This is a genomic window from Streptomyces sp. NPDC001787, from assembly GCF_040297465.1.
Classification (GTDB): domain Bacteria; phylum Actinomycetota; class Actinomycetes; order Streptomycetales; family Streptomycetaceae; genus Streptomyces.
Genome location: NZ_JBEOZE010000015.1, coordinates 168,851 through 210,874 on the forward strand (window position 1 = coordinate 168,851; position 42,024 = coordinate 210,874).

Genomic DNA, 42,024 nt, shown 5'->3' on the forward strand with positions numbered 1-42,024 from the left:
GCAGCAGCCCGTTGGTCGTGAGCTCGGACACCAGAACCTTCACGTCATCCGTGTACTCGGACAGACCCCAGCGGGCCAGGACTGCGGAAGCGAACTCCCTTGCCCGCCGGGGCTGCTCCGCGCCGGACAGCCCATTCTTGATCGGCGCACTGCGGCCGAACGCGATGGCCGCGGCGTCCCGGACGCTGAAGCCACTGGGTGCGCTGCTCGCTCTGCTCGGGTCGATCGCCTGCGCGAACGACCCTTCGGGGGGTGCAGTGAGTGTCATTGCCCAGTCCTCCAGCTCTGTGTGGGGATGCATGGCAACACCAGATGAGCCAGGAATCAGGCAACTGTGCCCTTCTGGACATCGCTCAAGGTGGCACAACTATCGTGTTGCACGGGAGAGTTGCGCTGCAACCTGCCATGCAATTTTCACGGAGAATGGCATATTTGATTGACTGAACTCTTGCCTGTGCAAGCAAGACTTGGGGTGCCACACTCTCAACTCAGGCATTACGAAGCGGAACCTGGGGAGAATCGAACCGGACTCTCGGACGGTTCAACTGGACTCAGGGGCAGTTGGACCCGACTCGACTGGGGCGGGCCTCGGCACTACGGAAGGGGATGGGTCAGTGGCCGCACCGAAGGGACCGACCAGCCGGCGCGTACACCTCGGCAAGGTGCTGGCAAGGATGCGAGAAGACCTGAAGCTGCGCCGCGAAGATGTCGCGTCGGCGATGGGATTCTCAGCGGAGAAACTGTGGCGGGTCGAGAGGGGCCGCACTGGGCTGCCCAACCCGAAGGATCTGAAAGCTCTCCTGGCTCACTACGGCGAACAGGACCCCGAGGTCATCGAAAGCCTGCTCCTCATCCACCGCGAGTCGCTGAGTGAGGCATGGTGGACGCCCTACACGCCGCACCTGACCAAGGGAATGCGCGAGTACGTCGGTATGGAGAGCGACGCACTGAGCATCGCCGCCTGGCAACCGACCCTGATCTTCGGCCTGCTGCAAACCAAGGACTACACCCGCGAACTCCTCATGTCCGCGAAGGGCGTCGACGAGACGACAAGCGAGTTCATCGACGCCAACGTTGAGCTTCGCATGGACCGCAAGGCACTGATCACCAAGACAGAGCCTCGCGACCTCTGGGTCATCATGAGCGAGGACACCCTGCGCAGCACCATCGGCAGTCCGGAAGTGATGGCCGGGCAGTTCGAGGAGATCAAGCAGCTCGCATCCCTGGACCACATCACCGTGCAGATACTGCCAGCCAAGTCCACCGGATACCGAGCCAGCCAGAACTTCATCCTGCTCGATATGGGCGAACCGCTCGGCAGGATCGTCCAGGCTGACCAGCCAGGCGGACAGGCCAGCGTTACCGACAAGCGGCCCGAAGTCGGCAAATACTCCCGTAGGTTTGATGGCCTGCGGGCTTCAGCTCTCGCACCACACGAGACGCCGAATTTCATTGACGAAGTCCAAAAGGACCTGGAACGAAGGAAGTAAAAATCGTGACCACTACCGGCATGCCCGCCCTCGCCGTAGCCCCCGAGGAAGCATGGACCAAGTCGTCGTACAGCGGTGCGGAAGGCAACGCCTGCATCGAGGCCGCCAACCTGGCAACAGGCGTCGGCGTCCGTGACTCCAAGGTCAAGCAGGGCCCCGCGCTCGTCTTCCCCCGCAGCACCTGGCACTCCTTCGTCACCAGTGTCTGTGACGAAGGATTCGAGGCTGTTCGGCGCGCCTGATACCGCACGCACGCAGGGCCCCCTCAGAGCTGTTGAGGGGGCCCTGCTCTTGCTGTGCGCCGCCGAGACTACCCTTGCGACCCCAGTCGAACCCGCAGGTTACGGCTGTGACCAGCGGACTACTCAGGCTTCCGTATTCCTAGGCAGGGCTGTCCCGTTCTCGCCCGGCCGATACCCCCGCGATGTCGGCGTCGAGACCACACCGGACGGACGCCGATGGTGGGCAGGGCTCGACCTCCCGCGCCCCGGCCAGGCCCTCCGCAAGCTGGAAGGCCGAGCGGCGCGTACCGCTGCTCTCGGTCCGGGGTAGCTGGAACAGCTGCCAACCTCTGGGTAGGCACTGGCGGACACTGTCCTCGCAATCTCCAATCGGCCCGGAGATCGAAGCAGGACCGGCACTGAGCGATGCGATCATGGTCAAGGCGCGGGGGCGCACTAACGGAGGTCCCCGCCGTGGCCCGCCCGACGAAGGCCCAGCGCGCTGCCATCGCGAAGCGCCGCGCCGACGCGATCGACCTCCGCCTTGCCGGGGTCGACTGGCTCACCATCGCCCGCAAGCTTGCCGCCGACCCGACCATCAACCCGACTGGGACGACCTACCCGCAGGGATACGGAGTCGACCGGTATGCCAAGGGCCTGGAGCCCCCGGCCGAGGATGCGCTGATCCGGGCAGCGTGCAAGGACGTCCGTGAGGCGTTGAAGGAGCGCACCACCGAGCTCGACGAGCACGTTGATGAGCTGCGCACCATGGAGTCCGAACGCCTCGACCGGCTGTTCTTCGTCGCCTACAAGAAGGTCATCCGCGACGGTGAACTCCCCGCCATCGACCGGGCCCTCCGGATCATGGAGCGCCGCGCGAGGCTTCTCGGACTCGACCGGCCGGAGAAGCGGGAGATCACCGGAGCACAGGGCGGGTCCCTGCACGTCGAGCACGCCGATCTTGCCGCACTCGAAGCCCTCATTGATGTCACAGAGGAGGCGGCTCGTGGTACCGGCGACGAGTGACCGCGAAGCCGCGCTCCTCGACCGGTACCGGCGCCTTCCGCCCGGACAGCGCCGCAGCGTCGCCGCCCAAGCGAAGCCCTCGCTGGTCCACAAGCTCTACCGGGTGGAGCAGCAGCTGGCCATGGACCGCTCTCCAGGTGCCATGGCCGCAGTGCTGACCGACCGGCGCGAGATGCAGGCCCGCCACCTCAACTTGGTGGATACCGCGTGGATCGACATGGCCGAGGGCCGGCGCGACCGCGTTCCTCCGGAAGCACCCCCACCGGCGCGTCATCCTCGGCTCGTACTCCGCCGACCTGGCCGACGAACACGGGGCATAGATTCGCGACGCCATCAGCACCTGGGGTGAAGACCTCGGCATCCACCTCAACCCCGGCAGCAAGGCGCGCAACCGGTTCGATCTCCTCGGCCACGAAGGCGGCCTCGTCGCGGCCGGACGGGGCGATCTGCGTCATCCAGACCCGGTGGCACGAAGACGACCTCTCCGGCCGCATCCTCGACGAGGCCGAAGCGAATGAGTGGCACGGGGACGCTACCAACCCCGGCCGCCACGGGTACCGGGACCGGCAGGGCTGCGGCCGTATGCTGCGGCTCGCGCGTCACGCGGAGCCTCCGGACCGCGTTCCGTATTCACGCGACGGCAGTGTTCGCGTGGCATCGGTGGGCAGGATGCCGTCGTGCGGGATTTCGGTGATGGGCCGACGGGGTGGACGGGGCAGGCCGAGCCGTGCGCGTTCCCCGTGCACTGCTGTGAGCTGGTCGTGGGCGGCGTCGCCCCAGTCGAACAGGTCGGCGACCTGTTCGGGGGTGGCGAGCGCCCGGACGTAGCTCTGGCCGGTGGCCGGGTCGGGGCGGGAGCGCCCCACGCGGGTGAGGACGGCCGCCATCCGCACCCGGGCACATGGCCCGTGGCCCGTGTTCTCGTCGGGGAGGTGGCCGAGCAGTACTGGGGCGGTGATCTGTGCTGCCGCTTCCTCGAAGGCCTCACGTACGAGTGTGGCGGCAGGGTTGCCCTGGTCGCACGGCTCGGGGGTGCCGCCGGGCAGGCAGGCTGCGCCGTTCGCCGGGTCCAGGAGGACCAGAACTCGCCCGTCGGGAGCGAAGAGCCACCCCCAGGACTGCCGAACCGGGATGCCGGCCGGTGGCCGGCCGGTCTGCCAGGGCCAGTGGTGGGCCGTTCTTGGGCGGGTGAACGCGTTCACCCGGTCCAGGAGTGTGGGGGCGAGCGGCAGGCCGTCCTCCAGGAGAACGGTGCCTGCGCCGTTGACGCGGGCCCGTAGCGCCGCGAGAGTACGGCGGGCGTCGGCCGGGGACATCAGGAGGGGCAGTTGGGCGGGTTCGGCGAAGGTGATGCCGGTGATTTCACTCTCGGGCAGTCGGACCTCGCCGATCCGGGCGGCATCCCAGATCCCGCCGTCGTAGACGAGGATCAGCTCGCCGGGGAACCGCATCGCGGGTGGAACACGGGAGGTGGAGGGTACCCAGTCCACGGCCAGGCCGCGCTGGAGGGACATGGTGATACCCAGTTCCTCCGAGAGCTCGCGGCCGGCTGCCGCGGCGGGGGACTCGAACCGGTCGATGCCGCCTCCGGGCAGCAGATGCTCTTCGCGGTAGTCGACCCGCTGGACCAGGACCCGCCCCCTGCTGTCGGTGATCAGCACCGATGCCCCGGCCCACAGGGCGGCAGCGGCACGCAGAGCCCCGTAGTCCCCATCGGTCATGGAAGGGCCGGCAAGTACGCCCGGAACAGGCGGAACATCGGACATGTGAGGCACTCCGTTCGAGATCCATGCGACCGGATCAACAGGTTCAACAGGTCGGCTGCGAGCTGCAGTTGCCGCACGAAAGCCTCCCCATGCCGGACTCCCCGCACACAGGGACACCGTCGGGCGGGACACAGGGACAGCAGAACGCCCGCAGGATCAATCAGGCACAGGCTGCGTCGGGCAGGACGATGCCCTGCTGAGTGCCGGACTGCCTCCGGTAATCAGCGTTGCCAAGCCGATACACAGTAGTGGGGCTGTACGTTTCCAGCGGAGGAACGGGCGAGCCCGCTGTCGTCGCAGGGTGACCGTCAACTTGTGAGAATGTGTGAGAAGCCGTGCGCGTCCGCAGCACCACCTAGCGTCGGCCAGATGATTCCCACCGGCGGCCACACCCATGTTCGACCGGCCACTGCCTAGTTGTGAGCCGGTGGAGGTGCTGCTGTGGACCTCTGTCCCAACGGCCCGACGGCGAGGAGAGCCGGCATGAGAGTGAGTCCGCTGTGATCCCATCCCTCGGCGTCCAGTGCTGCCGCGTTCCGGCCGTCCGGCGGCGCCTGCGCGGTGATGCTGACTGCAGCCGTAGAACCCACTCGTACTCCCCACACCGCCCGGCGCTGTTCGCATCAGCCTCGGGCAATCGTCACTGACAGCAAAGACCGCACCACAGTAGAGGCGTCTACCGACATCCGGTGGCCCCGTCTGCGGTCGCGTCACCGGCCGGGCTGCCGACGGCCCCCTCTGGGCGGCTGCGAGATGGCCTCCCGCCAGCTCTGCGCATCGATGTGGCTCGCGAGGAAAGCGGCGGCTTCCTTTTGCCCTTGGCCCCCGCCGCGGCAGTGCTAGCGTGGACGGCACAGGGACCTTCATACCGACGGACTCCCTCTTCTCCGCGAGAGCGGAGGTGCCGGCAGCCGTGAACCACGGCCGCGACCTCCCGAATTTCGAACGGAGACGTCTCGTGACCTACCTGGATCTTGACGATGACACGCAACGCGCCCAGGCAGCCAGCTTCGTCGACTGGCTCACCGACGCCGTACGTGACCGCGGTCTCGACCTGGACGTCATCGACCGACGCATGAACTATCCGCACGCCTTGCACGCCCTCACCACCGCCGGCCCACACGCCGACGCCACGCCCGGCCATTTCCTGGCCGTCGAACCGGAACGAGACAGCCCGGACCTCAACCGGTTCATGCGCCGGGCCGCCCAGCACTTCTACCGAGTGCACTGGGACGTCGATCACGAACGCACCCCCGACTGCGCCACACCCACCTGCGCCTGAGGGCTGTCCTGGCAGGTGGGTCAGCCCTGTGGGAATGCGGGTGTGATTAGTTGGGGCGTACAGAAAGTCCCGGTGGGATTGTGCCGGAGACGGGTAGGGCTCGAAAAGGGGAGCACTGCCGGAAATGGTCAAAGGGCTGGCCCGGCCGCAACGCGGCGGGACCAGCCCCGGCTGTCCTCACGCTCTCAAGCCCTCTCCCCCGACATCAGTCCATCGGCAGGTCGCTGGCGAAGGCCGCGAACGCCGCCCGGGTTGCGGGTCTGACGATGCCGTCAATGGCCCCGGAGTAGTAGGACTCGTCGTTCAGCGCCCGTTGCAGGGCTTTGATCGTCCCGGTGCCCACGATGCCGTCGAGGGCACCGGTGTAGCCGTAGATGCGCAGGTAACGCTGCATGGCTACCCAGCTCTCGGTCCCAAGAGCGCCGTCGATCGCGCCGTAGTAGCCCCATTGGTCGGCGAGCATGAGCTGCACCCGCTTCGCCAGCGAGGCGCTGAGCCCCAGGTTCACGACCTCGGTGGCCGAGGCCGGCCCAGCGACCACAGTCTGGTGCCGTTCCGGCGTCGCCGCGACGGCCGTGCCCGATGCCGCCAGAGTGCCGGCGGCGATTGCGAGCAGCACCGCGGTGCTCGCAATCGCCCTCATCGTGTTCGATCGCATGTAGTGCCCTTCCGTGACGACTCGCTGGTCGGGCGACTCTCTAACCGCCGAGCACGGTGGCACGGGCTCGTCGTGACCCGGGCCAGAACGCCGAAGGATGGCCGGTTCCGCGCCCGGCCTGCACAACCCGACGCAGGGCAACGAGCAGCGGCCCGACGGATCGCGAGCGAGCGTCTGGCGCTGGCCCGTCAGGGCTAGACCCGGGTGGGCGCCGATCGGCCGCCGTACGGGCCTTTGGCACCTGACGGGCCAATGCCACCGCCGGCGGGCTGGCATGCCGGAGAGCCTTCACCGGTTGAGATGTCCGGTGAGCGGGTGCACGGTGGAGGTATGAACGCGCCCGTCACCGTGCACCAGCTCAGCGTCGCCGGCGGCCGCCGGGTGTCCGTACGGGCCGCCGGCCGGACGCAGATCCTCGAAATCGCGTACAGCGATGCGGACCTGATCGAGTTCCTCCGCCGTGCCGGACTCGACCCGTTCGACGCCTCTCTCTCGCTCGACGACCCGGAGATCGTCCGTTGGACCGGCGGAGTGCCCCACGAGTGGGTGGGAGGGTGACGCTCCTGCTGTCGCGCCGCGCGATCCAAGGTGGGCGGAGACAAAGGGCGTTCGATCGCGAAGCGGAATGATTCGCCCGAAGGCAGCCCGTCAGGGCAGACCATCTCCAAGAGGTGAGGCGGAGATCCCGGCCTGAGCTCTACCTGGTGTCGGCATTGGCACCTCAGGGTTCAGGAAGGTCCCATTTCCGGCTCAGCACTTCGACTGGATCTTCGTCCTGGGTTCCCGAGAAGTGCAGCCAGATGCGCCACGCCGTCGATACGGCGTCCTCGATCCACTGCTCGCCCACACCGGAGCGATTGGAGGAGGCGACCAGCACCTGCTCGGACCCGATCAAGCGCGCGAGTTCGCTGCGGTGCTCCGGCTGGCCAAACACTCCGAGGACCAGGTGCGAGAGTGGCATGAACTTGCCAGACTGAACGTTGTTCTGCAGTGCGGCACTGAAATCGCCCCGGGCATGGTCATGGCCCAAGGCCTTCTCAACACGATCCCAGAACCGCTCCTCCTCCCACCCGGGAAGCAAGCTGACCAGTTCAAGAAGGTGTTGCTCGTCGCTGCTGCGCGTCTGCGCCATTCGGTAGCACTCTCTCGTCGCTCCGTGCATCAGGCCCCGACGGGGTATGGCCTATCGTCGCGTCGAGGCGGCTCGTCCCGCAACGGAACAGGCTTTAGTCAGATCATCTGCGTCGAGGTGTGGCCTCCCATGAGCTCTACCTCGTATCGTCGTCGAGCCGATCCTCCCCTTCGTGTAGTGCCGGGAAAGGGAGGTGACGACCTTGACGGAACTCCTGCCCCGGGCGTCTCACCCCGGCGGGGGGTGCCTGTTGAGTCGGCACGGAGCGCGGTGCCGGTGTTGCCACCGGTCCGTTTCTCCGTGCCGCTCGCCGAATCCTGGACAGCCTCGTTCGGGGCCGCCGAGAGTTCACCGAGGGCCGCACCGCCTGCCCCGGCTGCCAGGGCGTCCAGCCGGTCCACCCGGAGATGGAGCCGCAGCAAAAGGGACCGGGCCGGGATGTGTCGCCGAAAAGGCTGGATGCTCCCTGTTGCCGCGACAGTTGTCCTCATATGCTGCCCAGTGGCCTATCTGCCCTGTTTGAGGAGGTGTCGTGCCACCCAGCACGATGTACTGCTACACCTGCGACTCCGATGAACAGCACCGCCCCCTCACGTCCCTGGAAAAGGCCTGGCTCAAGAGCCAGACACGCCAGAAGAACGTCGAGGGGCTCTTCATGTGCAAGGCACCGTCCTGCCGGAACGTGCGCAGCGGGTTCAACAAACGCCCCTACGACCCCGTCATCCGTATCCCTCTGCCGGACTGAAGCCTCATCGCGGTAGACGGACCTGGCAGAGAAATCAGGGAGCTTTGTGGCAAGCTCCCGCCCCCTGCGCGGCCCCATTTTTCCGACGGGTGTTCGTGGCCCTGACCAGTAAGGGTTGTGAGGTTGCCCCGCAGCGCGGGAGTGGCTGACTAGCTGGTCAGGGCGGGTTGACGTGGTTCCAGGATCTCGTGACCAGCGTCGACTGCGAGGCGAAACTGGGCCGCACGCGCGGCGCACTGTCAGGGAGTGGGTGTGGAGGAGTTCTTCGCGATGGGTGTCTCGCGAGACAGGGGCCGATGCCGTCAGCTCGTCATGTTCACCCGGATGGGCACGGGCTGTACGGTCAGCGTCTTGCCCGGACGAAATCAATTGGTGTGCCCCGCCGCCCGACGGGATCATGAGCTGCCGCCTGTCGTGCTCTGGACGGTGATCGTTCATGTGCCGCCCCTGGGAGGACCCCTGTATGACCCTTGTGCCGACAGTCCGACGTGTGCTCGGCGACGGTCCATTCGCCGAGATCGGAGAACCCGCTCTGGCCGTCGTTGATGAACGGTCGCGGACGGTTGCTGTGGGTGGGGACCTCGGACATGTCCAGTGGAGTGGGAGCGGAACCGCGGGCTCCCGATGGACGGGGCACCGGATCGGTGTCTACGGGCAGGACGGGCTGCGGTGTCGGCACCTGGTGCGGTCCTGGTACCCGGTTCGGTCTCTCGCCTTCCATCCCGTTCTTCCCCTGTTGGCCGTTGGTACGGGGCGCTACGACGGCGGCTACTCGTTCGAAGGCGAGCTGCTGTTGATCCACCTGGACTCCGGCGACGTGGTGTCCGCCCTGGAGTTCCCGCGGGAGGTGCTCGGCGTGGAGTGGCGCAGCGGGACGGCGCTTCGTCTGGTCCTGGCGCCGTGTGACGACTGGGAGAACCCGCGGGCAAGAGAGCAGGGTCATGCGGTTGTTGTGGTTCGCTCAGGCTGGGGTGTCGTCGGGCAGGAGGCGATCGGTGCTGAGGAGCTGGCCGCCCCCGTGGAACCGGTGGTCCGGCTGGATCACAGCGCGGAGGCCCGCCGAATCCTTGAGGGCCTCGCGGCCCCGGCCGGTAGACAGTGGTCCGTACGCCGGCGCGTGTGGGCTGTCGAAGGTATGGAGGACGGCCGCGTGCTGGCCGCTCTGGACGGGGTCCTGGCGGAGTCGTGGCTGCCGTCGGGAGGCCTGCAATGGGCGGTCGAGGACGAGGAAGGCGGACGGCAGCTGGTTCTGGCCTCCGACGGCACATCGGTCTGGACCAACGCCGAACGCCGCAGCCGCCACAAGGGAAGGCGCTGGGAGACGTCCGCACCCCGAGTCGCCCGGATCGCCGTCGAGACGGGGCAGGTGCTGGAGACCCTGAGTCCGGGCGTGTTCACGGTTCTCGTCGATGGCGGCCAGAGGGCGATCCTCAGGCCGTTGGACGGCCGCCGCAAGCGTCGCGAACGGCTGATGATGCTCGGCCTCGACGGTCCGGTGAGCGGTCCGGAGGTCGGCCATTTCGACCTGTTCAATCACCCGTTCCCCGTCCGTCGCGCGAGCCGCCCGTACGTCCTTGTAGGTACTGACCCGGAAAAGCCGTACAGGGAGAAGTGGGTCACCGCCCTGGGTGCCGATGGGACATTGCGGCCTCTCTTCCCGCACTCCTGGGTACCGGCAGAGCACCATTTCGGGGGTCCCGCAGTCGAACTCGGGCAGTCCCTGGTCTATGCCAGCGCCGTCCACCACGGCCACGGGCTCCAACCCGGTGGGGCATACACAGTGCGGCGATCTCTGAACGGCTCAGTGCAGTGGCAGCATCGCACCGATCATCCTGCCACTGCCCTCGACACGGACGGGGACACCATTTACGTGGCCGACAACTCCGGCGCCCTGACAGCACTGGACGCCGCCGACGGCTCGGTGCGATGGCACACCGAGCTGGAGGTCGAAGGAGCACCGACCACTGCGCTGTCCCTTGCTGTGGCACCTCAAGGGCACTTGCTCATCGGGACCGTCGACGGCCGGATCCTGGAGTGTCCACTGCGGCCTTGCCCCTGAGAGCGGAGCAGCCTCCTCGTGCTGCTGCGGGACGCCGGTCCACCAGGTGATGACCGCGGGCACCGTAACCCGGACGACGTCGCCCACCCGGTCCAGGAGCGGGCCCAGCACCTGTACGTCGCCGGGATCCGCCACGAGGCCGGCCTCCTCGCGGAGTTCGCGGACAGCCGCCTGGGCGAAGGTCTCGCCCGGCTCGACCGTGCTGTCGGCGAGCTCCCACGTACGGCGCTGGTGGCAGGAGCTCCGGCCATCGAGGTCGGCGGTCAGTATGTCTTCGCGGGCTTCTGGAGCGAGGGAGACGACCGGCTGGAGGTCTACGGCGGGGCTGCGGGCATCCACGCCTTCGTGAGACTGGGCAATCCCGACCCCGAGTCACACCTTCGAGGGTCACAGGCGGGCGACACCGTCGAACAGCGATGGGCCCACGCAGTGGCCCACACCGGCCCGGCCCCACAGAACACATCCGATCCCGGCAACTGACCACGCCGCGTAGTCCGAGCCCGAACCGCCACATGGACGTGCCGATCACCGACATGGTTAACGCCGGCCGCCGCAGACCGGTGCACACGGTTCGCGGCGAGAATGCCCTCGTCGGCGGCTCGGGGTATTTGACGGTGTTTGGGGGACCGCCGGCTGCCCCGCGCCTGTTCCCGGAGGTCACTGCGACCTGCTCCGTAGGTTTGTGTGCATGGTCAGAACTGAACCCAGCGCGGCGGACAGGCACTTGATCCGGATCGCAGCAGGATCCGGATTGAAACTCAGCCCCTACCAACTGGAGCGATGGCGAACTGCCGGGCTGATTCCACGGCCGGGGCCGGACACCCTGATGCGGATCGGGAGCACCAGGGTCTACCGGCCGGAGACAGCAGCCCTGGTGACGGGCCTCCTGACCTGCGCTCCGCGGTGCAGGACGACCGCGGACCTGGCGCTGCTGGCGTTCTTCAACGGGGTCCCGGTGCCCTGCGACCCGGTACGAGCCGCCCTGCTCGCGGAGTATTTCCCCCACTACGACGAGGACCGGAAGCGGGCAAGCGCGCAGTTCGAGCGGATTCCGGCGGAAGACCGCGACGCGACTGTCCCCGAGTACAACTGGGCAGAAGCCACAGCCGCCGGCGACATGGAATACACGGCAGCCGTCCGGCAGATGAGAGACAACCTCCGACGCCGCCGCGACCTGGCGACGGCAACGCGCGGCGAACTCGACGAACGTGTCCGCGGCGTGCTGATCTGGCTGAACGCACCGGCCCTGCCCACACACGACCCCGTGTTCATGGCGGACCTGCGCGCCGCCATGGCGTTCGCCGGACCGCCCGAACAGTCCCGCGCAGCGTGGCTGCTCGCCGCTCTCTGCCACAGTGAGCAGCTCGCGGAGCGTTGCGAAACCTCCCGCACGGAACGGCTTGAGACCTTTCTCGCGGTGACCGACGAGGATCTGGGCAGCCTGCGGGAGCAGGTGCGGGAGTCCCTGGATGCCATGTGGTGCATGGCGTCGGAAGGACGCTGGCGCCGCTGTGAGGTCGACTCGGGTGCGGTGGCCCGGCGGGCGGGCCGCATGCTCGTGGAATGGACCACCGCGCGCCAGGCATACCCGCCCGGTTCGAGGCCTGCGCAGGTGCTGGTGGACGGCCTGCGCAGCCTGTGGTCCCTGTGCTCGGCCGACACTGCCGGAGAAGGCCGCGACGCCTTCCAGCGCCGGACCCTGACCCGGTCCTGGTCCCGGGCGGCGGGCGGAACCGTGGCTGCGGCCGGGTACCCACCGCACCGGCACGCCCACCAGCCGGCACACAGGTCCAGGTGGGGATCGACGGCCCGGCCGGCGGCACCTGGACCGTAATCGCTGGCGGGCACCGTTGCTCGCTCGCCGAGCCGGACGTCGAGCGTCACCTGCCCGTGGCCGCATGCGTCCGCCTGGACGCGGAGACAGCTTGGCGCCTGTGCCCCCGTGGCATCCAGCCGGACGCCGCCGTGGCCCGTGCCCGCATCGATGGCGACCAGGAACTGGCGGAGGCGGCTTGCCAGATCGTGTCCATCGTCTACTGACGCCAACCAGTTCGAGGTGGGCATACGCGGTGACATCGGCAGCCAGTCTCTTCCGAGGCAGCCGGCCGCCATTGGGGATCTCAACTGGCCACCAAGGGACCACCAGGTTCACCGCGGTCGGCGGGTGCCGAAGGGCAGCCGCGAAGCGCTGCACATCTCCGGTCGCGGCGAAGCGGCGGGGGAGACAGGGGCCGGGCCCCACGGCTGACGGAGCGTCGTCGCCAGCACGGCCGCACCGGCCAGGAACCGAGGAGTCCCGCCGACGGGGGATGCGGCGGGACCTCCCCCTGACGCTACGCCGCAGGCCACCTTGGAGCCCACTGATTCCCCGAGGTCGCACCACGGGCGAAGGCGCTCAAGCGGGCGTGGCAACCGCGGGGGTGATGACGGACGGGGCGCTGAACTCCGAAGCCAGAGCGTCCATCACGACCTCATCGCACACCTGCCCGAGCCAGTACCCAGCCTGACGGATCGCGCCGGCCTTCTGGAAGCCGGCCTTCTCGTACGCGCGGATAGCGCCTGTGTTCGGCGCGAGGACCTTCAACCAGACCATACGCAGGTTCGTGACGTGGAACGCGTAGTCGAGGGCGAGCCGGGTCGCGGCGGTGCCCAGACCCCGGCTGCGGACTTCCGGCCCCAGCATGATCACGAACTCGGCCGTACGGACGCCGTGCTCGGGCAGCAGGGTCGCGACGCCGGCCGGTGTGGGTTCGTCGCTGGTGAGGTCGTAGATGGTGAAGCGGATGTTCTCGCCGCGCTGCTGGTGGGCCATGCCTTCGGTGCGGGCCTCCAGAGATTCGGGGGCCTGGCGTCCGTAGCCGACCAGCAGCGCGGGGTCCTGCTCCCAGCGCCAGTAGGTCTCGACGAGGTCGGTGCGGTACGCGCCGAGCCCGCAGGTCTTGGCGCGCAGCCAGATGATCGGGTCAGCGGAGCTGGTGATGGCGGTCTCCGATGGTGAGCACGGGGGTGTAGGCGTGGGTCGAGGACAGTTCGGCGACGTCGTCGCCATTCATAGTCTGCACCCACGCGTGGAGCCGGATCGGGTCGGACGCGATTCCGTGGCAACAGCGGACGCCGAGGCGGCGAGAGGCGAGTACCAGGACGGCGGCGACGGACTCCTCCAGGCACGCGCAGCGTCTGCCCAAGCCTTTGTCCCCCGCAACGCTGTCCGCGCTGGCGATGGTCAGCCAGGTCCAGCAGCCGCTGTTCCGTACGGTTCCCTCGCCCAGCGCCCGCGAACTCACCGACAGGAACAAGACATTTGTCCGCTATCTGATCTGGGTGGCTCACGGCGAGGAGCCCGAGTCCCATCGTCCCCACACGGCGAACCAGCTGGCCGCGCTCGCAAAAGGCGCGGTTTCCCGGCCGACCGTACTCAAGTGGCTGCAGCCGGACAACGGCGGCGACGCCGACCTCTGACCGGCAAGCTGCCCGCCTCCCCGGAGGCACTTCACGCAGGTCAGGCGACATGGCCCACTGTCGGGCAAGCGTGGCAAGACGTGGAGTGGGACGCGGTTCGCAGAAGGGCCCCAGAGCCCTTTCTCTGTTTCTTCCCCCTGCGTAACCCGCGCGCCGGGAGCATGGCGGGGCCGCCCCGTTGAAGGACGACAGCCTGCCCGGACGATCCGGTGCCCACCCAAACAGGTCCAGACACAAGGAGATGCCATGCCCCACCATCACCGCGCACACCTCTACTTCAGCGTCGACCAGAGCACATGGAGGGTCGAGGTGCTTCGCGACCTCGATCCGGATGATCCGGAACTCGGGCCCGAAGTGGACGAGGACGCAGACCCGGTCGCCACGCTGGACACCGGCCTTGAGGAACTGACACCGAAGGACGCCGTCACGGAAACGGCCACAGTAGTCCTGGCCTCCGCGAACTGGGCCACCCACGGGGACTGGCAGCCGGGGCACGGCGAGTGGACCGTTCCGGTAAGCGCCGTTGATGTTGCCCGGCAGACCGCGTGGTCCATGTGGGTGGCGGCCAGCGCAGGCCGGAAATTCATCGGCCCCGGCATCACCCAAAGCACGGGCGATCAGTTGGACAGTGCCTTCCGGAGCGGCGTTTCCCTGACCGCCGTGTACGCCGCCGGGGCCCGGATCATTGACGATATGGCTGCGGACCTCGCTGACATTTATGGGGTGGACACATTCGCTGACATGCTGCGCATTTTCCGGCAGTCGCGACCGGCGGATGATGCGGTTGCCGAGATCGTGACTCGTCTTGCCGCAGGTGGACCTGGGGCTGTCGCCATCTGGTGGGAGGAGCGGCACACGGTGATCGACGAGGACGAGGCACTCGAAGACATGCTGTCGAGCCTGCATCACGTGGCAGTGCTGATGTCCATGGCGGTGGACAGGGCGAGCGCCGAGCCGGGTTTCGCGGCAAGGATGTTCGCGCACAGCGACTTGCCGCTGAGCAAAGTGGCTGGCTGACTGATCAGCCCGTAAGGCACGTCGGATCGGGGTACTTGATTCACTTGCCTGGAGGTCGCCAGTCACCCGGGATAGTGGGAAGCGTCCGGGGGCTCCCGCGCCGTACGGGACCGGTTCAGGTACCGCCCGCAGTGTGCGCCCACCGCGCTGGGATCTTCCGTGCCGCTCGGTCCGGAGGGGTGAGCCGCGTGTCCGGCCGTTGTCGCTCACGAGGCCCCACTCCGGGGCCGGTCCCCCCTGCTTTCCTCCAGTCCGTCCGGCAGGCCCAGTTCGATCGACCGTTTCGCCGCTGCCGTGGACCGACCGACGTCCTCACACGCCTGCGAGAGCGGGGCCCGGGCCGCGTCCTTCGGCCGCCGCCGCAGTCGCACAGTACGTACGGCCGCGCTGCGGCTCGATCCGTTCGGCTGGTCTTCTGCGCAATGAGGTCACCAGTATGACTTTTAGGACCCTCCTTGATTTGAGTTTTAGGGGGGTCCTAAAGTTGGTGTGCGGGGGTAACTCCCCCAACGGTCAAGGGAGATCATCATGCTGCGTGTCATCAAGTCCACCCTCCAGGGACTCGACATCGACGAGGACCGCGAGGACGAGTTCGCTGCCGCCGCCGAGGCCGGAGCGCTCCTCCGCGAGACCTACGCGGAGAACGAGCACGGGCAGAAGGACTGCACCATCGTGGTCCGCGCCTACACCGACCCCGACGGCCGTCACCGTTTCGCCGTCCTCTACAGCAACCCCGGCGACGTCGACTGGCAGGACACCGAGGACTACGACACCGCCCGCGCTTTCTACGAGGAGACCGTCCGCGCCGACCCCAGGACCGACGAGGACGGAGCGATGAGCCCCCTCTTCGCCGCCACGGACGTACCCGGTGTCGACGGGTACGAGGACGGGGCCGAGGCGGCGGGCGACACCGAGGCGTACATGCTGGTCGCCGAGTGGGTCACCGAGGAGGCCGAAGAGGCGCTGCGGATGGCCGCCGAGAGGACGCAGGCCCGTCAGATCGCCTATGCCCGCGCCCTCGACGCCTCCGGGTATGGCAGCCAGACCCTCCTGGCCGACCGGGTGGGAATCAGCAGCCCGACCGTGAAGGACATCGCCGACCGGGGCCGCAAGCTCATCAGGCAGCGGTTCGCGGCGAACCTCTACGAGGACAGCGCGGGCGGCCTGTACGTGCGGCGCCAGGGTGAGACCACCGTGTGGTCGCTCGGCTACGACCCGGCCCAGCTCGGCGGCCCGTTCGCGGCGGATGCCGCGGCGTGGCGTGACGGCGAGTGGGAGCCCAGCGAGAGCGACGGGCAGATCCCGGGATACGGCAGGGACACCAGCGACCTGACCCACATCGCCACCTGGTCCACCATGGCCGGGCTGGACCTGATGGGCGACGCCGCCGCCGGCCGCCCGGCGGCGGGCGGTGCGGGCCGCGTGTACCTGGACATCGGCCACACCGCGACCTGGTCCGTCGTGCGCGGAGAGTCCCCCGACTCCCACGCCGTCGAGCCCGGCCGTATCGGGCTCGACATCCCGAGCACGATCCTGGACTGGGCCGAGGAGTACGGGGTCGGCGCGGACGACACCGTCTACCTCCTGGTCACCCCGTCCGACGAGGCGGGCGAGGTCATGGGCGAGCTCGCCTACACCGAGTACCCGATGGCAGGCGCAGACATGGCCACCCTGCGCGCCGAGCTGAAGGAACTGGCTGACTGACCTCTCCTCCCGGAGTGGCCCCGTCGGTGCAGGCGGTTTCTAGGGGTCGTTGCAACACCCCAGCTCAGGGGGGTGCAATGGACTTCAAGATCCGAGAGAAGAGGGGCCACTCCGGTTCACCGGGGCCTCAGCTCCGCTTCCCGTCGCGAGGGTGATCGCGGAGAGACATGTCGGTCCCGCAGATCCGGCAGCCATGTGCACCGGGGAGTCTCATGGCCGCCCGCGCCTTCTGTTCAGTGGTCACCTCGACTCCCTCGTCCGCGCTCCAGCAGTCGGCACGGTGGACCCTGGTGGGCCGGACCACCGCAGCGGACGGGCGCCGCTCGGAGCAGATGATCCAGCTCTGGGGCGGAGGAGGCGGCTGCACCGAACTGGGCGGCGGCGGGGGGATGTCCCGGGTGAGGTAGATCCGCGGGACCGGATCGTAATCGGCCCCGGCCACGGGGGACGCGCTGGAGGCGGGCATCCAGGCCCGGTACTCGCCCGGCTCCGGCCGGTCCGGATCCACCGCCCGCCACAACACGATCCCGACGTCGAGCAGCCAGCCAGACTCCGTCTGCCTGCGCGAGTACAAGCGGCCCCGTACGGTCAGCCCGTCCGGCATCGTCACGTCCACCAGGGGCGCGCTACCGGCCGGCCGTTCCTCTCTCACCCCTCCACGGTACAAAGTGCGCCGCGCACCTGGCATGACGTCACCGGCCGTAACGGCGTTCCCTCGCCGCGTAGGAGCGCAGCGCGCGCAGCAGGTCGATCTGCCGGAACGCCGGCCACAGGACCTCGACGAAATGCACTTCCGCGTAGGCGGACTGCCACAGCAGGAACCCGGACAGCCGCTGCTCGCCGGAGGTGCGGATGATGAAGTCGGTGTCGCGGCCCGCCGGGGAGTACAGGTTGTCCGAGATGTGTCCGAGGTCGAAGTTCTCCGCGAGTTCCTGCGGGTCGCCGCCGGCTGCGGTGTGCTTCTCGAACGCGGCTCTGACGGCGTCGACGATCTCGCGGCGGCCGCCGTACCCGACGGCGACGTCGACCTTGAGCCCGGTGCGGCCGGTGGTGCGGGCGGCCGCGTCCTTCAGGACACCCGCGCTTTCGCCCGGCAGTAGGTCGAGCGAGCCGATGATCTCGATGCGCCACTGTTCGTCGGCCGCGCAGATGCTCTGGACGGTCTCCTCGATGATCTCGATCAGCGGGCCGAGTTCGTTCGCGGGCCGGTGCAGGTTGTCGTCGGAGAGCATCCACAGGGTGACGTGCTCGATCCGGGCGGCGTCGCACCAGCGCAGGAAGTCGCCGACCTTCGCACCGCCGACGCGGTAGCCCTCACGTGGGTCGTCGTGCCCGGCTCCGCGGGCCCACCGGCGGTTGCCGTCCAGCATGATCGCGACGTGCCGCGGGCGGGGGAGACCCTCCACCTTGCGGGCCAGGCGCCTCACGTACACCGCTTCCAATGCCAGGCGAAGCGCCTTGAGTGCCACGGGCCATGTCCCTTCGGTCAGCAACCACATGTTCCGAGCGCCACCGTATAGCCGCCGAGGCCACGGAAAGGACGTTCGCCCCATGCCCCCAACGGATCTCGCCACCGCTGTGGACCGCATCAACTGGGACAACCCGCGCCGATGTGCGGCCGGCACGAGTACGGCACCTCGCGCGACCTGGCTGATGACAGAAAACTGCTGGTCTGGTCCCTGATCTCTGTGAGGAGGGGTCGCCGGGGATGGCTGTCGGTGGCCTGTGGCAGACTCACCATACGGTTGCCAAGGCACCACAAACCGGGATCTCAGTGTCACAGGGGTACCCGGCCGGGCCGTGATCTTCAGCGGGATCGCGACGTCCGTCTCCTTGGTAAGGCGATCTCAGCGTATCGCTGCCCCCCGGGGGGATACGGACTGAGCACCATCGTGATGTGTGACCGCAGAACGCAATCTGCGAGCTATTCCCATGAGTGTTGGCGCGTGCGTCAGCCCATGGACATGCCTGCTTACACGAGGTGGACCCTTATGACCGATCAAACCGCTGACGACCTCGCCGAGCTGCTGGTCACGGCCGACATCCGTGGTACCCACGCCGCCGTGCTCGACGCGGCGCAGCCCGCCCTGCAGCCGCCGACGATCGCGGTCTGGACGGACCGCGCCCGTGCCAACTGCCCGGGGTGCCGTCAGCCCGTCGCGCAGGACATGGCCGACAGCTGTCCCGTGACCCTGGACCAGTGGGAGCTGCGCCCTTCCGATCAAACGCACCACTGTGGGGAATGGCTGAGCGTGTTGTACGCCCAGGTCAAGGGAACGGGGTACGGATGTGAGGTCGCCGTCGCGGACATCGAGCGCACCGCGCGCTCCCTCGCGGAGGACCTGAGCGAAGAACGGAACCATCTGCGGGACCGGACGACGGCCCGGCTGCGCCGCGAGCTGCAGGAAGCCCTGACACGCCTCGCTGAACCGCTCAGCGGGGGAGAGACTGACGAGGAGCGTGCGGACGAGGTGAGCACCGGCACAGACATGGAGCCGGGCGTGATCCATCAGCACGGCAAGTGGTTGGCGTGGGACCGTGACCCCGTCGAGCTGTACGAGACGCTCACCGTTGACGAGCAGGATCTGCAGCCGGCCGGCCTGTGACGGCCGCGCCCGGCTTCGGTGTCACCGCGGGCGGGGCCCACGCATGAACCGGCGGCGGCCGGCAATGGCAGCCATGCGGCGAGCCCGGTCCGCTGCGCGGTGACCTGGCTCGTCACCTGCGGGCGAAGGACAGGTCTACCAGGCCCCAGCCGTTGCGGGCGGCCTCCGTCGTCATGTTGGGGTGGGGCTGTACTGCTGACAGCGCAGTCCCACCGGGCGTTCGGTGATGGTGGCGACTGCGAGACCGGCCTCCCGGGCGACGGCGGCCGCGGCGAGGGAGTTGTGGATCTGCGCGTTCGCGGATGCCCGCAGCTTCGCTTCGGTGCTGCCTGGGGATGTTGAGGGGGCAGCGGGCCGTTCCGCGGGAGGCGTCGGTGGCGTTCTCGGCGCGGACCGTGGTGTGGGGACTGCGCCGTTGGTGATGATGCGTGTCCTGGTCCGTTCGGCCATGGCCGGGGGCGTGGGCCGTCCGCGTTCAGAAGGGCGCACCCGGTCTCGGGCAGGGCTGGTGGTTCCCTTGCGGGGTGCCCCGCAGCCGGGACCGGCGTTCGTCGCCTGCGTTGTTTCCCCTGCGGCGCCGGTTGAGTCCCGTCCTCTTGGGCTCGCGCCGGCGCCGCCTGGGTGGGCGACGGCTCAGGAGTGGGGAGGCCTGAGGTCTTCTTCGAACTCCTTGGCGGCTGCGCCGTCCAGGTATGCCTGCCATTCGGCCGCGGTGTAGCGCAGGACGGTGCCGGCCGGGTCGTTCGCCTGGCGCATGGCCACCGCTCCTTGCGGGAGGTGGGCGATCTCGAAGCGGTCTTCGGGGCTGCTGCCCGGCGCGGCCAGCCAGCGCACGTCGCTGATGTCGAGTGTGTAGAGGGTCTCCTTCTCGGCGCGGGTGGTCATGCGTTGGTGAGCCGTCCGGTGAGAGCGGCCTCGGTCAGCAGCCGGAGGGATTCCTTGGTGCCGCGGAGGTCGGGGCGTTCGGGGTACCAGGTGTCCTGGACGGCGATGATGTCCGGGAGGGCGGGGATCTGGGCGAGTTCGACGCAGTTGCCGTTGTTGGCGGTGTAGCTGCTGCGGTGCCGGGTGGCGGGGTCGATGTCGGCGGCGTAGCGGTCGGCGGTCGGCGAGGTCATGGCGATGTCAGTTCTCTTTCGATCTTGGCGATGAGGGCGATGCTCTCCTCGACGGACAGAGCCGTCGCGGAGAGGTTGGTGGAGAGCCTGTCGAGACGGCGCAGGCCCAGGGCGTCGTCGATGTAGACGGTCCCGGCCACGGACTCCGCGAAGGCGGCCGTCGGGCCTTCCTGGCCGTCGGATCTGAAGGTGGTGAATGCGCCTGTGACGATGCCGGATTCACCCTTCGAGAAGGGGATGACGCGCAGGTCGATGTGGGGCCGGGCCATCACCTCGCGAAGGTGACGCAGCTGTTCGAGGTAGGCGACGGGGCCACCGCACTGGAAGTGGAGGGCGGCCTCGGTGATGACGGCATGGAGCCGCAGAGGGTCGTCGGACTCTATGCGGCGCTGCCGCTTCACCTTGATCTCGACCAGGGATTCGATCTGGTCCGGGCCGAGGGCGGCGTACCCGACGCTGCTGACGGCCCATGCGTAGGCCTCGGTCTGGCACATGGCCGGGATGAAGGCCTGCTGGCACTCGAAGACCTCGTCCGATTCGTGTTCCAGCGAGATGTGCTCGGAATAGTTCTTGCTCAGCACGTCGCCGTAGGAGTGCCACCATTCCCTGGTCCGGCGGCGGCCCGCGCGGAACAGTTCCTCAAGGCGGGCCTGGTCCTCCTCGGGCACGTCGAAGAAGTCCATGAGGCGGCTGAAGTCGTCCGGGTTGGCGGATCGCTCACCGGTCTCGATGCGGCTGATCTTGGAGCCGGAACAGCCGATCTCGACGGCGAGGTCGTCGGCGCTGATGGCGCGTTCCTCGCGGCGCCGGCGCATGTCGGCACCGAAGTGCTTGCGCGCGGTTCGCGGGCTGCTCGGGACCGCTGGCGGCATGTGCTCCCTCCCGGGGTTGGCCAGGTCAGGGAAGCGTAGAGCCTCCCTGTCCGCGGCATGGTGCCAACAGGGTACTTCCGCATGCACAGTTCACATGCCTGGCATGCAAACTGGCATGATGCCAGTCACGTGCTTGACGTGATGCCAGTACGGGGAGCACGCTAGCGCCAGTGACGCAGTGCACAAACGCGGAGCCGGAGTGTCATGTCCGGCGTGTCATCGTTCGCGTCACGGTTCTGTTCCTGCGCGAGAGGATCCTCATGTCCCTCGATCACCCCGCCGCCTTACCGCCCCCGGTCACCGATGCCTGGGAGTCCCTGGCGGACGGCCTGATCACCCAGCGGCTCCACCTGCATCTGCCGGACATACAGACGGCACTGGGGCTCGGCACGGCAGAGTGCCTCCTGCCGGCCGGGGCGCATCCGGCCGCGTTGCTCGCCCGTCCGGTGCCGTTGCCCGGGGCGGCGCGGCCCCTGGTGGAAGCGGCGGGCCTGCGAGCCTGGACGGTACTCCCGCAGCGGTTCGGCGGCCCGGCCCAGGCGAGCACGCCCCCGCTGGCCGCGACCGGGCACGAGCTCGCCGTCCTCCTCGCGGCCGGCTGCGGTACCCCGGTCGAGGAGGCGGTGACCGCCGTGTGCGACGCCGCCGTCTGGTGGACGGGCGCCTTCGCGGCCATCCGGCACACCGGCGGACATCACCGCACCCTGGCCGACGTCACCGCACCGGTATCCCTCGAAGTGCTGAACCGGACGGCCCGCCTCCTGGCGCTGGGGGCGGCGGCCCGTGTGCTGCGCAGGTCCCTTCAGCACAGGGGCGACGGGGACGACGCGCTGCGGAACGCTTTCTGCCGCGCGGTCACCGAGGCGATCGTCGCCGAGCCCGGCATCCCGGCCCTGGTGGAAGACCTCGGTGAGCTGCGGCTCGCCGATCTCGTGGTCAACGCCCTGCCCTGGCGCGGCCGTCACACGGCCTACCGCAGCGGGCTGGGCTCCGGGCAGGTGGAGTAGACGATGGACCGGCGTTTTCCCCTGATCGTGCTCGAAGGCGGGGACGGAGCGGGCAAGACCACCCTGCGCAAGGGCCTGTTCCGGCTGATCGAAGGCCTGTACGGGGTCACACCCCTGTCGGTGCTGACCACCAACTACCTCGACGAGGACGTCGCCGGGGACCTCGTGGAGGGCAAGTACCATCCCGGCGAAGCGAACCGGGAACGCTACCTGGCTGCCCTGGGCGCGGACAAGAGAGCAACGGTCCAGCGGCTGATCCTTCCCGCGCTGCCGTGGCGGCCGGTGATCGCCGACCGGTGGATCATCTCCGAACTCGCGTTCTTCGCGGTCAAGCACGCCATGGCGCCGGAACGGACGTACGCGGCCCTGGCGGACGCCGTCGGCGTGGGTGCGGACATCACGCTGCTGCTGGAGACCACGGCCCGCACCGCCCTCGACCGGGCCGCTTCCCGTGCGGACGACGCGGCCCGGCAGGACTGGGACACCCTCCCCGTCCAGGAACGCGTCCATGCCGTGCACCGGCAGATCGCCGACAGCCCCGACGACTTCGCCCTGCTGGGCCCCCTCGTACGGATCGATGCCTCCGCCGACCGGCCCACTGTCCTCAACGCCGCCTGGGACGCTCTGCGCGAGCGCCGGCTGCTCCCCGCCCTGCCACCGAGAGAGAACGACTCATGAGCCCCGTTGTCCGCCAGATAGCCCGTTCCCTGTCCGCCGAACTGCACAACGCGTCCGTGAACGGCCGCCCTGTCCGGGCCGTCGGCGCCGCCAGCGCGATGGCCGCGAGGATCGCCGTGGACGCCGGCTTCGATGCCCTGTGGGTGTCCGGGCTGGAGGTGTCCACCATGCTCGGCCTGCCGGACGAGAACGTCCTGAGCTCGCGGGATCTCGCCGACACCGTCCTGGCCCTGCGCCGCGCCGCCGGCCTTCCGGTGATCGTCGACATCGACAACGCGGGCGGCACCGTGGCGGCCGCGGGCAGGATCGGCTTCGACCTCGCCCGCGCCGGAGCGGCAGCCCTGTGCCTGGAGGACTCCGCCTACCCGAAGACGAACTCCTTCTCCCTCCACCGTGACCAGGAGCTGGCCGAGATGGAGCTGGTGCGCGGCCAGCTGAAGGAGCTGAGGGCCCGCGGCGGTGACCAACTGGTGCTGATCGCACGGACCGAGGCGCTGATCTGCGGGGGCACCCTCCAGGAAGCGATCATCCGGGCCGAGACGTACGTCGCCGGCGGCGCAGACGCGGTCCTGATCCACTCCAAGGACCCCACCGGCCAGCAGGCCCTGCAGACCGCCTCGGCGTGGAAGGGGAACGCACCCCTGGTGTCCGTGCCCACCGCGTTCCCGACCCTGGACGCAAGGATGCTCGGCAAGGCCGGATTCTCCCTGGCCATCTACGCCAACCAGCTCTCCCGCGCCGCGATGCACGCGATGCGCGAGGCCGCCGAAGACTTCCGCAGCACCGGCCGCTTCGATCCGGACCGGCTCGCCGACGTCCAGGACCTTCTCCAGGTCGGCAACCCCGACGCCCGCGCCAGCCTCTGACCCGGGTCACCTTCCCACCCCGCCACCCACCGACCACACCCGAGGGGGAGGTTCGGCATGCCCGAGCTGCCCAGGATCAGCGTGTCCGTGAAGGCCGCGGTCCTCCACAACAACCAGGTCCTGCTGCTGTCCTACGACGACTCCGACGACGGCGGCGACTACCACTACAACCTGCCCGGCGGCAAAGCACGGGAAGGCGAACCCCTGCGCGACGCGGTCGTCCGCAAGGTCCTCGACGAGACCGGCCTGAACGTCCGCTGCCTACGTGAACTGTTCGTCGTGGAGTACGTGCCGGACACGTTCGGCTTCGATCTCGGCCCGCTGCACAAAACCCAGCACAACTTCCTCGCCGAGATCACCGACAACAACACCGCCGCCCGCATGTGCGAACCGCGCGACCCCATGCAGCGCGGCGTCGAATGGGTCCCGCTGGCGGACCTGCCGGACAAGCACCTCCTGCCCGCCAAGGGCCAGCACATCCTCGACGCCCTCACCGACCAATCCCGGCGCGACATCCTGGTGGACCGGTGGTGACCGGCAACGGCCCCAGCCGCCCCCAGGCGCTGGTCCTCACCGGCGCAGCCGACACGACCCTCCTGGCCCGGGCACTGCCCGGATGGACCGTCCACAGAGCCGACTCCCTCGACCAGACCGCCGAACTGCCCGACCCCGACGCCGTACGGATCCTCGTGGTGCGCTCCGGTGTCCCGGTCGGCCCCGCCGAACTCGACCGGCTGCCCGGCCTGACCGACATCATCCGCGCCGGATCCGGCCTCGACGGCCTCGACCTCACCGTCCTGGCCGCCCGCCGCATCCGCGTCCACCGCAACCCCGCACCAGCCGGAGCCGCGGTCGCCGAATGGGCACTGACCGCCGCCCTGTCGCTGGGCCGCCGCATCCCGCTGGGCCAAGCCGCGCTCACCACCGGCCTGCACCTCAAAGCCGGTTGCCTCACCCCACCACTCTCCCGGGCACGGGTGGCGATCTGGGGCGCGGGCACCGTCGGCAAGGCCTGCGCCCGGGCACTCGCCCCGCACGTCGGTGAAATCCTCTACGCGGCCCGCCCCAGCATCGACCCCGGCCTTCCACAGATGCCCGCCGACCGGCTTCCCGCATGGGCCGACCTCCACATCAACGCCCTCCCGCACACCACCGACACCCACCACACCTTCGGGCGCATATTCCTCGACCGCGCCCGCGAGCGGCATCCGCTGCTCATCGTCGCCGGCCGACTGGACACCGTGGACCTGCCCGCCTGCATCGAGGCCCTCGACAACGGCCGGCTGGACGGCCTGGCCATCGACCCCATCGACCACCACCACATGACGCTGCTCCCGCGCCCCGGCATACCCCGCAATTTGCTGGTCACCCCGCACATCGGCGCCCAGCGCACCGACGTGCGCGCGGCCCTCGACCAGTGGGTCGCAGACCTCGCCCGCACCCTCTCCGAGGCCCAGGACGACGGGAGGAGGGCGGCATGAACGACCACGTCGCCCTCCGCCTGGCCCTCACGCACAGCACCGCCCGCGGCCTGCTCGCCGCCCACCCCGGCGCCCGGGTCCACCTCACCGGCGCCCTCGCGCACGGCCTGGCCCACGCACGGTCCGACATCGATCTCCTGCTGATCACACCGGACACCCCACCACCGGTCACCGCCGTCCACCGCCAGCAAATCCGCGTCGACATCACCGCCATCCCCCTGCGGGAAGAGGCAACCCCGGCCCCGACGAGCGGAGTCCACACCGAAGCCGGGACCTACCGCTGTCCGGACCTGCCAGGAACCCTTCGCCTCACCCGCTGCGACGGCCGCCTCCACCTCTGGCGCCGAGGCACCGCCGACCCGCTCACGCCCACCAGCCCCGACACCTACACGGGCCCCGGATACACCCTCGACCTCCGCCACAACGGGCCACACGTCACCGGCTTCACTCTCAACCTCTCCCGCGCACCCGACCTTGTGTACTCACCCGCACGGGGCCGCCCCGACCTCACTCAGGAATGAGAGCCGTTCGACGCGGTCTGGACATTCCGCCGAACGGCAGCCAGCACCGCTACCAATCGACGTCAAATCGATCCTGACACATGAAAGGCGAGCACGGATGACGTCGCGCTCAGAAGAATCCGGATCGATGGAAATCGGCCCGGCCATCGGAAGGCGATCGAGAGAGGGTGGGAAAGCCCTTCCCGTGAATCAGCAGCAAGCTCGACATGTTCCCACGCACGATACCCGCGCGGGCTGCGCCGGTGTCCACGCCTGAGGATCCTGCTGCTGATCGGATGCGATCCCGAGGAAGAGGAATAGGAATAGGAGATCGCGAACGCCGACAAGGCGCAGGATCTATTGCGCAGAGACCTCCGACCAGTTCGATCACGACGAACAGGCACTTCGACCGCCTCCTTGAAGAGCAGTCCGTCCGGCAACGTGAAGCCCGTTCCGTTCAGGAGTCGTTCGACTTTTTGGAGTCCAATTTTCCGGACGCCGACTACAGCGAACTGAGAGTCCGCCTTGATGCGCGGATCGCGAGGCACGCCGAATGAGGTCAATGCGCGGGAGTTCCCTACTCGTACTACCGGGACCCCGGGGGAAGTTTCGGCTCAGCCGGCCCGGCCTCACGCACACCGGCCAACCGGAAGTGGATCACCCCATCGTTTCCCCCGCAGAGCTGCGAAAGCACCTCGCGCACAATCCGGCGGACACTGCCGGGCTCTTCGATCAGCCGAGTCAGCCGGACTGCTGACCGCCAGCCGACCGAAGGCCACACCGAACCCCAGCCGTTCACCCGAGGAGACGGCCGCTGCGGTCCCCTCGGACTGCTGCCCACCGTCGTCATGGAGCAAGACGTCACCGACCTTGCACTGGAAAGAATCATCGCCCACCGACAGGGCACTTCAGAGAACGACGTACGACAGAAAGCCGGAAAACACCATGACTCTTGAATTTGAATTCCAAACTGAACTGCAAGTGCTGGCGAGCCGTATCCAGGAGGATCCGAGACTCGAGCTGACATCTTTCGACATCGGTGCACCGCTCCCAGAAGAATCGATAACAGAGGTCGAGGAGGCGCTGGGAACGGGAATCCCGGAATCAGTACGCCGACTGTACCGATCAATGGCACACGCGACCCTGTGCTGGCGCTTCCGTCCCACCCTTGACGAACTGACTCGGATCAGAGTGGCCGAGGATTTCTCGGAAGCCGTAAGTCGCCACAACCTCTACACAACCGCAGGGTCCATACGGATCATTCCACTGGAAGAAATGCTCTTCGATGAGGAATATGCCGTACCTTCCATTGAACCCGACGCAGGAAAAGACCCGAAGTATTTTGTTTTCGACGGAGAAACCTACACCGAAAACAAGTTCGAACAGATGCTGCGCCCCTTCGATCTCGTTGACGATTTCTTCGCCATGGCTTTCGTCGTGCAGCCAGGGGAGAAGGAATGGAAAATGATGCTGCTTGATGACCATGGGGCCTCGTACCACGGTTCCCGGCTGACTCACCTCGACGATTACCTGAAGTACATCATCGCGACCTGGGGCCTGGTGAACGCCCGCCCGGAGCTCTTCGGCAGAGGCCGGGGAAACCACACCCCCCTCGGGTTCGACCCAGCCCTCGCAGCCGCGCGAGTCCCATCAGTCCTCCTCCCGTAACGGCACGGTGTCGGGCGCCAGGGTTCACCTGAGCGGTTTCCCTCGGCCGTATCACGGACGGGTCGGGGGGTTCCGCAGGTACGGAAGCCTGCCTCGGCCCGTGCGTCTTCGAGGAAGTGGGTTTCGGCGCCGGGTACGGCAAGAGCGGTCCGGAACTGTTCGCGTGCTTCACGGAGACGGCCTGCCGTCGCGTACGTCTGGCCGAGCCGGCAGCGGATGTGGAACTCCAGCCCGTAGTAATACGGGTCGAGCAGGCTGTGCCGGGCGGCCCGCGGCCTCCTGTCCCGCCTGGGGCAGGTCGAGATTGTCGGCGCCGACACTGTTGACCTGGTCACCGCCGCCCTCGACCGCTGCCCTCCCGATGCCCTCCCGAAGCTGAAGGAGGTCCTCACGGCCGCGCTCGGCCCGGCCCCGACCGGGGGCACCCTCGACGCGGGCCGCAGCGCTCTGGCCGACGGGAGTGCCCCGGCCCCGGCGGGCTGGTCCGTGGTGTGGTCGCTGTCCCCGGTGCTGCCCGCATCGGTGCTTGCCCCGTGGCAGCCCGTAGTCGACGCGATGACCTCCCTGCTCGGCCCCGCTCCGGCCCAACCGCCGCCGCACTTTCGGATTACACCCTCATCGCCGCCGCGCGGGACCTCGCGGACGTGGCCACCAGCCAGGGCACGACGGCGGCCGTCGCGCTCCTGTGGCAACAGCAGCAGACCGGTTCCCTGTCCCCGGACTACTCCCGGACCGTCCTGGGCCGGCTCGTCACCACCGACCCGGCCAGGTGGGCCGCCGATGTTCCCGCGGTCATCGCCGCCCTCGCGGACCACGCTCTGCAACATGCCTACCTGGCCGCGCTGCGCACCCAGCTGACCGCCGAACCGTGCCCGCTCCCGGACCACGAGGCCACCACGAGGGCCGTCATCACGGCGCTGTGGGACCTGCTCGGCGCAGGAGGCCAACCGGATCATGAAGGCGTGGCGTACCACCCGGCGCGCGGCGCGGGCCGCGCGCCGCCGGATCACCGGGCACTCCATGCGCCGCGGCTGCATCCAGGCCATGCTGGACGCCGGGAATCCGGCCGAAGTCGTCGCCGTGCACTCCCGGCACTCGCCGCGCTCCACCGCGTTCGACGCCTATCGCAAGAAGAAGCTGTCCTGGAGCGAGAGCCCGACCGCCGCCCGCGGGCTGGCAGCCTGATCCGACCACACGGGCTCCGCCCACGATCACTTCCGAAGCGTCCGGCTACGAGATCGGAGCGGCGACGCCGGTGAGGTCTTCGACCACGCGGGCGTCGAGCTCCACGGCACGATCTCGCAGGCACACCTGCTGGGCGGGGGTCAGGCCGAGCGCCTCGTCGAAGGCGAGGCGCTCGAGGGCGGCAGCAATGTAGCCGGGCGCGGCTGCAGCCAGGGCCTGACGCAGGGCCTCGCCGGCAACGTCAGCCGCCAGCTGGCCGGCGGCGTAGTGCACGGCAAGGGCGTACGTCTCGACAGCCCGCCTGTTGATCCGTTCCAGAGCGGCGGCCTGCGCGGTGGTGTCCCCCTGTTCGGCACGCAGCACGAGATCCGCCGGGTCGTGGCCGTCGGCGGCCGCGGTCTCCGGCCGCCGGAGACCAGATGCAGTGGCCCCCTTGAAGGTGGCCTCCCGCGCCGCCTCGGTGGCCGGGGTGTTCTTGGGCGTGCGTCGCAGCTTCTCCTTGAATCGGCGTGCCCCGTCCTTGAGGTACGGGGTGGCGGTCTCCAAGGCCGCGACCGTCACGGTGTGAGCGACGTCCACCACGATGTCGGTGACGCAGTTGACGACGAGGTTCCTCACGCCGTCCCTATAGCCGTCGTCGTACCGGTCGCGAGCGTCGTAGAGCTCGGCCTGGGCGACGAGCATGTTGTCCCGGTCACTGCGAGCGGTACCTCGCATCCCGCCGACGGAGGTACGGGAACGGTCGAGGTGGGTGCCGTCGGGGTACTCGACCCACATCAGCCTGCGATTCGGCTGCGGCTGTTGGTAGTTGGACATGACGACACCGTAGAGGGCCGCACCGACAGCGCGGCGAGTACGCGGGTCGGCTGAGGCAGGACGTGCGGCCCAGGCGGAAGTCCTCGGGCACCGAGATGCGGACCCGGGTCGCGGTGGCCCACGCTGTCCCGCCATGATCCGGCGCCAATCCCGGCAACGCCCCGGCGGAGCGATGAAGCCAGCGGTACCTTCCTGGCATGACGATGACGTTCCCCGAGCTCAGGCGCCCGTCTCCCGGGCCCACGTCCAAGCCGCCACCCGGCGGCCCCTCCACCGGGCCGCCGACCAGGCCGGACAAGAATCCGCCCTTCCCGCCGAGCAACCCCGAGCAGCCCAAGCCGGGGAGCTGACGGTTCCGTGTATGTGGAGCGGCTGACGTTCGATGAGCTGCCCGCTGCGACCCGGGCCGTGATCGCGGCCCGGGTCGGTGAGGACTGCCCGCGGGTTGAGGTGGAGAACAGCACCAGCTCGGCGCTCGCCTGTTGGGCCTGGCCGACGACGCGCTCAGGGATGGTGTTCCTGAAGGGGCTGCCGGTGGCGCACGAGCGGATCGGCGAGCTGCGGACCGAGGTCGCGGTGGCCCGGTTCCTTCTCCCCAGCGCGCCGAAGGTGCTGTGGCACGAGGAGGCCGGGGGCTGGCTCGTGGTGTGCTTTGAGGGCCTGGACGCGTCGTCCTGGACCTACTTCGGTGACGACGGCGAGCACCTGGACGCTGTCGCCGAAGTGCTGCGCGAGCTGAGCCTGCGGGCCGCGCCGGCGGTGGTGCAACGGACGGCGTGGGATAAGTGGGGGGAGTACTGCGACCCGGCCGCCGAGCCCTTCCTGACCGGTGACCGCCTCGCGCACTCCGACCCGGCGGCCACCAACTTCATGACCGGCCGGGACGGCCGGGTGTGGATGGTCGACTGGGCGTGGGCGATGCGCGCCCCAGCCTGGCTGGATACAGCACTGTGGGGCTTCCGGCTGGTCCTAGACGGCGAACAGACCCCTGAACAGGCCGCACGCTGGTGCGCTAAGATCCCCGCGTTCACGGAGGCCTCCCGGGAGGCAGTGACCGTCCTGACCGAAGCCGAGGCCCGATGGTGGGAAGCGTGGCAGGAGTACGGGACGGAAGACCTGGAGCGCACCGTCACCGCGGCGCGGGCATGGGCCCGGTACTGCGCATCCCTCCCCGGGCGTGAGTAACGAATTCGTGGTGATTCGGAGGGGTCCGGCGGTGGCGGTTCATGCGCGGTTTCAGAAACGGATGGGGCATCGCAGGTCGGAATCGATCCCGTTCGGGTGCTCCTCGCCGTCTTCCTGGTGCGCGGGGCCGAAGATCCCGTCAATGGCGCGGAGGTAACTCAATGCCAGTGACGAGGGTCCCAGCGAGTCAGGAATCATCTCGCAACCGGGCCCGGCTCGCGCGGAATCCGAGGGAGGACGTAGGCGAGCGGCTGACAGCCGTCGCTACAGCGTGCCGTCGATGCCGGAGGAGCAGGCGTTCGGAGTGCCGACCCTGCGGCGGTAGCGGCCCTGCGCGGCCTGCTCGGACTCCACGCCGAGTGCGGCGGCGATCTGCCGGAACGTCAGCAGCGGCCTGCCCGTGCGGGTGCTGGCCGTACTGGCGGCCAGTAGCAGGGCACCTTCCAGACCCTCCAGGTCGTCGCGGGCGACCTGGAGCAGCGCGAGCGCGGCGGCCACATCGTCCGTGCGGTGGAGTGGGGCCAGAGCGGCGAGAAGGCGGCCCTGCCGCTCGGCGGCCCGCTGAGCGCGACGGAACTCGCCGAACGGTTCCCCACTCTGCCCTTCACCCTCGGCGGCACCCGGCCCATGGTGCGCGGCCGGATCCGCGAGTACGTCGCGCTGTAGCCCGTCAGGGCCGCGTGCCCGACCCCAGCCGTCGCCCTGCTATCCCCGTTCGTGCGGAACCATGTGATCATGCTCGGCCGGTACTCCGTCCAGCTCCCCGGCCTGCACGGCGGACTGCGGCCCCTGCGCGCTCCGGACCTTGCCGCAGCCCGGTAGCGGATCGGCAGGGACGCTGGTGTGCTGCCGGTCGGGGCCGGCAGCACACCGCAGGTCACTTCGACTTGGACGCGCGCCGCCGCCACGCCCGCACAACGGCCCCGAAGACCCCGATCACGGCAGCCGCGACAAGGTCCGCAGGCAGCTCGGCCATAAGCCCAAGAGCTGCGACAACTATCAGGTCAAGCATGGGATCAACCTCCTTCTCAGGGCACCCGGCGGGTGCCCTGAGAAGGACTCTTCACCTGTCCGTTGGGCCCCGATCCAGTACTGGCTGGGCACCTCCAGCCCCCGGACACCGGTCGCGCAGGGTCGGCCGCCAGCTCGATAGCTCTGTACAGTCCTGGATAGTTCTGGACACTGAATGAGGAGTGAAGCGATGGGGCGGCCGGGAATTCTGAAAAAGCCTCAGATCGACGTGGGACCGCTGAGGAATCTCATCTACGGCCTTCACGACCTGCACATGACGGTGGGACGCCCCAGCCTTTCCAAAATCTCCCAGAGCTCGGGGACACCGGAAGACCCCGGCTATCTGAGCACCAGCACGATGAGCTACGTGCTGTCGGAGCCCCGACTGCCGGACTCCGAGACGATGCAGCGGCTGATCGCCCTGCTCGTAGAGCTCGCACCCACCGGCCGCAGGATGGACCTGGACGAGACCACCAGGCGTTTCCTCGACCTGTGGGAGAAGGCCGCGAGGGCGGAGGCCGATCCGCCGCCCAGTCCACGGGTCCAGGCGCTCAGGAAGACGGGCAACGCCTACCTGCGCCTCGCTGACGAGTACCAGAGGGCTGAAATCTTGGAGCAGACCGTGTTCTCGAAGAACACCGTCGCCAACCAGTGGGACTACATCGCCAGGCTGGTCGGCGAACTCCTCGGCGAGGACCACCCCGATGCGGTCGAGGCCCGCGAGCGCGCCGAGGACCGCTAGCGGCCTGGGTTCGTGTCGGCGGGCTGGGTGCTGCACGACGGGGCGAGGAGATCGTCCGGCCCGTCGCAGTGGTCTGCGGTGCCGGCGGGTTCCGGTGGCCGCTGTGCGAGATCGAGGGCGGGGATGACGGCCGGTATCGCGACGGACGGCAGGAGGTGGCGCCACAGGCTAGCGATCCTCTCGATCGCCCCGTCCTGTGCTGCCGGTGCTGGTGCGTACCGGTGGAGCCCGGCGAGCATCGTGGTGATCAGCTCTGCGGTCTCGGCCGCGTCGACATGCGAGAGCAGCTCTCCGGCGTGCGCGGCGTCGGTGAGCAGCCCGGTGATCGTCAGGTGGAGCCGCTCGTGCCAAATGCCGCTCTCAAATTCTGGCTCGCCAGCAAGCCTCAGGGCTCCGCGGAGGATCGGGTCCGTACGCGGCGGGGCGGCGTAGCTGTTTACGAGTGCGATAAGCGCTTGGAGACGTACAGGACCGGCCAGGGCCATGATGGTGTCCGTGTTCTGGAGTCGGGAAAGGACTCCCATGGCCATCGCTTCTTTACTTGCGAAGTGGAAGTACAAAGCGCCCTTCGTCACGCGAGCCCGGACCATGATTTCGCTCACTGCGCTGCCGTGGTATCCCCGCTCGGCGAAGACCTCGCCTGCAGCCCGCAACACACGCTGCCGCGTTACCAGAGCTCTCTCCTGCTTGGCCACTGCCTGTTCCTGTCATGTGATTGGGAAGGGGGCGAAGTCCAAATCCGCTGGACCGTGAACAACCGTCGCCGCACTTGAGGGACAAGCCTTCCTACGCCGGGCGTGGTGACGGGGACTTAGGGGGAGCGTATCGGCCGAGTCTGACAGCCGACCGACGCGGCGAATTCATCGCAGATGCCGCAGGGAGATTCAACGCCTCCGCCGCAGTATGTCGAGCGGCGACTGACCCTGTGCACGGCCTTCCTGGACGCCGTGGACGCGTGCGAGGCGCCGATGGTAGCCAAGGAGCAGAAGACGGCGTCGACCGCCGTGAACGCAGCGCTTCGGTAAAGGGCGGCCGTGGAGCCTTCCGTTGGAGGACCGGGCTCTGCTGGTCGCGGACTACTGGCGCACGAACCTGACGATGCGGCAGCTCGCCCCGCTGTTCGGGGAGTCCAAGTCGGCGGCGGACCGGATCATCGACGCCGATGATCGCCCTCCAGCCCCGCAGGCTGTTTACCAAGGGACGCCGTGCTCATCGTGGACGGCACCCCTGGTGCCCACCCGTGACCACACCATTGCCGAGCGATCGAAGAACTACGGGCACTCCACCAACCACCAGGTCGTCATCGACGCCGACACCCGCCTGGTCGTCGTGGTCGGCCGGCCGCTCGCCGGGAACCGCAACGACTGCAATGCATGGGAGGAGTCCGGCGCCAAGGCAGCTGTCCGCAAGACCCTCACGATCGCGGACGGCGGCTACCCGGGAACCGGACTCCTCATCCCACACCGCCGCGAGCGCGGCCAGGCCGAACTCCCGGACTGGAAAGAGGAACACAACAGTCCCACTAACAGTTCCGAGCCCGCGTCGAACTGCGACCAACCATGCCCGAGACGACCCGGAGATCATTTACGGGACACCCCTTAGCCGAAGCGCCAGGCACGGAAGGACGCGCCCGTTGTGCCTGCGGACGACGTCACTGTGCTGGCGGAACGGTATAGATCGGGTATCGCGCCGTCTGCTGCACCCGCCCTCGTCCTGATGTGAACCGGCCGCGCGTAGGTGCGCTCAGCGTTGGAGCGCAGCCTCAAGCAGACAACGCACATTCAAGTTCGGTATCAGCTTGACCAAAGCGATAGGGGCACTCCGCCGCATTGACACCGTCGTCCAGGCCGTCCACACGTTGTTGACCTGCAACTGTTCAGGGTGAAAGAGGTTCAGTGCGAGGTCTTTCGTGATAGGCGATCGAGAAGAGGTTCGTAGTCGACATCAGGGAACTCGATTTGCAGGAAGTCAAGCAATTTTTGTATGTGGGTTGCAATGTAAGTATTGCCCGGTTCTGTCAGGGATATGTCCGAGAAGAGGTACTGCCAATAGTGTCCACCTTTGGTGATTCGGACATTTTCAAGATAGGAGCAGTAGCTGATATGTAGCTTGAACGGCCCCCGGGTGTTGTCGTAGAACCAAAGTTCCGGTGCCACGCCGAATGGCATCATTCGGAGAAATCCTAGGGTCCCGGACCCGCTTTGGAGGTGGGTGTCGAAAATCCGAAATTGCGAAAAAAGGTCCTGCTGCTCGGGGCTCCATTCGCTGCGGTTGTGCCATGAGGGTGGACCGATTCGTATACTCTCGGAAAGGTGAAGGAGGTTGAATTCACCGCCTACCCCCGATTCTGGATCGGATGCCTGCCAGTGAACTCCGACATCTCGGAATCGCATAAAGCAGTGCTGCATCTCCTCGGGGAGGACGGCGTAGCCTTGAGATGCAAGCTTCTCGAAAACCTTTTGAGCGTCCCCGGCTCGCTTGAGGATGTCGCCTTGATTACTGACAAGTACTGTCACTGCTGGGGATGCAATGAGATCTTCTGTTACCTGGACGAACCTCAGCTCGATAGTGCTCAGCTCTGTCACGGTTGACCCTCTCGAATAGATTTCGAACTGTTCAGGGAATCGCCTGCCGTCCGGCTGCCGTGATGAAATGCGTGGCAGCCGGACGGTGAGGCGGCGTGCAGTCCGGCCTCGCGGCACCGCGGCTGCCGACAGGAGGGACAGTCCAATCTTTCCCTATTCGCTGTCCAGGACCGCCAGGGCGATTTCTGCCGTCTCGCGAACTTCTGAATCCTTTTCCCGCTCCAGAAGGTCTCTGACCGGTGCTGAAAATTCCTTCCACCTGATGCGGCAGATCGCGATGAGTGTCACCTCACGGACATCTTTGTCGGAATCTTCGAGGCTCTTCCCCAGCAGGGCATGGATGTCCTCGGTGAATTTTTCGGGTGCGCACGAAGTCAAGCTCGCAATAGACGTAATCTTCGACAGGGGGTTGGTGGCCTCCACTGCTTGGTCGAACTCCTCCTGCCAGACCAGGGCTTCGAAACACTTCGACAATTTTTCGTGGGTGCGATTTACGGCTACCTGATCCTGCGATTCAAGAATCAAATACTGGAGCCCGAGAAGTTCATCCGAGATGCGGCAGACGCTGACGTGCATGGGCGTTGTCCAGAAGTACCCTTCAGGGGTTCCCGGTGTAGCCTCGTGCCAGCCCTCGGAAGTCCAATTGTGCAGTCGGGCGAACTCTTCCAGTTCATCCAGTGTTGCGATCCTGCGAAAACCGAGTCTACGGTGCGCCATTTTTTTGCCTTCCAGGTGAAGGATGAAATTGCAGTCGGTGACAGTGAGGCTGAACAGCCTAGGGCCGGCGAGCTCCTCGCCCGGCAGGGCGCGCGTCTCACCCGCTGTTCTGCGGAAATCTTCTGCGCGCTGGGCCGCGTTCTTTCTTCTTGCGAAGCAGGGTGAGGAGTTTCTTAGCCGTAAAATTCGTCGCCGGTCTCGGTGCGTACGGTGCGTACGGTGCGTACGGTGCGTACGGTGCGTACGGTGCGCGCGGGCAGGACGCAGGCGACCGTGCCGCCGGCGCTCCGCAGGTGGTCGGCGAGGTGCTGGATGTCGGGGACGATGCTGCGTGTCGATCATGACCAGCGCCGTGCGTGCGGGATCGAGGCTCGTGCAGGCGAACTGGCGTCCGCGCCGTTCCGTCTGATGCTGAGAGTCCCGGTCGTCGATGTGCCATGCGTGGATACCCGTTCCGGCGTCCGGCACAGCACGACTCCTGTCGTTCGTGGTCCAGGTACGTGCGGCGAACCCTGTGGGCAGGGGGCGATGAGGACACAACAAGTGGCGAAGGCCGGGGCGTCGGCGGGGTGCCCCGGCCGTCCGCCCTTCACCCCTCGTCTCGGACGAAGGTGCGCTCCGCCAATCGGTCACCCAGGTCCGACAGGTCGTCGCCGGGGAACTCCCGGGAGAGGAAGTCGAGCCCGTCGCGCAGATAGGGCAATGACACAGACATTCCGCAGTTTTCCTTGTCCGGCTCTGCGAAGAGGTACTGCCAGTGGTACAGGCCCCTGGTGCGCAACATGACTTTGAGGTAGTCGCCGTAGCTGATGTGGAGCCGGGTGGGGCCCTGCCGGATGTCGAAGTACCAGATCTCCGGGAAGTCCTCGCCGTGGGCGAGTCTCAGTGCGGTGTATGTTCCGGTCCCTCCCACAGGGTGGGTCTCGAAGATCCTGAACTCTTCGACGAGACGCCCTGTTTCGGAGGTTGCCGGATCGAACGCGGATGGCTGAGGTCCGCGCACTACGGCCTCGGCCATGTGGGATATGCGAAACTCCCCTGCGATCATGTCGTACGGTTCCAGGGCACGCCAGGCGAAGGAGAGATTGGAGTACCGATGAAAACTCTCTTCGAGTCCCGCAGTTGATGGAACATCCTGAACCATCCGCATGATCTCAAACGCATCGTCGGCGCACTTGAGGTATATGGCCAGCGGGCCCCGCTCGTACCTCTTCGTCTGAATAGATTTGCACGCCTGGACTTCTGCCACTGCATCGCGCAGTTCTTTTTCGTATGCCGTTTCCATGTCATCCTCCGGTTCGGTGATCGAGCGGAAGCTCAGTCGGGTAGATGCCGGTGTTGTGCTGCAGCATGCTCGGGCGGAGAATCTCTCGAAGGCTGGTGGAGCAGCTGTCATTGCCGCGGCGCTGCCCCGGACTTGCGGTGCCGAAGGTGGGCGGGCGCGTCGGCGGCGATCTCGGCCCCGGTGTGCCGGTTGTCGTGCGGCTGATACATGGCCGCAGGGTGGTGCAGGATCGCGCGCAGTTCCGTCGCATCGAACTCGGCCCGCAGGGGCAGGTGGTCGGACAGCCGACGCAGGTCGGGGTTGTCGCAGACCATGAAGCTGGTCAGGGCCGGAGCGAGTTCCGCACTGAGGTATCCGCGGTCGATGCAGTACCCGGTGCCGGCAGGGCGTCCGGGGTAGTCGCGGTAGCCGGACGTGGCGGCCAAGGCATTGGGCTGCCGCAGGTTCTCGGCTGCGTGGCGGGCCATCTCGGTGAACCCCGCGGCCAGAAGCTCGCGGTCGGGACCGATGTCGGTGCCGCGGCACCCGTTCTCCTCGAAGGTCCGATTCGCGGCGAAGGCGTCATCGGTGTACCTCTCCCACGCGATGTCCGTGCCGACGCGGTAGCTGTTCCAGTCGCCGAGCAGCATGGCCAGCCAGCCGGGCTTGGCAAGGGTGGTGCACCAGCGTGCCTCGACGATCCGCAGCTCGGGGGAAAAGTAGCAGGCGTGCACGCTGACGCAGCTGATCTGGCGGGGGCTGAGCGTGCCGTCGGAATCGCGGAGGCGGACGGCGATGTTCGCCGGCGCGTGCCACGGCGCCCACGCCTGCGGATACTTCTCCGTACACACCAGTGGCCCGCCCCGGCGGACGAAGATGGCGTTGTCGTTCGAGCTGCCGGGACGGGGCACGGCGATGTATCCGTCCATTCCGAGCAGCTCCGACAGCTGGTCGAGCTGGCCCGGCTGCACTTCTTGGTGGAAATAGATATCGGGGCACTGCGACCGGATCCAGGCAGCCCCTTCCTTCCAGTTGATGCCCTTCTCCAGATTCCAGTTCACTGCGGTGATCGTGCTCATGCTGCGGGCCTTTCGGGTGTGGTCGCGGACGAAACGGACACCTGGATGTCCATCGGAGGCCGTAGGTGGATTGGGGGGCGGGCGCCGGACTCGCGGTGGATCAACCTGCACGCGGGTGAGCGCGGCGGAGCGGGCGGAGGTCAGGACGCCACGAAGACACCGCAGGCCTGTGGACCTTGCTCGTACAACAGATCCGCTTCGCCGCGGACCAGGGACTAAACGCCGGCGCTCCCTGGCGCAGTACGAACACGGACGTGTCGCCCTGCGCTCCGGTCTGCCTCGAACCACGAGCAGTCCTTCACGACGCACAACTCCCATGCTGAACACCGGCATGAGCGCCGAAGTCCGAACCGATGACGAAAGGCGACCGAGGACCGGTCTGGTCCTCGACGAGGGCCCGGATGCCCGGGATGGGCTCCGCACGCCGCTGCATCAGGTACGCCTGACCGCCGTCCGCGGTGCGCACCCTGCGGACCGGGTTCCACGCCAGGGTTGTCCGCAGATGCTGGGCCAGGTGGTGCGATGCGACCTGCAGGCGCACCCAGTCGTGTCCCGTGCGGGCGGCGAAGTCCGTGATCCACGACGTGAGGATCCAGCTCAGCCGGTCCGCGGAGAGGGCCGGGTCCGTGACCATCCGGACGACGCCGACGGCGCGCTGGGCCGACTCGCGCTCCGTCCAGCCGGTGCGGGGCGTCTGGCCGATGACCGTGGCCACCGCGACGACCCGCTGGTCGCCGACCAGTACCACCGGCTCGGCGGCCGCCCGCTCCGCCGGGGTGAGCGGGACGTAGCGGATGGGGCCCAGGCCGCGCGCGGCGGCCCACCGGACGCGCGCCCGCCACAGGGATCCGACAGCGGGCTGGTCGGCCGGCAGCATTTCGCGTATTTCGTACACAGGGGTCCTCGTGTGCTTCGTTCTGGGGCAGGAACGGCGTGGCTGCGGGTGCGGCGCAGCCGGTGTGGTTGGGGTCCGGGTGTTCTCGGGTGCGTCCGGGCCGCAGGGTCTATCCGCAGGGATCCAGCCATCGGGCGGTCGGCCGGGTGATGAGCCGGGCGGCCTTGTATGCCTCGGCCGGCGGGACGATGGCGGTACTCCGGTAGGTCATGTCGCCGCGGGCTATCACCAGTACCGCGTCCGGTTTCCTGGGGTTCACCAGGGAGAGCGGGAGCAGGAGCTGTATCTCTGCTTTGTCGGGCTGCCAGGCGGGGACCGCGGTACCGGGGTGTCGTTTCGCGAGCTTGATTGCCCGGTCGACGGATGCTTCGAGCGCGAGTTCCAGGCCGAAGGGGATTTCCTTGAGGGCGGCGGGGAAGAGATCGGCTACCGCGACGGTGAAGTTCCGGGCGGTGAATTTCAGGGGGAGGTCCCAGTCGAAGAGGTACGGGTAAGGGTCCTCCGAGTACGTGACCGCTGGGGGGAGTTCGGGAAACGTGTCCAGTGGAGAGTCGCCTGCCACCCGCCAGCCTCTCAGATACCAGTCCTGGCGGCCGGAGTTGAGGTTCGGATGGAAGATCCCATGGATGTCCTCGTGCTGGGGCGTCATGAGCCCCGTGTTGAAGACGCACATGCTGCTGTCGGAGTTCGGCACGACTGACTGAGTGGTCAGGGCCCGCTCGAATGTCCAGGTCACGTAGTGCTTGAGGGTCGCGAGAGAACCGTGCTCGGCGGGTGAGGAACTGTCCCAGGGCTCATCCGCGGCCTTCTGCGCGAGATGGTCGAAGATGTCAGGGCTTCCGGTGCCCGCCTGCCGTTCTTCGGACGAGCGAAGGTGTCCGAGCCAAGCAAAGGCGGTCAGCTGGCCGCGCATGAAGGAGGGCCGGGCGTCACCGGCCACGTGGCTTCGTGTGCCGGGCGGCATGCCGGCGTTGGGGTCGGTGATCGCTGACATGTCGTGAACTCCATGGTGAAGGTGTGTTCCGGCAGCGGGCGCTGTCGGCCTCTGTGGCGGGATTAGGGCTGGTCGGCTCCGAGGCCGGCCGCCGAATGGCGAGGATCTGCTGTCGAGCGCCTGCGGGTTCCGTGTCGGTCGGGCGGGGCGCCGCCCCGGCCGACCGACACGGGCGGGCCGCCTGCCGCGGTGTCGAATCCCTCAGGAGCGAACAGGCGGAGCTTCTGTTGCCGAGCGCTGGGTGGGCTGTCGCGGCCGGGCGTGGTCCGTGCTGCCCGTGAGGGCCGCCGGGTACCGCAGCAGGCAGGCCGCACCGCTGCTGGAATCGATCGTGCGCACCAGGCGCCAGCCCAGAATGGTCAGATGGTCGGCGACCGGGCCGTCCGGAACGACGGCGCACACCCACTGCCGGCCGGTCCGGGCAGCCCGGTCGGCCGCCCAACGGGTCAGCATCATGCTGTAGGAGGCGCGATCCTGCCGGTCGGGGCTGGTGATCAGCCCCGTCAGTCCGATGCTCGGCACGGCTTGCTCGTCGTCCGTCCCCCCCGGTGTGCGGGCAGCGGCCGATGACGGTGACAGCGGCGACGATCTCGCCGTTCCGGGTCAGGACGTACTCCTTCGCGTCCGCCCGGTCGGCCTGGGCCGGCGGGATGGCGAGCCACGGAGTGGATCCGCGGTCCGCTGCCCATTCGCAGCGGCGCCGGACCAGCGCCAGCAACGCCGCGTCATCCCGCGGCACCGGCGGGCGTACCTCGTACTGCGGGGACTGACCGGTGTCAGGGTTCGTGTGGGGTGGCTGCAACGCCGTTTCCTCGATTCTCTGAAGACTGCCGGGCTCGGTGGGCCGGCAGGAGAGCCGCCGTCGTGCGCCGAGGCAGAAGGACGGCCGGGCTGTGTTCCGCGGGGAGGCGGAGGGCGCTACGGAGTTCGGCTGACGTCGCCCCGTGGCGGGGTGTCGCTTTCGGCGCGGCGTTGCGTGATGCGTCTCGCGAGCAGGAAGGCCGCAAGGCACGGCAGCGTGATCAGGAGGCGGTACCGGACGGACAGTGACAGGAACAGTCCGCCGAGCAGGTCGTAGCCCGCGTGCCCGATCATCATGGGAGTCACCAGGGCGTAGCGTCGGAAGAGCCAGAGGCGGCCCGCCGCGTAGAGGGCCATGGCCAGTGCCGGCGCCCCGAGGTAGGCGTGGAGGAGGACTTCGAGGGTGCAGATCGTGGTGTAGATCTGCCACGTCGGACGGTTCGCCGCGGTCAGCAGGGTGCTTCCCGCAGCGACGACGACGAGGTCTTCGAGGAGCGCGGCGCGCAGGACGGTGAGGACAAGATCGCCCGCACCTCCGATTCCGAGCGCGGACAGTTGGCTGCCGGCCATCACCGGCACGGTGCCGCCGGCGTCGAGGAGGCGGAGGATGTTCGCGGACACGCCCATGACGACGGCACCCGCCACGCACGCGACGACGGTACCGCCGACGACATGCCACGTCCGGTGCTGCCCGGGCGCCGCCTTGGTGCCGAGAGTGAGATCCAGGGCAACTCTTCGGGCGCGGGTTACCTCCAGGGCCAGCCAGGCGACCGCGACCGCGAACAGTGCCGGGCCGAGCTGGCCGGTCTCCAGGCTGGGGACGGCGGCAACGGTGGCGATCACACCGCATGCGGCTGCCGCACCGCATTGGAACCACCGCCGCACGGGCGGTAACTGACCGCCGCGGGCGCGGACGGCGACAGCCCAAAGCAGCCAGAGCGAGGTCAGGCACGCCGCGACCAGCTGTGCCATCAGGACATGGCGGTAGGCGCCCGGTGCCCGGTTGGCGCCGAGCAGGCTGAGGACGTCCAGGACACCTACTCCCACGGAACTGCAGCTGGCGAGCGCCAGCAGACCGATCGCGGAGGCCAGGGCACGGCGGTGTTCGGCGCGTTCGGCGACCTTGGTCCGGCGGTCCTGGGCGTCGGTGTCGCCGCCCTCAGGGGCGACGAGCGGGTCGTGGTGCGGCATCAGACGTGCACCCCGGCAGACTGTTTCGGGAAGGCCGCGACGGCCTCTGCCAGTGCGTGCCGGGCCCGCGTCGCCTTGTCGATGGCGAGGGCGGTGTCGATCAGCGGCGCATGGCTGAAGGCCTGCGGGAAGTTGCCCACCTGGCGCTGGAGCCGGGAGTCCCACTCCTCGGCCAGCAGGCCCAGGTCGTTGCGCAGGGACAGC

The 42,024-nt window shown here is 68.1% G+C and carries 49 protein-coding genes and 2 pseudogenes (1 of these 51 running past the window's edge); 27 read left to right on the forward strand and 24 right to left on the reverse strand.

Features of this window, described 5'->3' with window-relative positions:
• Positions 1-268 carry the beginning of an ATP-binding protein gene (locus ABT170_RS21755; protein WP_351869826.1) on the reverse strand. It extends 656 nt beyond the left edge of the window, so only the first 268 of its 924 coding nucleotides appear in the window; its start codon is at positions 266-268; its stop codon lies off the left edge, out of view.
• A gap of 346 nt (positions 269-614) precedes the next feature.
• Between ABT170_RS21755 and ABT170_RS21760 the strand changes: the two genes are divergently transcribed.
• From ABT170_RS21760 to ABT170_RS21775, 4 genes are all read left to right on the forward strand, one after another.
• On the forward strand, positions 615-1,490 hold the full coding sequence (locus tag ABT170_RS21760; RefSeq protein WP_351869828.1) for a helix-turn-helix domain-containing protein: 876 nt from the start codon (positions 615-617) through the stop codon (positions 1,488-1,490).
• Between the two features lie 5 nt (positions 1,491-1,495).
• On the forward strand, positions 1,496-1,732 hold the full coding sequence (locus ABT170_RS21765; protein ID WP_502970550.1) for a DUF397 domain-containing protein: 237 nt from the start codon (positions 1,496-1,498) through the stop codon (positions 1,730-1,732).
• A gap of 453 nt (positions 1,733-2,185) precedes the next feature.
• Complete coding sequence (locus ABT170_RS21770) at positions 2,186-2,737, forward strand: hypothetical protein (RefSeq protein ID WP_351869831.1); 552 nt, start codon at positions 2,186-2,188, stop codon at positions 2,735-2,737.
• Complete coding sequence (locus tag ABT170_RS21775) at positions 2,718-3,086, forward strand: hypothetical protein (protein ID WP_351869833.1); 369 nt, start codon at positions 2,718-2,720, stop codon at positions 3,084-3,086. The genes ABT170_RS21770 and ABT170_RS21775 overlap by 20 nt, the downstream gene beginning before the upstream one ends.
• Positions 3,087-3,336: 250 nt before the next feature.
• Here the strand turns inward: ABT170_RS21775 and ABT170_RS21780 are convergent, their stop codons facing one another.
• On the reverse strand, positions 3,337-4,458 hold the full coding sequence (locus tag ABT170_RS21780; RefSeq protein WP_351869836.1) for an NUDIX hydrolase: 1,122 nt from the start codon (positions 4,456-4,458) through the stop codon (positions 3,337-3,339).
• A 1,003-nt stretch (positions 4,459-5,461) separates the two neighbouring features.
• Here ABT170_RS21780 and ABT170_RS21785 point away from each other — a divergent pair.
• On the forward strand, positions 5,462-5,785 hold the full coding sequence (locus tag ABT170_RS21785) for a hypothetical protein (RefSeq protein WP_351869839.1): 324 nt from the start codon (positions 5,462-5,464) through the stop codon (positions 5,783-5,785).
• A gap of 205 nt (positions 5,786-5,990) precedes the next feature.
• Here ABT170_RS21785 and ABT170_RS21790 read toward each other — a convergent pair whose 3' ends face one another.
• A complete protein-coding gene (locus ABT170_RS21790) occupies positions 5,991-6,443 on the reverse strand; it encodes a peptidoglycan-binding protein (RefSeq protein ID WP_351869842.1) in 453 nt (150 codons plus the stop codon).
• Positions 6,444-6,773: 330 nt separating this feature from the next.
• Here ABT170_RS21790 and ABT170_RS21795 point away from each other — a divergent pair, with 330 nt between their 5' ends.
• Positions 6,774-7,001, forward strand: coding sequence for a hypothetical protein (locus ABT170_RS21795; RefSeq protein WP_351869845.1), 228 nt, complete (start codon positions 6,774-6,776; stop codon positions 6,999-7,001).
• 163 nt (positions 7,002-7,164) lie between these two features.
• Here the strand turns inward: ABT170_RS21795 and ABT170_RS21800 are convergent, their stop codons facing one another.
• On the reverse strand, positions 7,165-7,575 hold the full coding sequence (locus ABT170_RS21800; RefSeq protein WP_351869847.1) for a hypothetical protein: 411 nt from the start codon (positions 7,573-7,575) through the stop codon (positions 7,165-7,167).
• Positions 7,576-8,107: 532 nt separating this feature from the next.
• Between ABT170_RS21800 and ABT170_RS21805 the strand changes: the two genes are divergently transcribed.
• Together ABT170_RS21805 and ABT170_RS21810 are read left to right on the forward strand one after the other, a co-directional pair.
• Positions 8,108-8,320 (forward strand): hypothetical protein, encoded by a 213-nt coding sequence (locus ABT170_RS21805; protein WP_351869850.1) that lies wholly within the window; start codon positions 8,108-8,110, stop codon positions 8,318-8,320.
• A 736-nt stretch (positions 8,321-9,056) separates the two neighbouring features.
• The gene (locus ABT170_RS21810; RefSeq protein ID WP_351869852.1) at positions 9,057-10,379 is read left to right on the forward strand and encodes an outer membrane protein assembly factor BamB family protein; all 1,323 of its coding nucleotides are present in this window, start codon (positions 9,057-9,059) and stop codon (positions 10,377-10,379) included.
• A 150-nt stretch (positions 10,380-10,529) separates the two neighbouring features.
• Here the strand turns inward: ABT170_RS21810 and ABT170_RS21815 are convergent.
• Positions 10,530-10,718: pseudogene (locus tag ABT170_RS21815) on the reverse strand (hypothetical protein); the annotation flags it as partial.
• A gap of 412 nt (positions 10,719-11,130) precedes the next feature.
• On the opposite strand from ABT170_RS21815, the gene ABT170_RS21820 reads away from it, so the two are divergent.
• The gene (locus ABT170_RS21820) at positions 11,131-12,213 is read left to right on the forward strand and encodes a hypothetical protein (protein WP_351869855.1); all 1,083 of its coding nucleotides are present in this window, start codon (positions 11,131-11,133) and stop codon (positions 12,211-12,213) included.
• Between the two features lie 56 nt (positions 12,214-12,269).
• A complete protein-coding gene (locus tag ABT170_RS21825; protein WP_351869857.1) occupies positions 12,270-12,419 on the forward strand; it encodes a hypothetical protein in 150 nt (49 codons plus the stop codon).
• A gap of 355 nt (positions 12,420-12,774) precedes the next feature.
• Here the strand turns inward: ABT170_RS21825 and ABT170_RS21830 are convergent, their stop codons facing one another.
• Both ABT170_RS21830 and ABT170_RS21835 read right to left on the reverse strand, forming a co-directional pair.
• Complete coding sequence (locus ABT170_RS21830) at positions 12,775-13,428, reverse strand: GNAT family N-acetyltransferase (protein WP_351869860.1); 654 nt, start codon at positions 13,426-13,428, stop codon at positions 12,775-12,777.
• Complete coding sequence (locus ABT170_RS21835; protein ID WP_351869959.1) at positions 13,343-13,663, reverse strand: lasso peptide biosynthesis B2 protein; 321 nt, start codon at positions 13,661-13,663, stop codon at positions 13,343-13,345. The genes ABT170_RS21830 and ABT170_RS21835 overlap by 86 nt, the downstream gene beginning before the upstream one ends.
• Here ABT170_RS21835 and ABT170_RS21840 point away from each other — a divergent pair.
• The 3 genes from ABT170_RS21840 (at position 13,569) to ABT170_RS21850 (ending at position 16,559) form a co-directional block, all read left to right on the forward strand.
• Positions 13,569-13,838: a hypothetical protein gene (locus ABT170_RS21840; RefSeq protein WP_351869962.1), complete on the forward strand. Its 270-nt coding sequence runs from the start codon at positions 13,569-13,571 to the stop codon at positions 13,836-13,838. The genes ABT170_RS21835 and ABT170_RS21840 overlap by 95 nt on opposite strands.
• 246 nt (positions 13,839-14,084) lie before the next feature.
• Complete coding sequence (locus ABT170_RS21845) at positions 14,085-14,855, forward strand: hypothetical protein (protein WP_351869863.1); 771 nt, start codon at positions 14,085-14,087, stop codon at positions 14,853-14,855.
• A gap of 528 nt (positions 14,856-15,383) precedes the next feature.
• Positions 15,384-16,559, forward strand: a complete 1,176-nt coding sequence (locus ABT170_RS21850; protein ID WP_351869866.1) for a hypothetical protein — start codon at positions 15,384-15,386, stop codon at positions 16,557-16,559.
• A gap of 127 nt (positions 16,560-16,686) precedes the next feature.
• On the opposite strand, the gene ABT170_RS21855 is transcribed toward ABT170_RS21850, so the two are convergent.
• Positions 16,687-17,247, reverse strand: coding sequence for a DUF6233 domain-containing protein (locus ABT170_RS21855; RefSeq protein WP_351869869.1), 561 nt, complete (start codon positions 17,245-17,247; stop codon positions 16,687-16,689).
• A 4-nt stretch (positions 17,248-17,251) separates the two neighbouring features.
• Positions 17,252-18,028: an isoprenyl transferase gene (locus tag ABT170_RS21860; protein WP_351869872.1), complete on the reverse strand. Its 777-nt coding sequence runs from the start codon at positions 18,026-18,028 to the stop codon at positions 17,252-17,254.
• A 522-nt stretch (positions 18,029-18,550) separates the two neighbouring features.
• Between ABT170_RS21860 and ABT170_RS21865 the strand changes: the two genes are divergently transcribed.
• The gene (locus ABT170_RS21865; RefSeq protein WP_351869875.1) at positions 18,551-19,165 is read left to right on the forward strand and encodes a hypothetical protein; all 615 of its coding nucleotides are present in this window, start codon (positions 18,551-18,553) and stop codon (positions 19,163-19,165) included.
• A 633-nt stretch (positions 19,166-19,798) separates the two neighbouring features.
• Here the strand turns inward: ABT170_RS21865 and ABT170_RS21870 are convergent.
• Genes ABT170_RS21870 through ABT170_RS21880 form a run of 3 tightly spaced genes read right to left on the reverse strand, consistent with a single transcriptional unit; the run spans position 19,799 to position 21,155 of the window.
• Positions 19,799-20,050, reverse strand: coding sequence for a DUF397 domain-containing protein (locus ABT170_RS21870; protein ID WP_351869877.1), 252 nt, complete (start codon positions 20,048-20,050; stop codon positions 19,799-19,801).
• Entirely contained in the window at positions 20,047-20,283 is a 237-nt protein-coding gene (locus ABT170_RS21875; protein WP_351869880.1) for a DUF397 domain-containing protein, read from the reverse strand. The genes ABT170_RS21870 and ABT170_RS21875 overlap by 4 nt, the downstream gene beginning before the upstream one ends.
• Complete coding sequence (locus ABT170_RS21880; RefSeq protein WP_351869883.1) at positions 20,280-21,155, reverse strand: helix-turn-helix domain-containing protein; 876 nt, start codon at positions 21,153-21,155, stop codon at positions 20,280-20,282. Before ABT170_RS21880 ends, ABT170_RS21875 begins: the two co-directional genes overlap by 4 nt.
• Before the next feature lie 260 nt (positions 21,156-21,415).
• On the opposite strand from ABT170_RS21880, the gene ABT170_RS21885 reads away from it, so the two are divergent.
• From ABT170_RS21885 to ABT170_RS21920, 8 genes are all read left to right on the forward strand, one after another.
• A complete protein-coding gene (locus tag ABT170_RS21885) occupies positions 21,416-22,162 on the forward strand; it encodes a hypothetical protein (protein WP_351869885.1) in 747 nt (248 codons plus the stop codon).
• 3 nt (positions 22,163-22,165) lie between these two features.
• Positions 22,166-22,840, forward strand: coding sequence for a nucleoside/nucleotide kinase family protein (locus tag ABT170_RS21890; RefSeq protein WP_351869887.1), 675 nt, complete (start codon positions 22,166-22,168; stop codon positions 22,838-22,840).
• Positions 22,837-23,706, forward strand: coding sequence for an isocitrate lyase/phosphoenolpyruvate mutase family protein (locus ABT170_RS21895; RefSeq protein WP_351869889.1), 870 nt, complete (start codon positions 22,837-22,839; stop codon positions 23,704-23,706). Before ABT170_RS21890 ends, ABT170_RS21895 begins: the two co-directional genes overlap by 4 nt.
• 57 nt (positions 23,707-23,763) lie before the next feature.
• Positions 23,764-24,240, forward strand: coding sequence for an NUDIX domain-containing protein (locus ABT170_RS21900; RefSeq protein ID WP_351869891.1), 477 nt, complete (start codon positions 23,764-23,766; stop codon positions 24,238-24,240).
• Positions 24,237-25,187 carry an NAD(P)-dependent oxidoreductase gene (locus tag ABT170_RS21905; RefSeq protein ID WP_351869894.1) on the forward strand — a complete coding sequence of 317 codons (951 nt, stop codon included), beginning with the start codon at positions 24,237-24,239 and terminating at the stop codon, positions 25,185-25,187. The genes ABT170_RS21900 and ABT170_RS21905 overlap by 4 nt, the downstream gene beginning before the upstream one ends.
• Entirely contained in the window at positions 25,184-25,708 is a 525-nt protein-coding gene (locus ABT170_RS21910) for a nucleotidyltransferase domain-containing protein (RefSeq protein ID WP_351869897.1), read from the forward strand. Before ABT170_RS21905 ends, ABT170_RS21910 begins: the two co-directional genes overlap by 4 nt.
• Positions 25,709-26,632: 924 nt before the next feature.
• Positions 26,633-27,355, forward strand: coding sequence for a hypothetical protein (locus ABT170_RS21915; protein WP_351869900.1), 723 nt, complete (start codon positions 26,633-26,635; stop codon positions 27,353-27,355).
• Positions 27,356-28,309: 954 nt separating this feature from the next.
• Positions 28,310-28,540, forward strand: coding sequence for a site-specific integrase (locus ABT170_RS21920; protein ID WP_351869903.1), 231 nt, complete (start codon positions 28,310-28,312; stop codon positions 28,538-28,540).
• 45 nt (positions 28,541-28,585) lie between these two features.
• Here ABT170_RS21920 and ABT170_RS21925 read toward each other — a convergent pair whose 3' ends face one another.
• Positions 28,586-29,356, reverse strand: coding sequence for a hypothetical protein (locus tag ABT170_RS21925; RefSeq protein ID WP_351869906.1), 771 nt, complete (start codon positions 29,354-29,356; stop codon positions 28,586-28,588).
• Between the two features lie 197 nt (positions 29,357-29,553).
• Here ABT170_RS21925 and ABT170_RS21930 point away from each other — a divergent pair, with 197 nt between their 5' ends.
• A complete protein-coding gene (locus ABT170_RS21930) occupies positions 29,554-29,706 on the forward strand; it encodes a hypothetical protein (protein ID WP_351869909.1) in 153 nt (50 codons plus the stop codon).
• Between the two features lie 7 nt (positions 29,707-29,713).
• Positions 29,714-30,541, forward strand: a complete 828-nt coding sequence (locus ABT170_RS21935; RefSeq protein WP_351869912.1) for a phosphotransferase family protein — start codon at positions 29,714-29,716, stop codon at positions 30,539-30,541.
• A gap of 264 nt (positions 30,542-30,805) precedes the next feature.
• On the opposite strand, the gene ABT170_RS21940 is transcribed toward ABT170_RS21935, so the two are convergent.
• Positions 30,806-31,039, reverse strand: a complete 234-nt coding sequence (locus ABT170_RS21940; RefSeq protein WP_351869915.1) for a hypothetical protein — start codon at positions 31,037-31,039, stop codon at positions 30,806-30,808.
• 12 nt (positions 31,040-31,051) lie between these two features.
• On the opposite strand from ABT170_RS21940, the gene ABT170_RS21945 reads away from it, so the two are divergent.
• The gene (locus ABT170_RS21945) at positions 31,052-31,207 is read left to right on the forward strand and encodes a hypothetical protein (protein WP_351869918.1); all 156 of its coding nucleotides are present in this window, start codon (positions 31,052-31,054) and stop codon (positions 31,205-31,207) included.
• 535 nt (positions 31,208-31,742) lie between these two features.
• Positions 31,743-32,294, forward strand: coding sequence for a hypothetical protein (locus tag ABT170_RS21950; RefSeq protein ID WP_351869920.1), 552 nt, complete (start codon positions 31,743-31,745; stop codon positions 32,292-32,294).
• Here ABT170_RS21950 and ABT170_RS21955 read toward each other — a convergent pair.
• The gene (locus tag ABT170_RS21955) at positions 32,291-32,989 is read right to left on the reverse strand and encodes a ScbR family autoregulator-binding transcription factor (RefSeq protein ID WP_351869922.1); all 699 of its coding nucleotides are present in this window, start codon (positions 32,987-32,989) and stop codon (positions 32,291-32,293) included. The two genes, ABT170_RS21950 and ABT170_RS21955, sit on opposite strands and share 4 nt — an antisense overlap.
• A 328-nt stretch (positions 32,990-33,317) precedes the next feature.
• Here ABT170_RS21955 and ABT170_RS21960 point away from each other — a divergent pair.
• Positions 33,318-33,841 (forward strand): annotated as a pseudogene (locus ABT170_RS21960) (transposase); the annotation flags it as partial.
• Positions 33,842-34,186: 345 nt separating this feature from the next.
• Here the strand turns inward: ABT170_RS21960 and ABT170_RS21965 are convergent.
• From ABT170_RS21965 to ABT170_RS22005, 9 genes are all read right to left on the reverse strand, one after another.
• The gene (locus ABT170_RS21965) at positions 34,187-34,879 is read right to left on the reverse strand and encodes a hypothetical protein (protein ID WP_351869925.1); all 693 of its coding nucleotides are present in this window, start codon (positions 34,877-34,879) and stop codon (positions 34,187-34,189) included.
• 153 nt (positions 34,880-35,032) lie between these two features.
• Positions 35,033-36,064, reverse strand: coding sequence for a HEAT repeat domain-containing protein (locus tag ABT170_RS21970; protein ID WP_351869928.1), 1,032 nt, complete (start codon positions 36,062-36,064; stop codon positions 35,033-35,035).
• A 121-nt stretch (positions 36,065-36,185) separates the two neighbouring features.
• Positions 36,186-36,881 (reverse strand): hypothetical protein, encoded by a 696-nt coding sequence (locus ABT170_RS21975; protein ID WP_351869931.1) that lies wholly within the window; start codon positions 36,879-36,881, stop codon positions 36,186-36,188.
• A gap of 107 nt (positions 36,882-36,988) precedes the next feature.
• Positions 36,989-37,939 carry an endonuclease/exonuclease/phosphatase family protein gene (locus tag ABT170_RS21980; RefSeq protein WP_351869934.1) on the reverse strand — a complete coding sequence of 317 codons (951 nt, stop codon included), beginning with the start codon at positions 37,937-37,939 and terminating at the stop codon, positions 36,989-36,991.
• A gap of 298 nt (positions 37,940-38,237) precedes the next feature.
• Positions 38,238-38,834, reverse strand: a complete 597-nt coding sequence (locus tag ABT170_RS21985) for a hypothetical protein (protein ID WP_351869937.1) — start codon at positions 38,832-38,834, stop codon at positions 38,238-38,240.
• Positions 38,835-38,943: 109 nt separating this feature from the next.
• Positions 38,944-39,828, reverse strand: coding sequence for a DUF3825 domain-containing protein (locus ABT170_RS21990; protein ID WP_351869940.1), 885 nt, complete (start codon positions 39,826-39,828; stop codon positions 38,944-38,946).
• 201 nt (positions 39,829-40,029) lie between these two features.
• Positions 40,030-40,350, reverse strand: coding sequence for a hypothetical protein (locus ABT170_RS21995; protein WP_351869943.1), 321 nt, complete (start codon positions 40,348-40,350; stop codon positions 40,030-40,032).
• A 396-nt stretch (positions 40,351-40,746) separates the two neighbouring features.
• Positions 40,747-41,820 (reverse strand): hypothetical protein, encoded by a 1,074-nt coding sequence (locus ABT170_RS22000; protein ID WP_351869945.1) that lies wholly within the window; start codon positions 41,818-41,820, stop codon positions 40,747-40,749.
• Positions 41,820-42,024 (reverse strand): glycoside hydrolase family 15 protein (locus ABT170_RS22005; RefSeq protein WP_351869948.1); only part of this gene is annotated, 205 nt, incomplete at its 5' end. The genes ABT170_RS22005 and ABT170_RS22000, both read right to left, overlap by 1 nt.

Coding starts and splice junctions, on each gene's coding strand:
- ABT170_RS21790 (WP_351869842.1), bottom strand. CDS start 6,443: ATGCGATCGAACACGATGAGGGCGATTGCGAGCACCGCGGTGCTGCTC.
- ABT170_RS21780 (WP_351869836.1), bottom strand. CDS start 4,458: ATGACCGATGGGGACTACGGGGCTCTGCGTGCCGCTGCCGCCCTGTGG.
- ABT170_RS21990 (WP_351869940.1), bottom strand. CDS start 39,828: ATGTCAGCGATCACCGACCCCAACGCCGGCATGCCGCCCGGCACACGA.
- ABT170_RS21830 (WP_351869860.1), bottom strand. CDS start 13,428: ATGGCGACGACGTCGCCGAACTGTCCTCGACCCACGCCTACACCCCCG.
- ABT170_RS21865 (WP_351869875.1), top strand. CDS start 18,551: ATGACCGATCAAACCGCTGACGACCTCGCCGAGCTGCTGGTCACGGCC.
- ABT170_RS22000 (WP_351869945.1), bottom strand. CDS start 41,820: ATGCCGCACCACGACCCGCTCGTCGCCCCTGAGGGCGGCGACACCGAC.
- ABT170_RS21910 (WP_351869897.1), top strand. CDS start 25,184: ATGAACGACCACGTCGCCCTCCGCCTGGCCCTCACGCACAGCACCGCC.
- ABT170_RS21795 (WP_351869845.1), top strand. CDS start 6,774: ATGAACGCGCCCGTCACCGTGCACCAGCTCAGCGTCGCCGGCGGCCGC.
- ABT170_RS21870 (WP_351869877.1), bottom strand. CDS start 20,050: ATGACCACCCGCGCCGAGAAGGAGACCCTCTACACACTCGACATCAGC.
- ABT170_RS21880 (WP_351869883.1), bottom strand. CDS start 21,155: ATGCCGCCAGCGGTCCCGAGCAGCCCGCGAACCGCGCGCAAGCACTTC.
- ABT170_RS21800 (WP_351869847.1), bottom strand. CDS start 7,575: ATGGCGCAGACGCGCAGCAGCGACGAGCAACACCTTCTTGAACTGGTC.
- ABT170_RS21920 (WP_351869903.1), top strand. CDS start 28,310: ATGAAGGCGTGGCGTACCACCCGGCGCGCGGCGCGGGCCGCGCGCCGC.
- ABT170_RS21950 (WP_351869920.1), top strand. CDS start 31,743: ATGGGGCGGCCGGGAATTCTGAAAAAGCCTCAGATCGACGTGGGACCG.
- ABT170_RS21850 (WP_351869866.1), top strand. CDS start 15,384: ATGCTGCGTGTCATCAAGTCCACCCTCCAGGGACTCGACATCGACGAG.
- ABT170_RS21980 (WP_351869934.1), bottom strand. CDS start 37,939: ATGAGCACGATCACCGCAGTGAACTGGAATCTGGAGAAGGGCATCAAC.
- ABT170_RS21915 (WP_351869900.1), top strand. CDS start 26,633: ATGACTCTTGAATTTGAATTCCAAACTGAACTGCAAGTGCTGGCGAGC.
- ABT170_RS21900 (WP_351869891.1), top strand. CDS start 23,764: ATGCCCGAGCTGCCCAGGATCAGCGTGTCCGTGAAGGCCGCGGTCCTC.
- ABT170_RS21875 (WP_351869880.1), bottom strand. CDS start 20,283: ATGACCTCGCCGACCGCCGACCGCTACGCCGCCGACATCGACCCCGCC.
- ABT170_RS21885 (WP_351869885.1), top strand. CDS start 21,416: ATGTCCCTCGATCACCCCGCCGCCTTACCGCCCCCGGTCACCGATGCC.
- ABT170_RS21975 (WP_351869931.1), bottom strand. CDS start 36,881: ATGGAAACGGCATACGAAAAAGAACTGCGCGATGCAGTGGCAGAAGTC.
- ABT170_RS21930 (WP_351869909.1), top strand. CDS start 29,554: ATGACGATGACGTTCCCCGAGCTCAGGCGCCCGTCTCCCGGGCCCACG.
- ABT170_RS21925 (WP_351869906.1), bottom strand. CDS start 29,356: ATGTCCAACTACCAACAGCCGCAGCCGAATCGCAGGCTGATGTGGGTC.
- ABT170_RS21890 (WP_351869887.1), top strand. CDS start 22,166: ATGGACCGGCGTTTTCCCCTGATCGTGCTCGAAGGCGGGGACGGAGCG.
- ABT170_RS21895 (WP_351869889.1), top strand. CDS start 22,837: ATGAGCCCCGTTGTCCGCCAGATAGCCCGTTCCCTGTCCGCCGAACTG.
- ABT170_RS21855 (WP_351869869.1), bottom strand. CDS start 17,247: ATGCCAGGTGCGCGGCGCACTTTGTACCGTGGAGGGGTGAGAGAGGAA.
- ABT170_RS21845 (WP_351869863.1), top strand. CDS start 14,085: ATGCCCCACCATCACCGCGCACACCTCTACTTCAGCGTCGACCAGAGC.